Annotated in this window: 45 protein-coding genes and 3 tRNA genes (2 of these 48 running past the window's edge); 24 read left to right on the top strand and 24 right to left on the bottom strand. The window is 67.9% G+C overall.

Annotated elements, in window-relative coordinates:
• On the bottom strand, positions 1-8,290 hold the start of the coding sequence (locus tag M1L58_RS08700) for a non-ribosomal peptide synthetase (RefSeq protein ID WP_248658573.1). 9,158 nt of this gene lie to the left of the window's left edge; 8,290 of the gene's 17,448 nt are visible here — the first part of the coding sequence; it begins with the start codon at positions 8,288-8,290; the stop codon falls past the left edge of the window.
• A 303-nt stretch (positions 8,291-8,593) separates the two neighbouring features.
• Between M1L58_RS08700 and M1L58_RS08695 the strand changes: the two genes are divergently transcribed.
• The 3 genes from M1L58_RS08695 to M1L58_RS08685 are packed head-to-tail and all read left to right on the top strand — an operon-like array spanning position 8,594 to position 11,264.
• Entirely contained in the window at positions 8,594-9,562 is a 969-nt protein-coding gene (locus tag M1L58_RS08695; protein WP_006868431.1) for a daunorubicin resistance protein DrrA family ABC transporter ATP-binding protein, read from the top strand.
• Positions 9,559-10,413 (top strand): ABC transporter permease, encoded by an 855-nt coding sequence (locus M1L58_RS08690; protein WP_248658572.1) that lies wholly within the window; start codon positions 9,559-9,561, stop codon positions 10,411-10,413. The genes M1L58_RS08695 and M1L58_RS08690 overlap by 4 nt, the downstream gene beginning before the upstream one ends.
• Positions 10,410-11,264 carry an ABC transporter permease gene (locus M1L58_RS08685; RefSeq protein ID WP_248658571.1) on the top strand — a complete coding sequence of 285 codons (855 nt, stop codon included), beginning with the start codon at positions 10,410-10,412 and terminating at the stop codon, positions 11,262-11,264. Before M1L58_RS08690 ends, M1L58_RS08685 begins: the two co-directional genes overlap by 4 nt.
• A gap of 135 nt (positions 11,265-11,399) precedes the next feature.
• Here M1L58_RS08685 and M1L58_RS08680 read toward each other — a convergent pair whose 3' ends face one another.
• Positions 11,400-13,292, bottom strand: coding sequence for a glycosyltransferase family 2 protein (locus tag M1L58_RS08680; RefSeq protein ID WP_248658570.1), 1,893 nt, complete (start codon positions 13,290-13,292; stop codon positions 11,400-11,402).
• Complete coding sequence (locus tag M1L58_RS08675) at positions 13,289-15,859, bottom strand: AMP-binding protein (RefSeq protein ID WP_248658569.1); 2,571 nt, start codon at positions 15,857-15,859, stop codon at positions 13,289-13,291. The genes M1L58_RS08680 and M1L58_RS08675 overlap by 4 nt, the downstream gene beginning before the upstream one ends.
• Positions 15,860-16,177: 318 nt before the next feature.
• On the opposite strand from M1L58_RS08675, the gene M1L58_RS08670 reads away from it, so the two are divergent.
• The gene (locus M1L58_RS08670; protein ID WP_248658568.1) at positions 16,178-17,437 is read left to right on the top strand and encodes an FAD/NAD(P)-binding protein; all 1,260 of its coding nucleotides are present in this window, start codon (positions 16,178-16,180) and stop codon (positions 17,435-17,437) included.
• Between the two features lie 15 nt (positions 17,438-17,452).
• Here M1L58_RS08670 and M1L58_RS08665 read toward each other — a convergent pair whose 3' ends face one another.
• The 4 genes from M1L58_RS08665 to M1L58_RS08650 all read right to left on the bottom strand — a co-directional run bounded on the left by M1L58_RS08665 (position 17,453) and on the right by M1L58_RS08650 (position 20,505).
• Positions 17,453-17,887: a hypothetical protein gene (locus tag M1L58_RS08665; protein ID WP_006868437.1), complete on the bottom strand. Its 435-nt coding sequence runs from the start codon at positions 17,885-17,887 to the stop codon at positions 17,453-17,455.
• Positions 17,884-19,065 carry an FAD-binding oxidoreductase gene (locus M1L58_RS08660; RefSeq protein WP_248658567.1) on the bottom strand — a complete coding sequence of 394 codons (1,182 nt, stop codon included), beginning with the start codon at positions 19,063-19,065 and terminating at the stop codon, positions 17,884-17,886. The genes M1L58_RS08665 and M1L58_RS08660 overlap by 4 nt, the downstream gene beginning before the upstream one ends.
• 134 nt (positions 19,066-19,199) lie before the next feature.
• The gene (locus tag M1L58_RS08655) at positions 19,200-19,682 is read right to left on the bottom strand and encodes an RrF2 family transcriptional regulator (RefSeq protein WP_248658566.1); all 483 of its coding nucleotides are present in this window, start codon (positions 19,680-19,682) and stop codon (positions 19,200-19,202) included.
• Positions 19,683-19,740: 58 nt separating this feature from the next.
• The gene (locus M1L58_RS08650) at positions 19,741-20,505 is read right to left on the bottom strand and encodes a DUF72 domain-containing protein (protein ID WP_248658565.1); all 765 of its coding nucleotides are present in this window, start codon (positions 20,503-20,505) and stop codon (positions 19,741-19,743) included.
• A 129-nt stretch (positions 20,506-20,634) separates the two neighbouring features.
• Between M1L58_RS08650 and wrbA the strand changes: the two genes are divergently transcribed.
• Together wrbA and M1L58_RS08640 are read left to right on the top strand one after the other, a co-directional pair.
• Positions 20,635-21,234, top strand: coding sequence for an NAD(P)H:quinone oxidoreductase (wrbA, locus tag M1L58_RS08645; protein WP_006868441.1), 600 nt, complete (start codon positions 20,635-20,637; stop codon positions 21,232-21,234).
• Between the two features lie 240 nt (positions 21,235-21,474).
• Positions 21,475-21,969 (top strand): FBP domain-containing protein, encoded by a 495-nt coding sequence (locus M1L58_RS08640; RefSeq protein WP_248658564.1) that lies wholly within the window; start codon positions 21,475-21,477, stop codon positions 21,967-21,969.
• 131 nt (positions 21,970-22,100) lie between these two features.
• On the opposite strand, the gene M1L58_RS08635 is transcribed toward M1L58_RS08640, so the two are convergent.
• Positions 22,101-22,183, bottom strand: a tRNA-Leu gene (locus M1L58_RS08635).
• A 276-nt stretch (positions 22,184-22,459) separates the two neighbouring features.
• Here M1L58_RS08635 and M1L58_RS08630 point away from each other — a divergent pair.
• The 7 genes from M1L58_RS08630 (at position 22,460) to pknB (ending at position 32,317) form a co-directional block, all read left to right on the top strand.
• Complete coding sequence (locus M1L58_RS08630; protein WP_308221796.1) at positions 22,460-23,803, top strand: FhaA domain-containing protein; 1,344 nt, start codon at positions 22,460-22,462, stop codon at positions 23,801-23,803.
• 252 nt (positions 23,804-24,055) lie between these two features.
• On the top strand, positions 24,056-24,520 hold the full coding sequence (locus M1L58_RS08625; protein WP_005200436.1) for an FHA domain-containing protein FhaB/FipA: 465 nt from the start codon (positions 24,056-24,058) through the stop codon (positions 24,518-24,520).
• Positions 24,517-26,007 (top strand): PP2C family protein-serine/threonine phosphatase, encoded by a 1,491-nt coding sequence (locus tag M1L58_RS08620; RefSeq protein WP_040536986.1) that lies wholly within the window; start codon positions 24,517-24,519, stop codon positions 26,005-26,007. Before M1L58_RS08625 ends, M1L58_RS08620 begins: the two co-directional genes overlap by 4 nt.
• The gene (locus M1L58_RS08615; protein ID WP_006868445.1) at positions 26,004-27,440 is read left to right on the top strand and encodes an FtsW/RodA/SpoVE family cell cycle protein; all 1,437 of its coding nucleotides are present in this window, start codon (positions 26,004-26,006) and stop codon (positions 27,438-27,440) included. The genes M1L58_RS08620 and M1L58_RS08615 overlap by 4 nt, the downstream gene beginning before the upstream one ends.
• Positions 27,437-28,936, top strand: coding sequence for a peptidoglycan D,D-transpeptidase FtsI family protein (locus tag M1L58_RS08610; protein WP_248658562.1), 1,500 nt, complete (start codon positions 27,437-27,439; stop codon positions 28,934-28,936). The genes M1L58_RS08615 and M1L58_RS08610 overlap by 4 nt, the downstream gene beginning before the upstream one ends.
• Positions 28,933-30,297, top strand: coding sequence for a protein kinase domain-containing protein (locus tag M1L58_RS08605; protein WP_248658561.1), 1,365 nt, complete (start codon positions 28,933-28,935; stop codon positions 30,295-30,297). The genes M1L58_RS08610 and M1L58_RS08605 overlap by 4 nt, the downstream gene beginning before the upstream one ends.
• 70 nt (positions 30,298-30,367) lie before the next feature.
• Positions 30,368-32,317 carry a Stk1 family PASTA domain-containing Ser/Thr kinase gene (gene pknB, locus M1L58_RS08600; protein WP_248658560.1) on the top strand — a complete coding sequence of 650 codons (1,950 nt, stop codon included), beginning with the start codon at positions 30,368-30,370 and terminating at the stop codon, positions 32,315-32,317.
• Positions 32,318-32,393: 76 nt separating this feature from the next.
• On the opposite strand, the gene M1L58_RS08595 is transcribed toward pknB, so the two are convergent.
• A complete protein-coding gene (locus M1L58_RS08595; protein ID WP_040536988.1) occupies positions 32,394-33,053 on the bottom strand; it encodes an aminodeoxychorismate/anthranilate synthase component II in 660 nt (219 codons plus the stop codon).
• 163 nt (positions 33,054-33,216) lie between these two features.
• Between M1L58_RS08595 and crgA the strand changes: the two genes are divergently transcribed.
• Positions 33,217-33,507: a cell division protein CrgA gene (gene crgA / locus M1L58_RS08590; protein WP_005200426.1), complete on the top strand. Its 291-nt coding sequence runs from the start codon at positions 33,217-33,219 to the stop codon at positions 33,505-33,507.
• Positions 33,508-33,625: 118 nt separating this feature from the next.
• Entirely contained in the window at positions 33,626-34,129 is a 504-nt protein-coding gene (locus M1L58_RS08585; RefSeq protein WP_248658559.1) for a PH domain-containing protein, read from the top strand.
• 27 nt (positions 34,130-34,156) lie between these two features.
• Here the strand turns inward: M1L58_RS08585 and M1L58_RS08580 are convergent, their stop codons facing one another.
• Together M1L58_RS08580 and M1L58_RS08575 are read right to left on the bottom strand one after the other, a co-directional pair.
• On the bottom strand, positions 34,157-34,873 hold the full coding sequence (locus tag M1L58_RS08580) for a rhomboid family intramembrane serine protease (protein ID WP_248658558.1): 717 nt from the start codon (positions 34,871-34,873) through the stop codon (positions 34,157-34,159).
• Positions 34,874-35,076: 203 nt separating this feature from the next.
• Positions 35,077-35,598 carry a peptidylprolyl isomerase gene (locus M1L58_RS08575; RefSeq protein ID WP_006868452.1) on the bottom strand — a complete coding sequence of 174 codons (522 nt, stop codon included), beginning with the start codon at positions 35,596-35,598 and terminating at the stop codon, positions 35,077-35,079.
• A 124-nt stretch (positions 35,599-35,722) separates the two neighbouring features.
• Here M1L58_RS08575 and M1L58_RS08570 point away from each other — a divergent pair, with 124 nt between their 5' ends.
• The 3 genes from M1L58_RS08570 to M1L58_RS08560 all read left to right on the top strand — a co-directional run bounded on the left by M1L58_RS08570 (position 35,723) and on the right by M1L58_RS08560 (position 42,920).
• The gene (locus tag M1L58_RS08570) at positions 35,723-35,902 is read left to right on the top strand and encodes a hypothetical protein (protein WP_040536992.1); all 180 of its coding nucleotides are present in this window, start codon (positions 35,723-35,725) and stop codon (positions 35,900-35,902) included.
• A gap of 56 nt (positions 35,903-35,958) precedes the next feature.
• On the top strand, positions 35,959-37,125 hold the full coding sequence (locus M1L58_RS08565) for a DUF4190 domain-containing protein (protein WP_248658557.1): 1,167 nt from the start codon (positions 35,959-35,961) through the stop codon (positions 37,123-37,125).
• Between the two features lie 308 nt (positions 37,126-37,433).
• On the top strand, positions 37,434-42,920 hold the full coding sequence (locus M1L58_RS08560) for an ATP-binding protein (RefSeq protein ID WP_248658556.1): 5,487 nt from the start codon (positions 37,434-37,436) through the stop codon (positions 42,918-42,920).
• A gap of 91 nt (positions 42,921-43,011) precedes the next feature.
• Here the strand turns inward: M1L58_RS08560 and rpsR are convergent, their stop codons facing one another.
• From rpsR to rpmB, 4 genes are read right to left on the bottom strand one after another with little or no spacing between them, the layout of a single operon-like run.
• Positions 43,012-43,266 (bottom strand): 30S ribosomal protein S18, encoded by a 255-nt coding sequence (rpsR, locus tag M1L58_RS08555; protein WP_005200417.1) that lies wholly within the window; start codon positions 43,264-43,266, stop codon positions 43,012-43,014.
• 22 nt (positions 43,267-43,288) lie between these two features.
• The gene (gene rpsN / locus M1L58_RS08550) at positions 43,289-43,594 is read right to left on the bottom strand and encodes a 30S ribosomal protein S14 (RefSeq protein ID WP_005200415.1); all 306 of its coding nucleotides are present in this window, start codon (positions 43,592-43,594) and stop codon (positions 43,289-43,291) included.
• Positions 43,594-43,758, bottom strand: coding sequence for a 50S ribosomal protein L33 (rpmG, locus tag M1L58_RS08545; protein WP_005200413.1), 165 nt, complete (start codon positions 43,756-43,758; stop codon positions 43,594-43,596). The genes rpsN and rpmG overlap by 1 nt, the downstream gene beginning before the upstream one ends.
• Positions 43,758-43,994 (bottom strand): 50S ribosomal protein L28, encoded by a 237-nt coding sequence (gene rpmB, locus M1L58_RS08540; RefSeq protein ID WP_005200411.1) that lies wholly within the window; start codon positions 43,992-43,994, stop codon positions 43,758-43,760. The genes rpmG and rpmB overlap by 1 nt, the downstream gene beginning before the upstream one ends.
• Positions 43,995-44,139: 145 nt before the next feature.
• Here rpmB and mrf point away from each other — a divergent pair, with 145 nt between their 5' ends.
• From mrf to M1L58_RS08515, 5 genes are read left to right on the top strand one after another with little or no spacing between them, the layout of a single operon-like run.
• Positions 44,140-45,471 carry a ribosome hibernation factor-recruiting GTPase MRF gene (mrf, locus tag M1L58_RS08535; protein WP_248658590.1) on the top strand — a complete coding sequence of 444 codons (1,332 nt, stop codon included), beginning with the start codon at positions 44,140-44,142 and terminating at the stop codon, positions 45,469-45,471.
• A 31-nt stretch (positions 45,472-45,502) separates the two neighbouring features.
• Positions 45,503-45,754, top strand: coding sequence for a type B 50S ribosomal protein L31 (locus M1L58_RS08530; protein WP_005200408.1), 252 nt, complete (start codon positions 45,503-45,505; stop codon positions 45,752-45,754).
• A gap of 31 nt (positions 45,755-45,785) precedes the next feature.
• Positions 45,786-46,034 carry a hypothetical protein gene (locus M1L58_RS08525; RefSeq protein ID WP_248658555.1) on the top strand — a complete coding sequence of 83 codons (249 nt, stop codon included), beginning with the start codon at positions 45,786-45,788 and terminating at the stop codon, positions 46,032-46,034.
• Positions 46,024-46,857, top strand: a complete 834-nt coding sequence (locus M1L58_RS08520; RefSeq protein WP_248658554.1) for an SDR family NAD(P)-dependent oxidoreductase — start codon at positions 46,024-46,026, stop codon at positions 46,855-46,857. Before M1L58_RS08525 ends, M1L58_RS08520 begins: the two co-directional genes overlap by 11 nt.
• Before the next feature lie 51 nt (positions 46,858-46,908).
• A complete protein-coding gene (locus tag M1L58_RS08515) occupies positions 46,909-47,628 on the top strand; it encodes a type 1 glutamine amidotransferase domain-containing protein (RefSeq protein ID WP_248658553.1) in 720 nt (239 codons plus the stop codon).
• 6 nt (positions 47,629-47,634) lie between these two features.
• On the opposite strand, the gene M1L58_RS08510 is transcribed toward M1L58_RS08515, so the two are convergent.
• On the bottom strand, positions 47,635-48,204 hold the full coding sequence (locus tag M1L58_RS08510; RefSeq protein WP_248658552.1) for a TetR/AcrR family transcriptional regulator: 570 nt from the start codon (positions 48,202-48,204) through the stop codon (positions 47,635-47,637).
• Positions 48,205-48,280: 76 nt separating this feature from the next.
• On the opposite strand from M1L58_RS08510, the gene M1L58_RS08505 reads away from it, so the two are divergent.
• A complete protein-coding gene (locus M1L58_RS08505; RefSeq protein ID WP_248658551.1) occupies positions 48,281-48,847 on the top strand; it encodes a dihydrofolate reductase family protein in 567 nt (188 codons plus the stop codon).
• 111 nt (positions 48,848-48,958) lie between these two features.
• On the opposite strand, the gene M1L58_RS08500 is transcribed toward M1L58_RS08505, so the two are convergent.
• The 8 genes from M1L58_RS08500 to dnaN all read right to left on the bottom strand — a co-directional run.
• Positions 48,959-49,034: transfer RNA gene (locus tag M1L58_RS08500), tRNA-Ala, on the bottom strand.
• A 60-nt stretch (positions 49,035-49,094) separates the two neighbouring features.
• A tRNA-Ile gene (locus M1L58_RS08495) sits at positions 49,095-49,168 on the bottom strand.
• Positions 49,169-49,235: 67 nt separating this feature from the next.
• A complete protein-coding gene (locus M1L58_RS08490) occupies positions 49,236-50,132 on the bottom strand; it encodes a DUF3566 domain-containing protein (protein ID WP_248658550.1) in 897 nt (298 codons plus the stop codon).
• 103 nt (positions 50,133-50,235) lie between these two features.
• Complete coding sequence (gyrA, locus tag M1L58_RS08485) at positions 50,236-52,725, bottom strand: DNA gyrase subunit A (protein ID WP_006868465.1); 2,490 nt, start codon at positions 52,723-52,725, stop codon at positions 50,236-50,238.
• 44 nt (positions 52,726-52,769) lie between these two features.
• Entirely contained in the window at positions 52,770-54,833 is a 2,064-nt protein-coding gene (gene gyrB / locus M1L58_RS08480; protein ID WP_154883712.1) for a DNA topoisomerase (ATP-hydrolyzing) subunit B, read from the bottom strand.
• Between the two features lie 344 nt (positions 54,834-55,177).
• The gene (locus M1L58_RS08475) at positions 55,178-55,765 is read right to left on the bottom strand and encodes a DUF721 family protein (protein ID WP_006868467.1); all 588 of its coding nucleotides are present in this window, start codon (positions 55,763-55,765) and stop codon (positions 55,178-55,180) included.
• Positions 55,758-56,972, bottom strand: coding sequence for a DNA replication/repair protein RecF (gene recF / locus M1L58_RS08470; protein WP_248658549.1), 1,215 nt, complete (start codon positions 56,970-56,972; stop codon positions 55,758-55,760). Before recF ends, M1L58_RS08475 begins: the two co-directional genes overlap by 8 nt.
• 37 nt (positions 56,973-57,009) lie before the next feature.
• Positions 57,010-57,671, bottom strand: partial view of a DNA polymerase III subunit beta gene (gene dnaN / locus M1L58_RS08465; protein WP_005200390.1) — the 3' portion only. Its footprint extends 508 nt past the window's final position; 662 of the gene's 1,170 nt are visible here — the last part of the coding sequence; the start codon falls outside the window, past its right edge; its stop codon occupies positions 57,010-57,012.

The following is a 57,671-nucleotide window of genomic DNA, read 5'->3' as shown; positions in this document are numbered from 1 at the left end:
CGGTCGGATCGAGGAGACGATCGGCGAACGCAGCCGGGATTCGGAGCGCGTCGTCCGGAGCGGAGAAGATCCGGACAGGATCGGCGGTCTCGAGCATCGCGGCGATACGCGGGGCGGGAGCCGCGAGATCGATCGGTACGTAGGCTCCGCCGGCGGCAACAACGGCATGGATCGCGACCAGCATGTCGACCGACCGCGGTACGGCGACCGCGACCGTCCGCTCCGGCCCCACCCCGGCGTCGATCAGCGCGCGAGCGGAGCGAGCCACGCGTCGCGCGAAGTCGGCGGCCGCGATCCTCTGCTCGGCGTCGACGACCTGTCCGGCGGCGTCACCGGCCAGTGCATCGGGAAGCGTGCGTACAGCGGGTACGACGGGCGACGGACCGCCACTTCCCCACTGCCGGACCGTCCGGTCCAGCTGCGGAGCGTCGAGGAGCGTCAGCTCGTGCACGCGCGAGTGTGGTTGCCCGACGAGCTGTTCCAGGATGCGTAGCAGGTCGTCGGCGAACCCGGCGACGGTGTCGCGGTCGAACAGGTCGGTGGCATAGGTCCAGCGGGCTCGCACCGGCTCGTCCAGACCGTCGATGACCTGCGGCATGTCAACGGTCAGGTGGAGGTCGAAGCGGGCCACCGGCACGTCGATCGACAGCGGGGTCGCGGTGAGTTCGCCGCCGACGATCGGTCCGGGGACCGGGTCGCCGAAGGCGAGCATCACCTGGAAGACCGGGTGGTGCGCACCGCCGCGGTCGGGCTCGTACTCGTCCGCGAGCTCGTCGAACGGTATCTCCGAGTTGGTCAGTGCAGCAACGTCACCCGCCCGAACCGCGTCGATCAGGTCCTCGACGGTGCCGTCCTCGTCGATCCGGGTGCGGAGCACCACGGTTTCGACGAACATGCCAACCAGGTCGTCGAGCACTTCGCTACCGCGTCCCGACACGGGCGTACCCACAACGATGTCCGACGTACCTGACAACCGCGCGAGGAGGACCGCGAGCGCAGCGTGGACGAGATGGAACACCGTGGCGCGCCGGGTCTGTGCGATCGCCGCGAGTTCCTCGACCAGAGCAGGGCCGATGCCGAACTCGACGGTGCTGCCGTGATGAGTCGGTTGCGCGGGCCGATTGCGGTCGCCGGGCAGCGGAAGAGGTCCGGGCAGATCCGTGAGCGCCCGCCGCCAGTGGTCACGCTGGCGGGTGATGCTCGGATGGGCGCCCCGCTCCCCGGTGTCGCCGAGAAGCGTCGACTGCCACATCGTGTAGTCCGCGTACTGAGCCTGCAACGGTTCGCGGGTCGGCGTGGTCCCGGCGGCCGCGGCGAGATAGTTGTCGAGCAGGTCGGCGACGAGCGGACCCATCGACCATCCGTCGGCGGCGATGTGGTGGACGACGATCACGATGACGTACGACGCGGGTGCAGTGTGGAACACCGCGACCCGGAACGGGATTCGGCCGGCCAGGTCGAAGCCGCGGTTGGCGACCTCGGCGATGTGATCCTCGACGCGACTGATCACCTCGGCGTTCACCCCGCTGAGATCGATCTCCGCGGTCTGGAGGGCCTCCTCGGTGGGCAGGACGTGCTGACGGGGTATCCCGGCGTCGGCGGGGTAGATCGTGCGGAGGACCTCATGCCGGTCGAGCACTCCGGTCACGGCGGTCCGGAGCGCGTGGGCGTCGAGTGGTCCGTCGACCTGAACGGCGAACGGCAGGTTGTAGAGCGCGGTCCCGGGCGTGATCTGGTCGAGCAGCCACATCCGACGCTGGGCCCGCGACACCGGCAGGATCGTGGGACGCGGCCGAGCGATGAGCCGGGGTCGGTCGGAAGTTGCGGTCGCGTCGACGGCCTGCGCAAGGTCGGCGATCACGGGTGACTCGAAGACGGCACGAACTGGGAGGTCGACGCCGAGGACGTCGGCGATTCGACCCGAGAGTCTCGCCGCCATCAGCGAATTGCCACCGAGGTCGAAGTAATCGTCGGTCACACCGATCACCCGGTTCGCGTCGGCGGGGAGCAGGTCGTCGAGAATGCCGACGAGGATTCGCTCGGTGGCGGTCCGCGGCGCGACGTGCTCGCGCTCGGCGCGCGGCGGTTCGGGCAGCGCATTGCGGTCGACCTTGCCGTGGATTCCGCGCGGCAGTTTGTCGAGGACGATCGCGGAGACCGGGGCCATGTAGGCGGGGAGCCGGTTGCGCAGGTCGGCGAGAACCGCGGCCGGATCGAGCACGTCCGGGTTACCCGGTGCGGGAACGAGGTAGGCGGTGAGGGTGTCGCCGTGATGGGCGGCCACCGCGGCGGCGGCGATCCGTGGATCGGCGGCGAGCGCCGACTCGATCTCCCCCAGTTCGATGCGCAGGCCGCGGATCTTGACCTGGAAGTCGTTGCGGCCGTGGAACTCGAGCACGCCGTCGGGACGGATGCGCGCGAGGTCACCGGTCCGGTACATCCGCTCGCCGGTACCTGCCGGGTCGGCGACGAAGCGGTCCGCGGTCAGGTCGGGACGTCGCTCGTAGGCAGTCGCCAACTGGACACCGCGCAGGTACAGCTCGCCGACGACGCCCAGGGGCACCTGATGCAGGCGGGTGTCGAGGACGACCGCGCCTGAATCATCTACTGGCACACCGATGGCCACCGTCGACGACGGTGTGGTCGAGGAAGACACGGGCGTGGGCGTCCACTCGTGGTGGGTGATGCCGACCGCTGCCTCGGTGGGTCCGTAGAGATTGAAAACACGCGCGCCGAGCACATCGGCGGCACGCTCGGCCGTCGACGGTGCCAATGCCTCGCCGATGCACAGCAGCCGGCCCACGGGATGCGGGGTTCCGGCCATGTCGGCGACCGCGTCGAGGTGCGCGTCGAGCAGGGATGGCACGAAGTGCGCCGCGGTGACCGCGGTGCGGCCGATGAGATCGGCGATGTAGCGGGGATCGCGGTGACCGTGCGCGGTCGCGATGACCAGACGGGCACCGTTGACGAGAGGCCAGAAGAGTTCCCACACCGACAGGTCGAAGGTGAGGGCCGTCTTGAGGACGGTGGTGTCGTCGGGGCCGAGGGGGAATTCCGCGGATTTCCATCGCAATTGGGCCGCGATCGCCCGGTGCGAGACCGCGACGCCCTTGGGCGTGCCCGTCGAGCCGGAGGTGTAGATGACGTAGGCCGTGTTCACCGGTCGCAGCGGCGCGATCCGTTCACCGCCGGTGACCGGCGAGGTGGCGGCCGGCGGAACAGCCGTCACGTCGATGACGTCGGCGTACTCCGGGATCGGGACTGTCGGCGACCCTGCGGTCAGCACCACCGCCGGCCTGCAGGAGTCGACAACCAAGCGGGTCCGACGAGCCGGCGCGTCCGGGTCGACGGGGACGTAGGCGCCGCCCGCGGCCAGGACTGCCAGGACGGATTCGACGAGGGTCGCCGACCGTGAGATCGCGACCGCCACCCGTACCTCGGGACCGACCCCGGCGTCGATCAGGGTGCGGGCCAGTGAGTTCACGCGTGCCGACAGTTCCGCATAGGTCTGCGACGACCCGGTGGCGTCGTCGTGGAGGGCGACGGCCTGCGGGTTTCGCGCGACACCGCCGGCCAGGAGCCCGGTCAGGGTGGCGTCGTCGCGCCCGCTCACCGGCCCGGTCAGCATGTCGGAGACCGAGTCTGCGGCGAGGTCGCCGACCGGGGTGTCCGCGGCATCGAGGGCAGCGGCCAGGAGCTCGACCCACAGCCGGTGCCAACGTTCGACGGTGTTGTGGTCGAACAGGTCCCGGTCGTAGTCCCACTGCACGCGCATCGTCGTCCGGCGTTGCGCTTCGCCGCCGTGACCCGATCCGCCCTGCTCCACGACGGTCAGGTGCAGATCGGACTTCGCCACTCCCAGCGACATTTCGAGGATCTCGGCGTCGACTCCGTCGAGAGTGAGCTGTGCCGGCGCGATGTTCTGGTAGGAGAATCCGACCTGGAAGAGCGGGTGATGGGCCGCGGAACGTCGTGGCCGGACCGCGTCGACGAGGCGGTCGAACGGCACGTCGGCGTGCTCGAAGGCGTCGAGGTCGACCGTCCGCACCTGCGAGAGCAGTTCGGCGAAGGTCGAATTCGCGTCCAAGTGGGTCCGCAGCACGACGGTGCCGACGAACATGCCGACCAGGTCGACCAGATCCCGGTGGTGGCGGCCGGCGACCGGGGTGCCGACGGCGATGTCGTCGGTTCCGCTGAGCCGCGACAGCAGGATCGCGAGGACGCTGTGGGCGACCATGAACGGCGTCGTCCCGGTGTTCCGTGCGACCGTGCGCATCCGGTCGACCAGCTCGGCGTCGATCTCGGCGTGTAGTTCACCGCCGCGCATCCGGGGGTGCGCCGGTCGCGGGCGGTCCGTCGGCAGCGCGAGGAGATCGGGTAGACCGCTCAGATGCCGTTGCCAGTAGTCGAGTTGGACGGCGGCGACCGACGACGGGTCGGCCTCCTCGCCCATCACGTCGAGATGCCACAGCGTGTAGTCCCGATAGGTCACCGGCAGCGGCATCCACTCGGGTGCGGTCCCGCCCCGGCGCGCCTGATAGGCGACGACGAGGTCCCGGGCCAGCGGTGCGGTCGACGAGCCGTCGGCGGCGATGTGGTGCACGACGGCCACGAGGACGTGGTCGTCCGTGCCGACGGCGAGCAGCCGGATCATCACCGGCACTTGCTGTGCGACATCGAAACCGGTGGTCGCCAGCTCGGCCAGCCTGGCTTCGAGATCGTCGGTGACCTCCGGCTCGGTCAGGGTGCGCAGGTCGACTGCGGCGGCGGGCTCGACCTGCTGGACCGGACCGCGTGGACCGTTGGGGTAGACGGTGCGCAGGGTTTCGTGGCGCTCGACGACGTCGAGGATTGCGTCGTGCAGTGCCTGCCGATCGAGGGCCCCGCGCAGGCGGAGAGCCAGCGGGATGTTGAAAACCGGTGAGGCCGTGTCGAGCTGGTTGATGGCCCACATGCGGCGCTGGGCGGGCGACAGTGGCACCGCGCCGCCCGAGACACTGCGTCCGGCGCGGAGTTCGGGAATTCGACGGGTTGCCGGGTCCGCGAGCCGCGCGGCGAGGTCGGCGACCGTCGGTGACTCGAAGACCCAACGAACCGGTATGTCGGCGTCGAGTTGACCCGACAGCGTAGACACCATCCGGGTGGCGGACAGGGAGTCGCCGCCGAGGGCGAAGAAGTCGTCGTCCCGGCCCACCTGCGTGGCGGCGGTGCACTCGGCGAAGGCGTCGGCGACGGCACGTTCGGTGTCGGTACGCGGCTCGGCGTAGGGCGCCGCCTGCATCGTGGGTACCGGCAGGGCCGCACGGTCGAGCTTTCCCGAAGTGGTGGTGGGTATCCGGTCGAGACGCAGGAACGCGGTCGGCACCATGTGTCCGGGGAGGACCGCCCGCAACTGCTCGCGAATGGCCCCGGTGTCGGCGGTTCCCGTGTAGTAACCGACGAGGTATGTGTTTCCGGCAGCGTGGCTTCCGACAGCGTGGCTTCCGTCGGCGTGGCTTCCGTCGGGGGCCTGCATCGTCTGCGGTTCGGTGACCGCGAGGTCGACGCCGGGAACGGCTCCGATCGCGGCATCGATCTCGCCGAGTTCGATGCGGAATCCGCGGATCTTCACCTGTCGGTCGGCGCGACCGAGATAGTCGAGCCGGTATGCGGCATTCTCGCCTTCGCCGGCCAGGCGCCAGCGGACCAGGTCGCCGGTCCGGTACATCCGTGCACCCGCGGGACCCCACGGATCGGCCACGAACCGGGACGCGGTGAGGGCTTGTCGCCGGTGGTAGCCGAGCGCGACGCCCGCACCGCCGATGTAGAGCTCGCCCGACGCGCCGGCCGGTACCGGCTGCAAACGGCGGTCGAGGACGATCGCGGTCGTCCCGGTGATGGGCCCGCCGATCGTGACCGGCTCGGTGGGATCGAGAGGGCCGGCGAGGGTCGACATGACCGTGGCCTCGGTGGGCCCGTACGCGTTGAACATGCGCCGACGACCGGTCCCCCAGCGCGCCACGAGATCGGGCGAGCAGGCCTCGCCACCGACGATGACGGTGCGCAGATCCTCGAGTCCGCCGGGACCGTGCGCGTCGGCGGGCAGGGTGGCCAGCGCGGCGGGAGTGAGGAAGGCATGGGTGACGCGCTGTTCGCGAAGTAGCGCGGCCAGTTCCCCGCCGCCGTAGATGTGCCGCGGGACGATCACCATGGTGGCACCCGACGCGAGGGCCAGCAGGGTTTCCAGCACCGCAGCGTCGAAGCTCGGTGATGCGAACTGAATGGTGCGCGAACCCAATCCGACGCCGTAGTGGCGAATCTGCTCGTCGGCGAGGGAGGCCAATCCGCGATGGCTGACGACGACGCCCTTCGGGACGCCTGTCGAGCCGGAGGTGTAGATGACGTAGGCCGGGTCGTCGACGTGCAACGGGCGGAGACGGTCCGCATCGGTGATCGGCTGCGCAGAGGCGTCCCGGTAGGCGGCGACGACCAGGTCGTCGTCGAAGCCGATCCACTCGCGCCGACTGTTCAGGCCGTCGAGCCGGGCGCGACCACCGGGGCCCACGATGCCGAGATCGACGGCGCTGTCGTCGAGGAGGTAGCTCAACCGGTCGTCGGGGAGCGCCGGGTCGATCGGCACGTAGGCGCCACCTGCGAGAAGAACCGCGAGTTGCGTTGTGACGGAGTATCTTCCACGCGGCAGCAGCAGCGCTACCGTGACGCCCGGTCCCACGCCGCGGTCGATGAGGAACCGCGCGAGCCGGTGCGCCCGGAGGACGAGCTCGTCGTAGCGCAACGTACGTGCCCCGTCGACGACCGCGTCGGCGTGCGGATATGTTGCAGCCGTGCGGGTCACGAGGTCGGCGAAGAGCATGGGCTCCGACGCGACGGGCCCACGCGCCGGCACCAGAAGTGCCCGTTCGTCCTCGTCGAGGATGTCGAGGTCGGCTACCCGGGTGTCTGGTCCGGTCGCGACCATGTCCGCGAGGACGCGAAGATAGCGGCGGCGATGGGCGACGAGTTCGGGTTCGGGATACGCGGCGGCGTTGGCCTCGAGGTCGATGCGGAGGTCGCCGGATCCGGTGCCGGTGTAGACGGTGACGGCGAGATCCTCGGTGGGGCCCGTGCTGAGAATGTGGCTGTAGCCGATGCAATCGCCGAGGATCATCTCGCTGCGGAACATCATCACGTTGACGGCCGGACCGAAGAAGCCGCGACCCACCGAGGAACCGGCGGCCGACCGCGCGGCCAGGTCGCGACGCATGTCCTCGAAGCGATACCGCTGATGGCGCAGGGCCCCGCTCAGTTCGGTGGTGATGCCGGCGATGAGGTCACCGATCCCCATGTCGGGGGTGATGCCGCTGCGGATGGGCACGACGTTGGACACCATGCCGCCCGAACGCCGGAGCATCGCATTGGTCCGGGCCGACACCGGCAGGCTGAGTACGACGTCGTCGGTACCGGCCATCCGTGCGACGTACACAGCGAGCGCCGCGCTCGCCAGTGCTGCCACGGTGACCGAGTTGTCGGCGCAGTAGCGCTCCACGTTCGCGATCAGGCAGGGGTCGAGTTCGCCTCCCACCGTGCGGGAGTCGGCTCCCCCACCGATGACGGGATCGGCGAGGCGGACCGGGTCGGGCAGGTCGTGCAGGCGCTGCGCCCAGTGGTCGCGATCGCGTCCGAAACGGGTCGACGACCGGTAGGCCTCGTCGTCGGCAAGGAAGTCCTCGAGAGAGCCGGACTTCGGGGGTGGGACGGGAAGACCCTGTGCGCGTGCGGTGTACACGGCGGCCGCACGTTCGGCGAAGGCCGAGGCGCCGTAGCCGTCGAGCAGCATGTGGTGCACGCGGTTGTACCAGAAGTACCGGCGGTCATCGATGCGCAGCGTCGCCGATTCCATGAGGCGGTCGGCGAAGAGGTCGAGCGGGCGGCGGAACTCCTCGTCCATCCACACCCGGGCGGCGGCCTCGGGATCGTCGTGGTCCCGGAAGTCGAGGTGCAACATCTCATCGCGCAGTTCCTCGTCGAGGTACTGCAGCGGGGCCTCGGTCGGGTCGTCGGCGGGGACGAGCCGGACCATCGCGGTGCCGAATTCGCGGGCCACCTGCCGGCCGACGTCGGTCAGCAGTTCGGTGTCGAGATCGCCGAGCACCTCGATGTACTGCGCGATCGAGAACGGGGTCTGCGGGACGAGCTGCTGGGCGAACCACATGCTGCGCTGCGCAGCCGACAACGGGACCAGGCGTTCACCGACGGCCGACATGCTCGTCGATGCGGCGTCGTGCCGCTCGTGGACATCGTTGGTGGTCACTTCTCGTCGCTTCCGGGTGGGTCAGGGCATGCCGAAGAAGACCCGGTACCGCGAGGTGACCGGGCTGGATTGGGGTGGTCAGGCGTTTAGAATCGCCTGGGTGGGACGGCTCGACGGCCGTGGTTCGTCGGCGTCACATGAGGACCGCCGGTGGTGAACCTCCCGAGTTCACGGCATGCGGCCCACGAGAGTAGGCGGGTTGCCCGTCGGGATTTAGCACAGGCTAACCTTAACACGGCCTCATGCTGCCGACGAGATTCGCCGGCGCCGCCGAGGGACGACGCCCGACGATCAGGAGTTGTGATGACCGAACCTGCCGTGCGGGTAGACGCCATCACCAAATCCTTCGGTGATGTCCACGCGGTTCGCGGAATCTCCTTCGAGGTGCCGCGCGGAAGCGTCCTGGGCATCCTCGGACCCAACGGTGCAGGTAAGACCACACTCGTCGACATCCTCTGCACCCTGATCACCCCCGACTCGGGCTCGGCCACGGTCGCCGGCCACGACGTCGCCCGGCATCCCGGCGGGGTCCGCGAGGCCATCTCGATGACCGGCCAGTACGCAGCGCTCGACGAGACGCTGGGCGGTCGGGACAACCTCATCTTCTTCGGCCGGATGCAGGGCCTTCGACGGGGTGCCGCGCGCGAGCGTGCCGACCACCTGCTCGAGCAGTTCGATCTCGCCGAGTTCGGCAAGCGACCGGTGTTCTCGTACTCCGGCGGCATGCGACGACGCCTCGATATCGCCTGCGGACTGGTGATCCGACCCGAGGTCGTGTTCCTCGACGAACCCACCACCGGACTCGACCCGCGCAGCCGCCAGGCGGTATGGGCGCTGGTCGAAGCGCTCAAGGCCGACGGCATCACGACGCTGCTCACGACGCAGTATCTCGAGGAAGCCGATCGCCTCAGCGACAACATCATCGTGCTCGACAAGGGCCGAGTGGTCGCCGAGGGCACCGCCGAGCAGCTCAAGCAGAAGGTCGGCGGCGCCTACTGCGAGGTGGTCCTCGACGATCCGTCGCGGTCCGACGAGATGTGCGGGCTGCTGCGTACCCGACTCGCCGTCGACCCGAGGCCGACGGTCGGCGACGACACGACGATCACCCTCTCCACCACCGACGGGGTCGAGACGATGGGTGCGGTCATCGCCATCGCCAAGGACGCCGGGATCCGGCTCACCGACGTCGGCCTGCGCAACCCCTCTCTCGACGACGTGTTCCTCACCCTCACCGGCTCGCCGAGCGGCACCACCGAGGACTCGACGCGGTGACGACCACGCACCCCGCGGACCGGGAGACACACACCTTCTCCCGGATCGACTGGCCCGACGACCACAACCCGACCGTCGTCTCGCGGAGATGGCCGTTTCTCCGGCAGTGGACGACGATGACCGACCGCGGTGTCCGATCGGCGTGGGCCGAGGGCGAGTTCACGGTCGCGGTGGTGATGCCGATGGTCTTCGCGCTCGGTTTCTACCTACCGCTCCGCCTGGTGATGGCCGACCGGGGCATCGACTACGCACAGTTCCTGATGCCGATCATCGTGCTGCAGGCCGTCGCCTTCACCGCGATGGCCGCCGCCCAGCGCGCAACCCTAGACAAACTCCGCGGGATGAACCGTCGACTCGCGTCGATGCCGGTACGAGCCCTGGTACCGCTTTCCGCGAGGATGACCGTCTCACTGATCCGTTCGGTGGTGTCGATCACGGCAGCACTGGTCTTCGGTGCGCTGCTGGGCTTCTCGTTCGACGGCGGGTTGCTCGACACCCTGGCCTTCGTCGGTTTCGCGCTCGCGGTTGCGGTGGTGCTGGCGATCGGCGCGGATTCGCTGGGTCTGATCGCCCGGAATCCGGAGGCCACCTCACAGTTGCTCCTGCTTCCGCAACTGATACTCGGCCTGCTGTCGACCGGTTTCGTACCGGAGTCGGGATTCCCCGAGTGGGCCCAGCCCTTCGCCCGGAACCAACCGATCTCCCACTTCGCCGCGACCATGCGAGAACTCGCCGACGGCAACCCGACGATGTCGACCGCCCTGCCCGCCCTGCTCTGGCTCGGCGCGCTGGCCGTGGTCTTCGTCGCGCTCGCCCATCACACCCAGACACACCGGCGGCTGTACCCATGACCCGAGTACCCGTGAGCCGATCCGCCACCGATTCTCCGGACGTCCTGGGGTTCCCGCCGCGCCGGAAGTGGACCGCCGAGTCCACCTCGCGCGCGTTGATCCGCGGCTCGTTGATCCAGGCCGAACGAATCCTGGTGAAGTGGGCGACCGATCCGGTGACGCTTCTGCAGTCGCTGCTGTTCCCGGCGATCATGGTCCTGATGTTCTGGCTGGTCCTGGACCGATCGGTCAGCGCCCACTCCGGGTCGTCGAGCGTCTTCGGCATGGTCCCGATGGTGGCGCTGGTCGGTGCGATGTCCGGTGCGTCGATCAGCGGTCTCGGGCTCCGCCGGGAACGCACCTCCGGGCTGCTGACCAAGATGTGGGTCCTGCCCGTCCACCGCGCGTCGGCGATGGTCGGACGCTTGCTGGCCGAAGCGGTCCGCGTCGTTGTCACGGTCAGCGCCGTCCTCGCGGTCGGCACCATAATCGGCTTCCGGATCGAGTCAGGAGTTCTCGGTTATCTCGCGATCATCGGGATCACCCTCGTGTTCGGGCTCTCCTTCTCGATCATGGTGACCGCCCTCGCCCTGCTCAGTCGGGAGTCGCACATCGTCGAATGGGTGGCCATCGGCACCAACCTCGCGATGTTCTTCAACACCGGTTTCGTTCCCGCCCAGTCGTATCCGGGCTGGTTGCAGCCGATCGTCGAGTTTCAACCGCTCAGCTGCGCGGTGAACGCCATCCGCGGTTTCGCGGCCGGCGGTCCGATCGCCGAGCCACTGCTCCTCACCATCGCCTGGTCGGCCGCGCTGCTGCTGATCTTCACGCGACCGACGCTCGCGGGGTATCGGCGGGCAGCAGGGCGCTAGACCGAGGTCGCCCGCGACAGCAGTGGGTTCATGCGAACTCGATCGAAGTCGTGCCGCCGCAATGACAGACATCGCCTGCGACCTCATTCGCCCTCGGCTTTCGCCGCTGGTGCGCAGTTCCCTTCCGGGTCCCGATCAGCCGTAGTAGCAGCGGTACTTGATGCTGCCTTTGATCCGGCCGAGGAAGTTGCCTGCCGTGAACAGCCACCTGCCGGTCGGCACACGGGTGATCACGGTCGGCAGCAACGGATTCCGGATCAGTATGTAGAGGAACATGTCCAGCGTCACGTACCAGGGCCAACGCGGCATGCCGTAGTGCCGATAGTCGGAGTACAACTGCGCGGTGCCCACCCCGCACGTCACCGACTGCTGCCACATCCCCGACAGCGTGTCCCGGAGCCGGTAGGCGACGAGGGCCTTGGGAGCCAGACCGATCGTGCCGCCCGACAACTGGATACGGATCAGCAGGTCTGAATCCTCCGCAGCGTTCACGTACTCGACGTCGAAGCCGCCGACGCGCTCGTACGCTTCCCGCCAGACCCCGACATTGCAGGTCGGGTGTACCTGGAGGAATCCCCGCAAGTAGTACGGCTCGTCGGCGGGCAACATCGTTCGCCAGGACTGGACCTCGGGTGAGTTGAGCGAATGGGTCTCCAGTCCTCCGCCCACCGCCGAATGACGCGTCGCGACCGCGGTCAGCTCGGCGAGCCAGTCCGGGTAGACGCGATCGTCGCCGTCGCAGAAGGCGAGGAACTCTCCGTCGGCGGCAGCGACGCCGACATTCCGTGCGTACGAGATCCCGCCCACCGCCGAGGCGTCGACCCAGCGCATCCGGAGGCGTTCCCGCAGTGGGTGCTGTTCGACATGTTCCCGCAATCCGTCGGTGGATCCGTTGTCCGCAATGATGACCTCAAAGGGGCGTTCGTAGGTCTGCGCTGCCAGGGCCTCGAGCTGGATGTCGATGACATCGACACAGTTCAATGCCGAGATCACGATCGACACCAACTCGGGAAGAGGACGTTCGACATCCTCACACCGTTCGGTCACCTGCGGTTTCGCCACTTCATTCTTTCGGTTGTCTCCCGTGAGACCGCGAGCGCGGCCCAACGTCCGGTCGGGAATGCGGCCGGTCTCACCGGCCGCCGCTGCGCGGAGACCCGCACAGGTCAGGTAGACACGAGCGGGTCGGTCGGTGCCGATGAGCATCGCGCGCCCCCTCGCGATGACGTCCTTCGCGACCGACACTGCGCACCAGAGGGGTTCGGTCCGCGCATAGCGGCGGTAGAGGACAGACCGGTTGCGCGCGATGTAGTAATGCCGAAACGGCGCATCCTCGGTGAACTCGATCGACACACCCGTTCCCCTCCCGCGCAGCAACCAGCGCAGCGGACGGGGCGGGACCCACGTCGCGGCGCGTCCCAGCCGGTGACGAATCCGGTTGCCCGGCACGATGAGTGCATGACCGCCGTGCGCACGTGCGCGCAGGTAGAAATCCGTCTCCACGCAGTCGATGAACAGCGACTCGTCGAACAAACCGATCTTCTCGAACAGGGCGCGCGTGATGAGAAGGCCCGACTGCAATGGCTCGAAGGCGAGGGTCAGCCCCTCGACGGCAAACCAGAACGGGGCCACGTCGTCGTTGATGAAGGCCGGCGACGCCATCACGTCCGACAAGCCGAGCGACTTCGCCAGCTCGAGGTGATCGACGGCCCGTCGGACGTAGTCCGGTTCGAGTGAGGTGTCCTGGTCGACGGTGAGCACAGCGTCGGCATTTCGCGACAGCGCCTCGCGGACCCCCTGATTGAGGGCATGTGCGATGCCCTGGTTCGATCCTGACTCGAACACCGTCGCACCGGCCGCGGCGCAGTCGTCGAGCACTGTCCGCACAGCACCCTGCGGGTCGGCCATGAGTGACGGCGATCCGTCGTCGACGATGATCACCGAATCCACCTGTCGGAGAACATTCTCGATCGAATCGACGAGTTCTCGCGTCGGTTCGAAGGTCGGGATGACGGCCACCACGGTCATGACGGGGTTCCTTCGCTGTCGGTGAGATCGAGCGCGGCCGACACCGCGGCGGCCGTCGCGGTCACGTGCGGGGCACGCATCATCGCGTGATGGTCGGCGTCAACCGTGACGGTGTGCACGCGACCGGTCACCAGACGCGCCCAGGTGTCGGGATGGTCGGGGTTCTCGGTAGCCCGGATCAAGGTGATGTCACCCCGGTACGGCGTCGGCCGGTGCCGCCGGATCTGCTGACGACCGAGGTCCCAGAAGACGTTCCACTGCAGGGTCGTCGGAAGGTTCCACCAGCCGGCGGTCGCGACCAGCAGCCGCATCACCAAGCGGGTCCACAGGATCTGCAGTGATGGCGAATTCGAGGCCGGGCCCTCGGAATCGGTACCGGTGCGGTCGGGCAGCGCCGCGGGACCGTCGGTTCCGGTGTCGTCGGTCAGCCGGCCGCCGACGCGTTCGACCAGCTGGGGCTCGAACCGCGAGTCGAGGATGATCACCGACTCGCAGCGTTCGCCGCGGGCGTCCAGGATCGCCGCGGCCTCGAGCATGATGAAACCGCCGAGCGAGTAACCGACAAGTCGGTACGGACCGTCGGCCTGTACCGACCGGATGTCCGTCACCGCGCGCCGTGCGGCGGCCCGGATCGTCCGGTCGGCCCGGCCGCGCTTCTCGAGTCCGTGGGCCTGCAGCCCGTAAACCGGTGCATCCCCGCCGATCTGACGGGCCAACGGCAGCAGGCCGGCCGCGGGCGTCCCCGCGCCGGACATGACGAACACGGGGGTGCCGGTACCCTCGCGGAGCGGGATGATCGTGGCACCGGTGACCGAACGGGCGCGATCACGATGAGCGGCGTCGAGGAGTTCGGACAGACCGAAGATGGTCGGGGTGCCGGCGAAGTCCGCGGTCGAGATGTCGACGAGCCAGCGATCGCGCAGTTCGGCGAGCATCTTCGCAGCGGCGAGCGAGTCACCGCCCAGCGAGACGAAATCCTCGTTGCGCCCGACGGTCTCGAGTCCGAGGATGTCGCACCAGATGTGCATGAGCGTCGCCTCTGTCGGTCCGCGAACGGGTTCGGGTGTCCGTGGCGGTGCAGGCGGAAGTGCGGCGCGGTCGACCTTGCCGCGCTCGTTGCGGGGTAGCGAGGTCATGACCACGACGTCACGCGGAATCATCCACGGTGCCAGCGTGTTCGCGAGCGCGGTCCGTATCTCGGCCGGCGACGGCGTCCACTTGGCCGGGTCGACGGCGACGTGCGCGGTGAGCTGCGCGGCGTCCCGGTCGGCGGTGACCACCGCGTCGACCGTCCACGGCAGGGCGCGCAGGGCGGCCTCGACCTCGATGGGTTCGACGAGATAGCCGCGGATCTTCACCGCGTCGTCGCGGCGTCCGAGCAGATGCAGTTGACCCTCGTCGTCGAAGCGACCGAGATCGCCCATCCGGTAGCGACGGCACCCGTCGGGCAGGTTCTCGAACTTGGCTGCGGTCAGCTCGGGGTTCTTGAAGTACCCCGACGAGATGTACTTCGATTCGACGACGACCTCACCGGTCGATCCGGTCGGGACGTCGTGGCCCGCCTCGTCGACGATCCGGACGGACTTCTTCGAAGCGGGCGTGCCGACCGGGATTACACCCGTGGGAACGGGCCGATCCGCCGGGATGAGGTTGAACGCGAGATTGGCCGACTCCGACGACCCCGACCAGCTGCAGAACACCCCGTCCGGTGCGATGGTTGCGCGGACGCGCTCGACGTCGCCGGAGTGGACAGGTTCGCCACAGGTCGACACCAGACGGACGCTCTCGATCACGTCGCCGGGAGCCAGGTCGGTGAGCCAGGACCTCAGGAGCGACGGCGTGCAGTGGACGGTGGTCGCCCGTTCCTGCCGCAGCCAGTCGCGGAGCCCCTCGGCGGTACGTCGGCGGACGTCCCAGAGCAGCAGCGTCGATCCGTTGAGCAGAGACATCAGCAGGCAGTCGACGCCCGCACCGAAGCTCAGCGGTAACAGCGCCGTCGCCTTGTCGTCGTACTCGAAGCGCATGAAGGTCGCGCCGTCGAGGGCCATCCCGAGGGCCCAACGATGAGGAAGCGTCACGCCCTTGGGCCGGCCGGTGGAACCGGAGGTGAAGATCAGCACGGCCGGGGCGTCGGGCGCCGGCACCGCGAGCGGAGCGTCAGACGACGGCAGCGCAGCGATGTCGGCCGGAGACATCCGATGGGCCCCGGACAGTCCGAGAATGTGGTCTCGCCGGTCGTCGGGCAGGAAGGGGTCGAGCAGGATGACCGGGTGTCCCGAGGTGAGGACCGCGAAGATCGCGAGGACCGAGTCGATGTCGGATTCGACGTCGACGGCGACCGGTCGACCCGTCTCGGTCATCGCGGCGGCGATGGCGCGCCCGCGGTCATCGGTGCGGTTCACCGCGTCGCGGTAGGTGATGGAGGCCTCGGGGGTCCGGACGGCAACCGCGTCGCCACGTTGCGCCGCCATGTTCCGCCACAGTGCGACGACGCTCTCGTCGGAGCTCTCGGTCGTGGCCGGAATCGTCGCCGGATCGATCGTGGTCACGAAGCGACTACCGGACATAGGGTATGCATAGTTAGGTTAGGCTACCTAATACGCCACTCCGGGCGTCGTCAGGGTCTCCGACATCTGACCAGTGATCGCCGACACTGACGACCGCTCCTCCTCAGCGCTGGTAGGCCGACCTGCTGTAAGAAGTACCGGTGCTCCGAATGCGTCCCCGTCCACGAAGCGGTTCCGCCTGTTCCCGCGCCGTCGGCGCCGGTGTCGGCTGATGCGCATTGTCGTGGTCGGCGCGGGTGCCGCCGGGTCTCTGGTCGTGTTCCATCTGGCCGTCTGGTAGCCGCCGATGACCGGGCCGAGCCGCTCGAGGTCGTCGTCGTGGACCCGATCGACCAGGTCGCGGGTCCCGCGTTCGGCACCGCGGATCCTGCCCACTTGCTGAATGTCCCCGCGTCCGGGATGTCGGTGGACCCGGATGAGCGGTTCGACTTCGTGGACTGGTGCCGTGCCGAGGGGCTCGTGGCCGGTGACGAGGCGCACTACTTCTTCGCACCGCGCGCACAGTGGGCGCGCTATCTGCGGACCCGGCTGGCAGAGGCATGCGAGCGGGCCGGCGGCCGGTTGAGTGTCCGGTTCGTGCGTGACGGTGCGGTCGGCGTCGCCGTCGTCGGCGCGGGAGTTCGGGTGACCACGGCGGACGGAAGCGTCCTCGACGGCGACCGGCTGGTGCTCGCAACCGGACTCCCGGGTGTCGGGAACGGCTGGGCGCCCTGCGACCTGAGCGATCAACCCCGCTACATCGCCAACCCGTGGCTGCCCGATGCTCTCAAACCGGTACTGGCCGACGACGGGGACGTCCTCGTGATCGGCACCGGCCTCACGATGGTTGACGTGGCGATCAGCCTGCTCAAGTCGGGCGACACTCGTCGTGTCGAGGCGATCTCACGCGGCTGCCGACTGCCCCGGCGGCATGCCGACACCTACCTCGGCGAAGTCGTCCCCGACACCTCGACCTGGGGCGACAACCTCGACGAGATCCGAGCCGCGGTCGCGACCCATGTTGCGAGAATCGAACGCCTCCTGGGGAATTGGCGGCCCGGCGTCGACGGTGTGCGCTACCGCGTTGCCGAACTGTGGGGCCGGCTCGACGAGGCGGACCGCGGCACCTTCGTCCGCGAACTCGCCGGCGACTGGCTCGTGCGTCGGCACCGGATGCCCCCGTCGAGCGGCAGACTCGTCGACGAGGCCCGGCGGTCGGGACGCCTCGTCGTGCGCGCGGGACGGATCACCGGAGTCGACGCGGTCCCAGGTGGACTCACCGTCACGACCGGCGACGACGAACGCACCTATGCCTGGATCGTGAACTGCACCGGTCCGCAGCCGGACGTGCGAAAACTCGGCAATCCCGTCCTGGACTCGGTTCTCGACGCCGGGCTCGCGACCACCGACCCGCTCGGTCTGGGCCTGATCACCGACGACGGGCGCGTCCTCGACGCCGACGGTCGCCCGGGACCGATCTGGACCCTCGGATCGCTGCGTCGCGGCGAACTCTGGGAGACCACCGCAGTACCCGAGATCCGCTCGCAAGCAGAGGAATTGGCTGCATCGCTCATCGGTGACGTCGACGGTCACCGATGAGCGACGAGTAGCCGGTCAGGTCGCGCTGACCAGAACCGCGGCGCCGAGCCAGATCAGCGCGGCCACCTTGATCACCTCGAACGCGACGTAGACGAGATGCGCTGAGCTACGCGGACCCTCGTGCCCGGCGAGCACGGCGTCGGACCTCTTGGTGAGGGCCGGCCGGACGGCCACGAGCTGGATCGCGAGAGTCGCGATCGCAACTCCCGCGGCGATCGGCGTGGCCACCCCGGGCCACGAACCGAGGACGACGGCGACCAGGATCGCGGTCGCCCACACGACCTCCGCGACGTTGAGCCCACGGAAGACCAACCGCCCGATCCCCAGACCGATCGGCAGGGTCACGCCGGGTGCGCGGAACTTCAACGGCGCCTCGAGGAACGAGATCGCGAAGACCATGCCGAGCCACACGAAGGTGAGCGCGGTGACGACCGCCGCGGAGGTGCTCATCGCGCGCTCGACCGCAGGAGTTCCGGACCGAAGGTCTCATAGTGGATTCGGCTCTCCGCGATGTCGCGGCCGAGGAACTCCTCGCGCATCGAGGACAGGAACCCGGTGGGACCGCAGAGCATCACGTTGGCTTCCGGGTGCACCTCGACATTGTCCAACGACATGTGGCCGACTCGGACCGAATCGGAGACGATGTGCGGCGAAGTGTTCTCGTACCACTGGATCAGATTGCCGTCCGGCAGCGAGTCCACCAGCGCGGCAAGCATTCCGCGGTGCGGCTGGCGGTCGCGGGAACGGTCGGCGTGCAGGACCGTCACCGGGCGGGCATCGCCCTTCTCTGCCAGCGCGGTCAGCAGACCGATCACCGGCGTGCACCCGATCCCGGCGGATGCCAGTAGCAGCGGGGCATCGTCGTCGGGCAGCACGAGGTCGCCGAACGGGGTGCTGACCTTCAGGGTGTCGCCTTCGAAGACGTGCTCGTGCAGGTATGCCGAGACCTCGCCGGCGAGCTTCACACTGAAGCGCCACTCCGCGTCGTCGGGCGAGCCGGTCAGACTGTACTGACGGATCTGCTGTGCACCGTCGCTCAGCGGTACCTGTATCGAGATGTACTGTCCCGGGCGGAACTTCGGGAGTTCGCCGTCCACCGGGGCCAGGGTCAGCGCAATGGTGTCGGGCGAGACCTGCACGCGATCACTCACCGTGATCTCACGCCACACCTGACCGGGCTCGACACCCGCGGCGGCGTAGAGGTCGGATTCCGATGCGATCAGAAGGTCGGCCATGTCCCAGTACAGCTGATCCCAGGCATCGGCGACCTCCGGCGTGACGGCAACGCCGAGAACCTCGACGATCGCCGCGAACAGATGCTGGTGGACCACCTTGTACTGATCGGCGGTGACACCCAGCGACGCATGCTTGTGCGCGATCCGGTCCAGGATGAACCGCTGACGCCGGACGTCGGGTTCGAGTTGGAGACGCGCGAAGGCGGCGACCGAGCCGGCGAGGGCCTGCGGTTGTTCACCGGACTTCTGGTGCGTCCGGTTGAACATGTTGTCCAACAGCGTCGGGTGCGCGTCGAAGAGTCCGCGGTAGAACCGCGGGGTGATCTCCGGGAGTGCCCCCTCGACTGCGGGCAGGGTCGCCGCGAGAGTGGCGCGTTGGGTGTCGGACAGCATGAGAACTCCTTTGTTCACTTGCTCATCTGGTTATGAAGATCCGGCGTGGGGGCCGGAAGTCTCTGTGGCGGTGCTGATTCACCTTTGTGTCTCACCAGGCCTTCGTGGCTCGGGAAGCAGAGGGTCCGGCCCGGTCAGCCTGTTTCCTCAGCAGGTGGGCGCGGCGACAGCGAGAGCAGCACTGCGGTGGTCGGTTCCGCGGCGAGGTCGGCGACGGTCTCGGAGTCGAGGGTGTCGTAGAAGGCGGCGGCCGCACGGGCGAGCGCTCCCCGCAGACGGCATCCGCGTCGGAGCGGGCACGGCTGCGGGCCTTCGCAATCGACAACCTCCCCGTCACCCTCGAGGGATCGCGCGAGCCAGCCCACGCGCGCTTCGCGACCGAGGTCGGTGATCGTCAGACCGCCGGTTCGGCCGCGGCGCGCGTGGACGACGCCCATCTCCGACAGCCTGCCGACGACTTTGGCGACATGCGTGTACGGGACGGCGAGCTCTTCCGCGAGATCCTTCGTGGTGAGAGGTGTTGCAGCCCCACGCTGTTCACCGACCGACTGTTCACCGGCGACGGCGAGCCTCATCACGACCCGGAGGCCGATGTCGGTGAAGCGTGTCAGCTGCATGCCGAAAGTAAAACATAAATTGGCACCGGCAATACCAATTAAAAGTCCGTGTTCTAGCTCACTCGACGGGCGCCTCGTCGTACGTCGCGACCGGCATCCCAAGGGTCCGGGCTCTGCGAATCATGGTGCGCGCGTTGTCGATCGCCGCGCATCCCGGATCGTTGTTGAAGTACACGTAGACGTCGCACCGGTCGTCGAACATGTCCCACAATCGACGCAGCCAGCTGTCGATGGCACGGGTCCCATAACTCATCGGCCGCTCGGCCGTGCCGTCGTGCAGACGTAGGTATCCGAAGTCCGCCGTCCGCCACAGCGGGGTGAGAGAACGACTCTTCCGGTCGGCCCAGCACAGGGCGGCGTTGTGCCGTTCGAGAACGTCGCGCACCTCGTCGGTCCACCACGATTCGTGGCGCGGCTCGACGACGACCTGAACGGTGTTCGGGAAGAGCTTCAAGGTGGCGGCCAGGGCATCGGGCTGCGCCTGCAGATTGGGCGGGAGTTGCAGGAGGACGGGCCCGAGCTTGGTACCGAGGCCGGCGGCACGATCGAGGAAGCGCTCGACGGGCTCGGCCGGCTCCTTCAGCCGCTTCACGTGTGTCAGGTAGCGGCTCATCTTCGCCGCCATCCGGAAGTGGGCCGGTACGGTCTCCGCCCAGTTCTCGAACACCGTCCTCTCCGGCAGCCGGTAGAAGGTGTTGTTGACCTCGGCCGTCGTGAACCGCTTGGAGTAGTAGTCCAGCCACTCCCGCTGCGGGACCTTCTCCGGGTAGAACGCGCCGCGCCAGTCCTTGTACTGCCAGCCCGAGGTACCGATGTGCAGCATCGCTCCACCTATCCGCCGGTCGACGGGTGACGAATCCCGTCGACGACTTCTCGCGGCGCGTGTGGGTGTCGCATCACCGAAAACGGGTACCCGCCCAGAGGAAGTTGCAACCACCGAGACAGGAGTGACATGACGAAACTGGCGATCATCTACTACTCGGCCACCGGACACGGCACGGCCATGGCTGACGAACTCAAGACCGCTGCCGAGGCGGCCGGTGCCGAGGTACGGGTCCGCCACATCGAGGAGACCCGCGACCCGGAGACCTTCGCGGAGAATCCTGCCTGGTCGGCGAACTACGAGGCGACGAAGGACCTGCCGAGCGCCACCGGCGACGACATCGTCTGGGCCGACGGAGTCATCTTCGGTTCCCCGACCCGATTCGGCAGCACGTCGTCGCAATTCCAGACCTTCATCGACTCCCTCGGCGGACTCTGGGCCGAGGGAAAGCTCGCCGACAAGGCGTATGCCGCCTACACCTCGAGCCAGACGGCGCACGGCGGACAGGAGACGACGCTCGTCGGCCTGTACACCTCGCTGATGCACTTCGGCGGCATCCTCGTACCGCCCGGCTACACCGAGGGACTGAAGTTCGCCGACGGTAACCCCTACGGCGTCTCTCACGTCACCGGCCCGGAGAACAAGAACGGCCTCGACGACCCCACCAAGGCCGCCCTCGCCCACCTGGCGCAGCGAGTCGTGAAGGTCGCCGGTCTGCTGGCCGGCTGACAAACGGTGCTGCATGCCGGATCGCTCGCGTAAATGCGTTGACAGAGCGGCGCCCCCGCGCGAGCATCGGGTTCATGCATTCAGTGTCGTCGCCCGCTGGGCGTGAGGAGGTCGTCGGCGTCCTGCACGCCGGCGCTTGAGTGACCTGCCCCGACCGGCGCGAGTACCGCACCCGCGGACCCGCGCCGGTCGACGCGTGCCCTCACTCACCCTCCACGACACCCGAGGTGTTTCTCACTCATGCATGCTCTGACCGAATCCGAGATCCGTCGATCCTTCGTCAATGCGACCGTCCGCGAACGCAAGTCACTCGTCCTGCCACCCGACTTCAAGGAATTGAACTGGGAGCGCAAGGATTTCGTCGGTTGGCGGGATCCCAAGCAGCCGATGGTCGGTTACGTCGTCATCCCGACCGACGACGAGCCCGTCGGCATCATGCTCCGCCTGGGCGGACGCCAGCCGCGCAAACGGCCGCTATGTTCGTTCTGCGAGGACGTCCTGCTGCCCAACGACGTCGCCTTCTTCAGCGCCAAGCTCGCCGGCGCCGCCGGCCGCAAGGGCGACACCGTCGGCACCCTGATCTGCTCGAACTTCGAGTGTTCGAAGAACGTGCGTATGAAGCCGCCGCCGGTCTTCGGCGGCCACGATCCGGAAGCCTTGCGGCAGCAGCGCATCGAGTCGCTGCAGCTGCGGCTGAACGGATTCGCGACGCGCGTCGTCGGGCAGGAGAAGTAGCCCCGCTCAAACCCACCCTTTTTCGCCGGATCCACCACCCCGCCGGGTGCTGGGTTTGCCGAAAAAGGGTGGGTTTGCGCATAAGAAGAGAGGCCGGACCGCGTTTCCGCAATCCGGCCTCTTTCACCGTGTGGGCGAAGGGGGACTTGAACCCCCACGTCCCGAAGGACACTGGCACCTGAAGCCAGCGCGTCTGCCATTCCGCCACTCGCCCGTGGCCGCCGGAGATCCGGCGGGCATGTCGTCGGACTGGGTTCGTCCGGCGACTGGACGACGATAACAGCACCGTGCCCCTACTACAAAACTCGGGTGTTCGCGGGCAATCGAAGGGCGGGTGACCTGCGGCACCAGTGACTGGCCAGACCGATGAGGCAGGTGTTACACACGATGCACCAGTTGTCGCGGTGGCACAGTTGTCCGTTCTTGTCGCTATCATCAAACAAGGCCATATGCACGGCGACACGCTCGAATGCCGCGAAAGGAGGTCTCGGTGGGGATCCTGCAACGAATTGAACGCAAGCTCGAAGGCGCTGTTGACGACGGTTTTGCGCGAGTTTTCGGTGGTCAGGTGGCTCCACAGGAGATCGAGAACGGCCTTCAGCGTGAAGCCGAGGAGTCGCTGGAAGATCTCGGCGACGGTACCGTCCTTGCCGCCAACAGCTACACCTTGCTGTTGAGTCCGAGCGATCACGACCACATTGCTGCGGAATACGAACTGAACCGCAAGACTTTCTCGAAGCATTTGGAACACTTCATCAAGGACAACGGGTGGCAGACCTACGGCAAGGTCGTCGTAGAGTTCGAACAATCGCCATCACTGCACACCGGGATCTTCCGTGCGCGCGGCACGGTGAACCCTGACGCGAGGCCCCGCCCGGTGCCGTCGCGTTCGGGACCACCATACGGCGCACCACCGAAGGCCCCCCGCCCACCGGCCGGCCCCCCGGCCCCGAATCCTCGCCCGGCCGCACAAGCTCTTCCCGCCGACGCACCCGACCAAGGAGCCCCCAAGATGACTCAGAACCCCGGATACGACCAGCGCAGGGGCGCCGATCCCGAGTACGACCAGCAGGCCTACGAGCAGCAGGGCTACGGCCAGCAGGCGTATGGACAGCAGGGCTACGACCAGTACGGCCAGCAGCCCGGCTACGAGCAGCAGGCCTACGGACAGCAGCCCGCCGGCTACGAACAGCAGGGTTACGGTCAGCAGCCCGGCTACGGCCAGGGCTACGGGCAGCCCGGCTACGACCAGCAGGGTTACGGCCAGCAGGGCTACGCACAGCCCGGCTACGAACAGCAGGGCTACAGCCAGCAGCCCGGCGGCTACGACCCGGGCTACGGCCAGCCCGGCTACGACCAGCAGGGCTATGGCCAGCAGGGCTACGCACAGCCCGGCTACGAACAGCAGGGCTACAGCCAGCAGCCCGGCGGCTACGACCCGGGCTACGGCCAGCCCGGCTACGGCCAGCAGCCGCCGGCGGCCTACGACTACCAGGGTGGCTACGACCAGGGTTACGGCGCAGGACGACCCGCCGCCGGTTACGCCCCGTCGTCGATCACCCTTCTCCTCGAGGACGGCAGCAACCGCACCTTCCAGCTGCACGAGGGTTCCAACGTGATCGGCCGCGGCCAGGACGCGCAGTTCCGTCTGCCCGACACCGGTGTCTCGCGTCGCCACGTCGAGATCCGCTGGGACGGCACCACCGCGATGCTCACCGACCTCAACTCGACCAACGGCACCACGGTCAACGACCTGCAGGTCAACACCTGGGAACTCGCCGACGGCGACCGCATCCGCGTGGGTCATTCCGACATCACCGTCCGGTTCCAGTAGTCCCGGCAACCGCCGTCCAGCGCCCGTCGAACGCGGGCGGCGGTGGCCGCTGACCGAAGTGATCCGGGCGACTCCGCGGGGGCGGTTGATACTGAACTGTCATATGTGAATGAACGGGTTCGGCTCAACTGCCCATAAGATGCACACGGGGTCCGCCGGTTGCCATCGGCAGTCGAGATCGACGCCCGCCCGGTACGGCTTACCGAGTACGACTGGTCCGAGATGTGACGGCGCTGGAGGTGAACACACGAGATGCAGGGCTTGGTGCTGCAACTGACCCGTATCGGGTTCCTGCTGTTGTTGTGGTTGTTCGTCTTCGCCGTGATCCGGACCCTTCGGGCCGACATCGCCTCGGCCGGCGGCATGCGCATCCCGCGTTACTCGGGAGGTGCGGAGAAGCGTCGACGCAGTGGCGGGGTCCGCGGCGCGGCGCGCTATCTCGTCGTCACCCACGGCGCTCTGGCCAACACCCGGATCAGCCTCGGGCAGCAGCCGGTGCTGCTCGGTCGCGCCGACGACTCGACCCTCGTCCTCACCGACGACTACGCCTCGGAACGTCACGCGCGACTCTCCAGACGCGGTGACGACTGGTACGTGGAAGACCTCGGCTCCACCAACGGCACCTATCTCGACCGGTCCAAGGTGACGACCGCCGTCAAGGTCCCGCTGAACACGCCGATCCGCATCGGCAAGACCGTGATCGAGTTGCGCCCGTGACACTTGTGTTGCGCTACATCGCGCGCAGCGACCGCGGTCTCGTCCGGTCCAACAACGAGGACTCCTTCTACGCCGGCCCGCGCCTGCTCGCACTCGCCGACGGCATGGGCGGACACGCGGCCGGCGAGGTCGCCAGCCAGCTCGTCATCCGTGCCCTCTCCGAACTCGATGAGGACGAACCCGGCGGCGATCTGCTGAGCCAGCTCGACCGCGCCACCCGCGCGGGCAACGAGGCGATCGCCGCACAGGTCCAGGAGTCCCCCGAACTCGACGGCATGGGCACCACGCTCACCGCCATCCTCTTCGCGGGCAGCCGAATCGGGCTGTGCCACATCGGTGATTCACGCGGCTACATGTTCCGCGACGGCGTCCTCACCCAGATCACCCGCGACGACACATTCGTACAGACCCTCGTCGACGAGGGCAGGATCACCGCTGAACAGGCGCACACGCATCCGCAGCGGTCACTGATCATGCGTGCGCTGACCGGTTCCGAGGTCGAGCCGACACTCACGATGCGCGAGGCGCGTGCCGGTGACCGGTACATGCTCTGCAGCGACGGACTGTCCGACGTCGTGAGCGAGGAGACCCTCGCCGAGACCCTCGGATCCATCGCCGACCCGAAGGAGTGCGCCGACCGCCTCATCGAACTCGCACTGCGCGGCGGCGGCCCGGACAACGTGACCGTCGTCCTCGCCGACGTCGTCGACACCGAGTACGGCGACTCCCGGCCCATCGTCGGCGGTGCCGCCGGCGGCAATGAGGAGTCCTACACCCCCGACCCGGCCACCGCGGCCGGACGCGCCGCCGCGCTGCGTCCGCCGCCCGCCGAGCCGCAGCGCCCGACGGTGCTGACCCAGGCGGAGGAACCGCCGAAGCACAGGAGCACGTGGCGCCGGTGGTTGGCCGTGGGCGTCGTCCTGGCCGTCGTCGTCGCGCTCATCGCCGGGTTCTTCGTGACCCGCTCGATCGTGCGGAGCAACTACTACGTGGCCGCCGACTCCGCCGGCGACGTCGTGATCCACCAGGGCTCTCCGGCCGACGTCCTCTTCGTGTCGATGAGCAAGCCCGTCACGCGCGTCTGCGTCGAGGATCTCGACCAGGAGAAGCCGACCTACACCTTCATCCCCTACGACGACACCTGCGAGGTGCCGCTCAACGTCGACGATCTGGTGTCCGGACCGGCGCAGTCGGTGAAGAACGTGATGATCCGTGACCGCAGCGCCGAGGAGATCGAGGGCGTGGTGACCAAGGAGCTCACCTTCCGCTGCGACAACGCTCCGTCGTCGACTCCCCCGCCGCCGTCCTCGGCGACCCCGCCGCCCGCGTCGAGCGCACCGCCCGCTCCCCGTGCCACTGCACCGTCCGGAATCCCGCAGCGCGGCGCCACCGAGTCGGTGGCACCGCCCGCCCCGGGCACCGCACCGTCCGACACGCCCGCACCTCCAGAGGACGCGGGCACCAGCTGCCGGCAGCAGGTGAGATGACTCAAGCCGCGCCCGCCCCGCACGCCCCGCCTCGCGAACCCGCGACAAGCACCGGCCGGAACGCCGAGCTGCTCCTGCTGGTGTTCGCCATCGGCCTCGTGACGGTCGCCCTGCTCATCGTCCAGGCCGCGCAGGGCCAGAGCCTGACCTGGGACATCTTCAAGTACGTCGCCGCCTACACGGCGCTGTTCGGGGTCGCCCACGTCGTCGTCCGACGCTATGCGCCGCACGCCGACCCGATCCTGCTGCCGGTCGTCGCCGTGCTCAACGGGTTGGGTCTGGTGCTGATCCACCGCCTCGATCTCGGGTCGGGCAACACCGGTGAGTCGATGAACCCCACCCAGGCGACGAACAACGCCGACCAGCAGTTGCTGTGGGCCGGTCTGGGCATCATCGCCTTCTCGGCGGTGCTGATCCTCATCCGCGACCACCGGACGCTGTCGCGGTATGCCTACACGCTCGGCCTCGGTGGTCTGATCTTTCTGATCATCCCGGCGATCCTGCCGAGCGCGTTCTCCGAGATCAACGGCTCCAAGAACTGGATCATCACGCCGTTCTTCTCGATCCAGCCCAGCGAGTTCTCCAAGATCCTGATCATCATCTTCGCCGCGGCGGTCCTGGTGTCGAAGCGCGACCTGTTCATCACCGCGGGCCCGCACGTCCTCGGCGTCGACCTCCCCCGCGCCCGGGACCTCGGTCCACTGCTCGCCGCCTGGGCGATCGCGATCGCGGTGATGGTCGTCCAGAAGGACCTCGGTACGTCACTGCTGATCTTCGCGACGATCCTGACGATGCTCTACGTCGCCACCTCGCGCGTGGAATGGCTGGTCCTCGGCATCGGCCTGTTCGCGATCGGTGCGGTGATCGCGTGGTCGATCTTCTCCCACCTGCAGACCCGCGTCTCGGTGTGGCTCAACCCCTTCGACGACTTCGACGGCTCCGGTTACCAGATCGGTCAAAGCCTCTTCGGCCTGGCCACGGGCGGTCTGTTCGGCACCGGCCTCGGATCGGGTCGGCCCAACATCGTGCCGTTCGCCAACACGGACTTCATCATCTCGACCATCGGTGAGGAGCTCGGGCTCGCCGGCCTCTTCGCGATCCTGCTGCTCTACATGGTCTTCATCCACCGCGGCCTGCGCACCGGAATCGCCGTGCGCGACAGCTTCGGCAAGCTCCTCGCGACGGGCCTGGCGTTCACCATCGCCATGCAGATCTTCGTCGTGGTCGGCGGCGTCACCAAGCTGATCCCGCTGACCGGTCTGACGACCCCGTTCCTGTCGTACGGCGGCTCGTCGCTGCTGGCCAACTACATTCTCGTCGCGCTGCTGATCCGGATCTCGAACGCCGCCCGCGAACCCGATCCGGTCAAGAAGCGTCCGACGACGGCCAAGCCGGTCGACGCGCTGCCCACCCAGGTGGTGAAGCGCAAGTGAACAAACCGATCCGCAACGTGTCGATCGCGGTGATCGTGATGATCGTCGCGCTGCTGGCCAACGCCACCTACGTCCAGGTGTTCAAGGCCGACGCCCTGAAGACCGATCCCCGCAACAACCGGGTCCTGCTCGACGAGTACTCGCGCCAGCGTGGCCTGATCACGACCGCCGACGGCACCGTGATCGCGCTGTCGGTGCCCATCGACAGCCGGCTGAAGTTCCTGCGTCAGTACCCGCGGGAGGGTGCCGAGGCGTTCGCGCCGGTCACCGGTTACTACTCGTTCCAGTACCTCGCGAGCCAGATCGAGCACTACGAGAACTCGATCCTCAACGGCTCCGACGACCGGTTGTTCGGCCAGCGGTTCATGGACATGTTCTCCGGCCGCGACCCGCGGGGCGGCAACGTGGTCACCACGATCAACCCGAAGGTGCAGCAGGCCGCCTATCGCGCCATGCTCAACGGTCCATGCGACGGACCATGCCGCGGCGCGGTGGTGGCGCTGCAGCCCAACACCGGCAAGATCCTGGCGATGGTCTCGACCCCTAGCTACGACCCGAACAAGCTGGCCAGCCACGACCAGGAAGTCCGCGAGAGCAGCTGGGAAGCGTGGAACCGCCCCGGCGACACCGCGCAGCCGATGCTCAACCGCGCGATCAGCCAGTTGTACCCGCCGGGTTCGACGTTCAAGGTCGTGACCTCGGCGGCCGCCCTGCGCGACAACATCACCCCGGGCATCCGTCTCACCGCGGCCCCGAGCTTCCCGCTGCCGGGTACCAACGTGTCGCTGCCGAACTACGGAGGCGAGACCTGCCCCGGTTCGTCGGGCGGGACCGTGTCGCTGGAGACGGCGTTCAAGTACTCGTGCAACACCGCGTTCGCCGAGCTGGTGACCGAGAAGATGTCGGACGCGATCCCGAAGTTCACCGAGACCGCGAGCCTGTTCGGTCTCGATCAGCCCGGCCCGGACATCCCGATGCCGGTCGTCGACTCGACCGTGGGCCCGATCCCGTCGCTCGACGTCCTCGCACAGGCATCCATCGGACAGCGGGACGTGCGGCTGACGCCGCTGCAGAACGCCATGATCGCGGCGACCGTCGCCAACGGAGGGGTCCGTATGCAGCCGTACCTGGTCGATAAGCTCCAATCGGCGGATCTTCGTACCTTGCAGACCACGCCGCCGAGCACCGCGAACAAGCCGATCACGCCCGAACAGGCGGCCGAGCTGACGTCGATGATGATCGAGTCCGAACGCTCCACCGCAGGTGCCGGCGGGCCGGTCTCGATCGCGTCGAAGACCGGCACCGCCGAAAGCGGTTCGAGCACCGACACCCCGTACGCCTGGTACATCGCGTTCGGACCGTCCTCGAACGCGCAGATCGCGGTGGCCGTGGTGGTGGAGAATGGACAATTCGGTGCGGATTCGGTCGGTGGGACCGTGGCCGCTCCGATCGGACGAGAAGTGATCAACTCACTGGTGGGAGGTGGCAGTCGATGACCCTGCAGAACGGCACCACCATCGGTGATCGTTACCGGCTCATCCGCCTGATCGCGACAGGCGGCATGGGCCAGGTGTGGGAAGCCCTCGACACGCGCCTGAACCGTCGTGTGGCGGTGAAGGTCCTCAAGGCCGAGTACACGAGCGACCCGGAGTTCATCGCCCGGTTCCGCGCCGAGGCCCAGACGACGGCGAAGCTCAACAACCCGGGCATCGCCAACGTCTTCGACTACGGCGAGACACCGGACTACAACGGTGGCGACCCGCTCGCGTACCTGGTGATGGAACTGGTCGACGGCGAGCCGCTGAACTCGGTCATCTCCCGGCTCGGTCGGTTGTCGCTGACCAACACCCTCGACATGCTCGAGCAGACCGGTCGGGCGCTGCAGGCCGCACACAGCCAGGGTCTGGTGCACCGCGACGTGAAGCCGGGCAACATCCTGATCACGCCGACCGGTCAGGTGAAGATCACCGACTTCGGCATCGCCAAGGCCGTCGACTCCGCGCCGGTCACCAAGACCGGCATGGTGATGGGCACCGCCCAGTACATCTCTCCCGAACAGGCCACCGGCGACGAGGCGACCGCTGCGTCCGACGTGTACTCGCTCGGCGTCGTCGGCTACGAGGCGCTCACCGGTCGCCGTCCGTTCCTCGGCGACGGTGCGATCACGGTCGCGATGAAGCACATCCGTGAATCGCCGCCGCCGCTGCCACCCAACCTGCCGTCGGGTGTCCGCGAGCTCATCGAGATCACGATGGCCAAGGACCCGCGTCAGCGTTATGCGAACGGCGGCGAGTTCGCCGATGCGGTGGCCGCCGTCCGCGCAGGTCGTCGACCCCCGCGCCCGGGAGCGATCGCCGGCGCCGCAGCGGGTGCGGCCGGTGCCGCGGCGTTGGGCAACACCGTCGCGACCCGCGCCACCACGGCACCGGGTACCGCCTCGCGTCCCGTGACGCCGCGACCGACGTCCCGCACTCCGGTCGCACCGCCGCCGGACAACAGCTGGACCACCGGGCAGAAGGTGCTCGCCGGTGTCGCTGCCGCGTTGCTCGTCGGCGCGATCGGCCTGATCGGCTTCTACCTGCTGAGCAGCGGCGGCGACGACACCGCACCGTCGGCGCCGTCCACCTCGTCGATCGTCACCGAGACCACCACCGTGGTCCCGACGGAGGAACCCGACGAGACCACGACCACGCAACGCCCCACCCGCACGACCACCAGTGAGGAGACGACGACCAGCGAGGAGACGACGACGGAGACCACCGCGCCCGGTCCGCCGACGACCACCGACGACACGACGGACACCGGGGCCGCCACCGGCACCCCGTGCTTCCCCGGCGTGCCGTTCCCGCTGTGTTAGGTCACCGCGCCATGCTGATACCACCCCCGACGACCCGCTGAGCTGAGATCCCAGGCTGACCCCGAGGCAGATGACGACACCACACCACCTCTCCGACCGCTACGAACTCGGCGAAACGCTGGGTTTCGGTGGCATGTCCGAGGTGCACTATGCCCGCGACCTGGTGCTGCACCGGGACGTGGCGATCAAGGTGTTGCGTGCCGACCTCGCGCGCGATCCGTCGTTCTATCTGCGCTTTCGGCGTGAGGCCCAGAACGCCGCGAAGCTGAACCACCCGACGATCGTCCAGGTCTTCGACACCGGCGAGGCCGAGACCGAGGACGGTCCGCTGCCGTTCATCGTCATGGAGTACGTCGACGGTGACACCCTGCGAGACGTGTTGCGGGCCAACGGTCCGATCGCCCCACGTCAGGCGATGACGTGGATGGCCGACGTCGCCGCCGCCATGGACTTCTCGCACCGCAACGGCATCGTGCACCGCGACATGAAGCCGGCGAACGTCATGATCGACAAGTCCGGCGCGGTGAAGGTGATGGACTTCGGCATCGCCCGCGCGATGAGCGACTCCACGTCGACCATGACGCAGACCTCCGCCGTCATGGGTACCGCCCAATACCTGTCGCCCGAGCAGGCCCGCGGTATCAAGGTGGACCCGCGCAGCGACATCTACTCGATGGGTTGCGTCCTCTTCGAGCTGCTCACCGGGGAGCCGCCGTTCACCGGCGACTCGCCGGTCGCGGTCGCCCATCAGCATGTGCACGAGGACCCGCCGTGGCCGTCGCACGTACGCCCGGAGATCCCGCGTGAGCTCGACTCGGTCGTGCTCAAGGCGATGAGCAAGAACAAGGACAACCGGTACCAGTCGGCCGCCGATCTGCGCGCCGACCTGATCCGGGTGCTCGCGGGCGGCAAGCCGTCGGCGCCGATGCTGCTCACCGACGAGGAGCGCACCGAGTTCATCGACACCGGCCCCCGACGCCCGGTCCGGTCGGAGACGACCACACCGCGGCGCGCCATCCCCACGCGTGCCGGTGGCAGCCACCGACGCGACGCCGACTATCGGTCCGGCTCCGACGACGACCCGCCACGTCGGCGCCCCCGCTGGCTGATGGCCGGCGCGATCGCCGCGGTCGTGCTGCTCGTCGCAACGCTGTTCCTGTGGTCTCCCTGGAGTTCGGGCTCCGACCCCGATGTCACCGTGCCCGCGGTCGCCGGACTCAGTTCCGAGGACGCGCAGTCGTCCCTCGAACGAGCGGGGTTCGAGGTGCGTGTCCTCGAGGAACCCAGTCTCGACGTCGGGCCCGGTTTCGCGACCCGTTCGACACCCGGCGAGGGTGTGATGGCGACCGAGGGGTCCGAGGTCGCCCTGTACATCTCCTCCGGTCCACAACGTCACCGGATACCGTCCGACCTGGTCGGCAAGACGCCTGCCGAAGCCCTCGACGCCCTCAAGGTGCTCGGGTTCACCAACGTCAAGACCGAGCGTGTCGACTCGACCGCCGACATGAAGGACAAGGTCGTCTCGACCGCGCCGAAGATCGGCACCGAGGTGCCGGTCAACGGGCCGGTGGTCCTCAATGTCGGTAACGGCCCCAAGGAGATCACCGTCCGCGACGTCGTCGGCATGCCGGCAGATCGTGCCCGCGCGGTTCTCGAGGAGCTCGGCATGTCGGTCGATGAGGTCGCGGTCGACTCGGACCAGCCCGCGGGCGAGGTCATCTCCACCTCTCCCGGCCCCGGTTCGACGGCCGAGCAGGGCAGCACGGTGCAGTTGTCGGTGTCCCGGGGCAACCTGTTCACCGTCCCGAGCCTGCGCGGCAAGACACCCGCCGAGGCCCAGTCATCCCTCGAACAGGCCGGTTGGGAACGGTCGACGCTGACGCGTCAGACCCGGAACGTGCCGCTGAACAGTCCGGACAACGGACGTGTCGTCGGGCAGGAACCGTCGGCGGGTTCGAAGGCGCGCAAGGGTGGCCCGATCACGATCATTATCGGCCAGGCCAGCCTGCTGCCGAACTAGGGCATCCGACGACGGCTCACCAGGCCTTCGTGGCTCGTCGCTTGCGCTCCTCGCACCTCAGGCAGCGAGGGTGGCATCAGCCGACCGCGCTGGCCATCTCCGCTTCGAGCGCCGCGACGCGGGTCTCGTCGATCTCGATACCGCACGTCTTGAGCCAGTTGGCGAGCATCCGGTGCCCGCCCTGGGTCAGGACGCTCTCCGGGTGGAACTGGACGCCGTGGATCGGCAGCTCGCGGTGGGCCATCGCCATGACGATGCCCGACTCGGTGCGTCCGGTGACGACGAGTTCGTCGGGGATGGTCTCGGGGAGCACCGTGAGCGAGTGGTAGCGGGTCGCGGTGAACGGATCCGGCAGGCCCGCGAGGACGCCCTTGTCGTCGTGGAAGACCAGCGACGTCTTGCCGTGCAGGAGTTCCGGCGCCCGGTCGACGGTTCCACCGAACGCCGCGCCGATCGCCTGATGACCCAGGCAGACACCCAACAGCGGGAGCTCCTCGGCGGCGGCCACCTCGACCATCGGCATCGTCGCACCGGCGCGCTGCGGGGTGCCGGGTCCGGGGCTCAGCAGCACCCCGTCGAATCCTGAGACCGCCTCCCGCAGATGTTCGGTGTCCCACGGGGTCAGCCGCGGGTCGTCGTTGCGCCACACGACGGCCTCGACACCGAGCTGGCCCAGGTACTGGACCAGGTTGTAGACGAAGCTGTCGTAGTTGTCGATGACCAGGATGCGACTCACGCAGAAGAGGCTACCGCCGAAAGCGGGTACCTCGGTCAGCGACCTGGTGAGATACCGTAGAAGTCGAGTGTTTCCGACCCCGGGCCGATCGGTCTCCACGACGTTCGTCGAGTCCCGGGCACGCGTACGACCGCTGCTGCGGTACAGCACAACAGAGGATGTCATGCCCAAGTCAAAAGTCCGGAAGAAGACCGACTACACGATCAACACCGCGAGCAGGACGCCGGTCAAGGTCAAGGCCGGAGCTTCCAGCACGATCTACGTGAGCGTGATGCTCGGCCTGATGCTCCTCGGGCTCGCCTGGCTCGTCGTCTACTACCTCGCCGCCACCCCCACCGCGTACGGCGCGGAGGGTCAGGTCCTGCACTGGATGGCCGAGCTCAACTCCTGGAACTTCCTCATCGGGTTCTCCCTCATGGTGGCCGGCCTGTTGATGACCATGCGGTGGCGCTGATCCGAACCACGATCATTCCCCGCGTGTCGGGCTCTGACCTCGGAAAACACATGCGTGTAAGTTATCCACACTGTGGAAATAACATGTGTGTAAGTAGTCCCCACTGTGAGTAACTCCTGTGGATAACTCTGCAGACTTCTCCACACACGCATGGTCGACGCCGGTTGGAGCGGGTGTCGCGGGCTGTGTCGGCGGCGTGATTCTGCTCGGCGGGGCGGTCGTCGTGTCCAACGACCCTGCCGGATCGGTCCTCATGGGGATCGCCGGCGTGCTGCTGTTCGCGTTGGGCGTCTACACCTTGCTGGTCCGGCCACGACTCGAACTCACGGCCGGACACCCGGCGACGCTGACCGTGCGCGGTCTGACCGGACGACGCAGCTATACGCCCGACCGCGTCGAACGGATCCGGTTGCTGTCGATGCGGCGCGTCGGCCGTCGGGTGGGGCAGCTCGAGATCGACGTCCTCGACGACAACGCCGAATCCAGTCGTCCGGACGGATCCGACGGGCCCCGCGACGACACCCGGCTGCTCGTCTTCAGCCGCTGGGATCTCGGTACCGACCTGCTGTCGGTGGTCGACGCACTCCGCGCAGCGGGATTCCACGTCGACGACGACCGCTGACCGACCCGGCTGTCGACGCCCGGCGCGTCAGCGGATGTAGGTGAGTCCGTCGTAGGTGAGCCCACCGGCGATCCCCAGGCCGAGCGCGACGACGAACAGCGCGCCCAGCGCGATCCAGCCGACCCGGCTGGCCGCCTCCTGGGTTCGACGTCCCTCCGGCAGGACCATTCCCGGGAGATAGACGATGGCAGCGGTGGCCGCGGCGCCGAAGGCGAGACCACCGAGATGTCCGAGGACGGAGATCCCGGGCAGCGAGAACGACAGCACCACGTTGAAGCCGATGATCAGCAGGACGGGCACCGGCGAGACACGGGCCTTGAGGATGATCACCAGCATCGCGCCCATCAGACCGTAGATGGCCCCCGAGGCGCCTGCGGTGAGGGCGCGGTCGTTCTCGAACAACATGACGGCGGCACTGCCGCCCAACAGGGCGATCAGATAGACCGCGAGGTATCGGGACATTCCCAGCGCGAGTTCGAGGTCGCGGCCCAGGATGTAGAGCGAGAGCATGTTGACGGCCACGTGCATCACACTGAAATGCAGGAAGCCGGACGTCAGCAGGCGCCAGCACTCGCCGGCGGCGACGTCGCTCTTGAGGAGATCTCCGGAGCTGAAGATGGTGGCGGCCCCGGGGTCGCCGAAGCTGCCCGCCTGGACGGCGCACAGCAGGAAGATCAGGATGTTGATCCCGATCAGGGTGTAGGTGACGTAAGGCTTGCCCGCGGTCAGGCGGGTGGTCGCCATGTGCCGCACACCGCGGTCACCGAAGGCCGGCGTCTGTTGGACACCATCACCTCGAAGACAGTCGAGACAATGCTGGCCGACCGACGCCGGTCGAAGGCAGTCCGGACATGCCGGTCGCCCGCACCGGCTGCAGGACAGGCCGGTGGGGCGGTCGGGATGCCGGTAACACACCGCCCGTTGCGGGGCGGTGTGTTCCGGAGAGGTCAGTTGACCTCGATCTTCTCGATGACGACGGCGTCGAGCGGGCGATCCTGACGATCGGTCGACGTGGTCGCGATGGCGTCGACGACCTGCTGCGACTCGGGGTCGGTGACCTCACCGAAGATGCTGTGGCGACGGTTGAGGTGCGGGGTCGGGCCGACGGTGATGAAGAACTGCGAGCCGTTGGTGCCCGGGCCGGCGTTCGCCATGGCGAGCAGGTACGGACGATCGAACTGCAGCTCGGGGTGGAACTCGTCGCCGAACTGGTAGCCGGGGCCGCCCATGCCGGTGCCGGTCGGGTCGCCGCCCTGGATCATGAAGCCGGCGATCACGCGGTGGAAGACCGAGCCGTCGTAGAACGGGCCGGAGTTGCCGCCGGATGCGTTCGGCTTGCTGTATTCCTTGCTCCCGTCGGCCAGGCCGACGAAGTTCTCGACGGTCTTGGGCGCGTGGTTCGGGAACAGGTCGACCTTGATGGCGCCGCGGTTGGTGTGGATGACTGCGGAGGTTTTCTGAGTGGTCACCCCTCCATCCAACCACTTGTGCGGTTTTGGGTGGTCGAGACGTGGCTCTCGACCCCACCTGCGCGCGCAGGGTCACATCGCCGGAGGTGGCACGGGCGGGGGCCGGGCTGGCACTCTGGTCGACATGCCGAAGAACTACCTCGTCGCCGCGCTGACCGTGCTCGCAGCGGTGCTCACCGCCGGTGTCGGCGTCGCCATCCTGCGCCGTACGCGTCAGGATCCGCCGCCGGTCTCGCCGACCGTTCCCCGCGTCGAAGAGGTCCGTGAGGCCCTCGCGGAGAGCACGGAATCACAGGCCTCGTGACGACATCGCCGACGGTCGATCCGGGCGTCGGCGGCATCCACAGGTAATTTGAACACGTGACCTCAGACGACGAGCGCTCTCCGAACACGCCCACCTCTCCCGGTGGTGCGTCCGAGCGGGCACGCGAGCTGTGGTCGATGTCCGACGACGCGAAGCCCCGCGAGACCGAATCGATCCGGCCCGGCCCTACCGGCCCCGGTTCGTCGGGCCCGGCTCCCACCGGCGGATCCCACGGCACCGCACCCTGGGAGCGCGTGCCGAGCGCGCCGATCAGCGCACCCTCGCCGCCCCGCGGACGCGACCTGCCGGATTCGGGACGTCCCGTCCCTCGCGGGCCACTGCCGCCCGGTGGTCCGGCGGGTCCCGGCGGTCCGGCATCGTCTCAGCGGCCCGGTCCCCCGCCCGGCGGTCCCCGTCCTCCCGGTCCTCCGGGTCCGGGCGGCCCCGGCCAGCCCGGCGGCCCCCGTCCGCAACCTCCGCGTTCGAACGGTCCCGGCCCGGCCGGTGACCCGGGCGCTCCCCCACGTCCGGCCGGCGCCTACACGACCGGCCCGCGGCCGCGGTCGGTTCCCGGCACTCCGCCGGGCAACCCCGGACCGTTGAATCCCGCCGGGCGTCCCCCGGCCGGGCATCGCCCGCCCCCGAACGCCAATCCCGGTGCGCCACAGGGAAGTCCGCTGCAGAACAATCCGACACAGAGGACCGGCACACCGCACCCGGACGCGCTCGGTGCCCGTCCGGGTCCGGCACCCTCCCGTCCGGAACCTCCCCGGTCGCGCCCCGACGCGGTCGACGGCGAGACCCGGCGCTCCGACGCGGCCGACGCCACCGTGTTCGTCAAGCCACCGGCCGGCCCGGCAGCCCCCGCGAAGCAGAACGACGACACGCCCGGCAACGACGACCGTACGGCGGTGGCACCCGTGTCCCAGGCCTACTCTGCAAACACCAACCCAGCATTCGAGGACGATCCGGAGGACAACGTGGCTCCCCAGTCCGGCCCCCGCCTCAATCGCTTGGCCGTGTGGGCCCTGATCCTGTCCGGGCTCGGCATCACGTTCCCGATCGGTCTCGTGCTCGGCTACCGCGCGCGGGCACAGATTCGACGCACCCGCGGGGAGTCCGGACTGCCGTTCGCCAACGTCGCGATCTGGCTGGGCTGGGCCTACCTCGGCATCCTGGTGTTCGGCCTGCTGGTCTACAGCTGGATCCTCTTCGCCGCCTGACCGCGCTTCGTACCCGGTGCGACGTCCTGCGTATGACCCAGGTCTCAGCCCGTTCGGCACGAATTCGCCGCGCGGAGATCGCAGATCGGTGCCGAATCGCGATTTGTTTCGGTAGGAAGATCTGATAGCCGAAAAGGGTCTCCACCCAGCGCGTTCCCGGTCCAGGTGAGCCGCCGGTCACGACGACCCGATGCCGACGCGCGTGAACGTACTCGCGCGTAACGGCTTCGGTCCGCAACTATCGATCTGTTGAACCACCTCGCGTGTGCCGAAAACATCCTCGGCACGACGAACCGAAGGAGTCGGTGATGTTCTCCCGAATCGCCATCGTCAACCGTGGCGAGGCCGCAATGCGCCTCATCCATGCCGTCCGTGGCCTGTCCGCCGAAACGGGGCAGGCGATCGAGGTCATCGCGCTGCACACCGATGTCGATGCCGCCGCCACGTTCGTGCGTGAGGCCGACATCGCCTACGACCTCGGTCCCGCGGCGTCGCGCCCGTACCTGAACATGAAGGTGCTAGAGCGCGCCCTCCTCGAGACCGGCGCCGACGCGGCGTGGGTCGGCTGGGGATTCGTCGCCGAGGACCCGGTCTTCGCCGAACTCTGTGAGCGGATCGGCGTCACCTTCGTCGGCCCCTCGCCGGACGCGATGCGCAAGCTCGGCGACAAGATCGGCGCCAAGCTGATCGCCGAGGAGGTCGGCGTGCCGGTCGCGCCGTGGAGCCGCGGCGCCGTGGACACCATCGACGACGCGCTCGCCGCGGCCGCCGACATCAGCTACCCGCTGATGCTGAAGGCCACCGCCGGCGGCGGCGGACGCGGTATCCGCGTGGTCAACAACGACGACGAACTGCGCGAGGCCTACGAGCGCACCCGCGACGAGGCCGCCCGCGCGTTCGGCAGCGGCGTCGTCTTCCTGGAGCGCCTGGTCACCGGTGCGCGCCACGTCGAGGTACAGGTCATCGCCGACGGTCAGGGCACCGCATGGGCGCTCGGCGTCCGCGACTGCTCCGTGCAGCGTCGTAATCAGAAGGTCGTCGAGGAGTCGGCGTCGCCGGTCCTCGCCGAGGAGCAGGTCGCCGAGCTGAAGGCCTCCGCCGAGCGCCTCGCCGTCGCTGTCGGTTACCGCGGTGCGGCCACGGTCGAGTTCCTGTACCACCCGGGCGAGAAGCTGTTCGCGTTCCTCGAGGTCAACACCCGCCTCCAGGTCGAGCACCCGATCACCGAGATCACCAACGGTTTCGACCTCGTGCGTGCCCAGCTGCACGTCGCGTCGGGCGGCAAGCTCGAGGGTGAGCCGCCGACCGAACGCGGCCACGCCATCGAGGCCCGCCTCAACGCCGAGGATCCCGACCGCGACTTCGCTCCCGCGCCGGGGCGCATCAACCTCCTCGAACTTCCGGCCGGCCCGGGCATCCGGGTCGACACCGGCGTGAGCGAGGGCGACACCATCCCCGCCGACTTCGACTCGATGATCGCCAAGATCATCGCCTACGGTCGCGACCGCGACGAGGCGCTCGGCCGCCTGCGCCGCGCGGTACGCGAGACGCGCGTGATCATCGCCGGCGGCTCGACCAACAAGTCCTTCGTGCTCGAGCTGCTCGACCAGCCCGAGGTCATCGACGGCAGCGCCGACACCGGCTGGATCGACCGGATCCGCGCCGAGGGCGGCCTCGTCGCCAATCAGCATTCGGCGATCGCGCTCACCGCGGCGGCGATCGACGCCTACGAGGAAGAGGAGAAGGTCGAGCAGCAGCGCCTGATGTCGACCGCCTCGGGCGGCCGTCCGCAGGTCCAGCACGAGAGCGGCCGTCCCCTCGACCTCAAGCTGCGCGGTGCCGGCTACCGCGTCCGCGTGGCTCGCATCGGCGCGCATCGATTCCGCGTGAGCATCGAGGCCGGCAACGAGACCCACACCGCCGACGTCGAACTCGAACGCTTCGACGACCACGCTGCCCAGCTCGTGGTCAACCGTGAGCGGTTCCGCCTCGTCACCGACACCCACGGACCCGTTCACCTCGTCGACGTCGATGGCATCACCCACCGCGTCAGCCGAGACGAGGGCGGCGTCGTCCGCTCCCCGGCACCCGCACTCGTCGTCGCCACGCCACTGCAGGTGGGCGACGAGGTGGAGGCGGGCGCACCCGTGCTGGTCCTCGAGTCGATGAAGATGGAGACCGTGCTGCGTGCGCCGGTCCGCTCGCGGCTCAAGGAGAGCCTGGTGTCGGTCGGCACCCAGGTCGAGACCGGTGCGACCCTGCTGCGTCTCGAGCCGCTGGCCGACGACGACGGCGACGAGGCCCCGGAGGAGGTCGCGGGCGTCGACCTCGACCTGCCCGCCGAACCCGAGGTCGAGGCGCACGAACGCACCACCCGTACGCAGGAGGACCTGCGCGCCCAGCTCCTCGGCTTCGACGTCGACGCGAACGAGGCCACCCGTCTGCTCGACGACTACCTCGCGGTGCGGCGCGCGGTGATGGCCAGCGGCCGCCGGCCCCTCGCCGACGAGCTCGAACTCATCACCGTGTTCGCCGACCTCGCCGAGCTGAGCCAGAACCGCCCGTCGAGCGACGAGGTCGGCGTCGAGCACGTGCACAGTGCCCGCGAGAACTTCCACACCTACCTGCAGAGCCTCGACGTGGAGCGCGACGGTCTGCCCGCCGCCTTCCACGACCAGCTCAGCCGGGCGTTGCGGCACTACGGCGTCACCGAACTCGACCGGACGCCGGAACTCGAGGCCGCGGTCTTCCGCATCTTCCTGGCCCTGCAGAACCCGGCCGGCTCGGTCACCGTCATCACCACCCTGCTGCGTGAGTGGCTGCAGGAGCCCACGCCGCGTGACGAACTGCGCGACGACGTGGGCCCCGCCCTCGACCGCCTGATCGCCGCGACCCAGATGCGCTACCCGGCCATCGCCGACCTCGCCCGCGGCGTCGTCTACGCCTGGTACGGCCAGCCGCTGCTGCTCCGCGACCGCGCCCGCGTCTACAGCAACGTGCGCAAGCAGCTGCGATACCTCGACGAGAATCCGAACGCCGCGGACCGCGACGAGCGCGTCGACAACATGGTGCGCAGCACCGAGCCGCTCGTCCGTCTCCTCGGGCAGCGCATCGAGCGCGGCACCACCGACAACCGGGTGATGCTGGAGGTCCTGACCCGTCGGTACTACGGCAACAAGGGTCTCTCCGACATCCGCAACCACGAGGCCGGCGGCACCACCTTCGTCGTCGCCGACCGTGAGAGCGGCAGCCTGATGTCGGCGGCGGTCGGTTTCGCCGGCCTCCCGGCGGCTCTGAACGGTCTCGGCGAACTCGCCCGCGGTGCGGCCGCGGTGGACGCCGACATCTACCTCAGCTGGGAGCAGCAGCCCAGCGGCTTCGACGTGCTCGCCGAGACGCTGCACGAGATCGTCTCCAACGCCGCACTGCCCCCGCAGGTCCATCGCGTCACGATCACCGTGGCCGGCAGCGGCGATGCACGGATGCATCATCACGTCACCTTCCGCCCGTCCGCGACCGGTATGGCGGAGGAACGGCTCATCCGCGGTCTCCACCCGCACATCGCACAGCGGATGCAGATGGAGCGTCTGCGGAAGTTCGATCTCACCCGTCTGCCTTCCGCCGACGACGAAGAGGTGTACCTCTTCCGTTGTGTCGCACGGGAGAACCCGTCCGACGAACGACTCATCGCCTTCGCCCAGGTCCGCGACCTCACCGCGGTCCGCGAGCCGGGTGGTCGTCTGTTGACCCTGCCCACCGCGGAGGCGACGCTCGCCTCGTGCGCCGACTCGATCCGTCGTGCCCAGCGTGGTGCGGCCCGGCCGTCGAGCACCAACCGGATCATCCTGTACGTGTGGCCGCCGATCGACGACGATCCCGAGATCCTCGACATGATCTCCGGCCACATCCGCGGTGTCACACGGGGTATCGGCCTCGAAGAGGTCCAGGTCATCGCGCGTCGTCGCAACCCCGAGACCGGTGAACTCGTCAAGGTCTCGGTTCGCTTCTCGCTCAACGCGACCGGCGATTTCGACGTCAAGGTCGGCGATCCGTCCGACGCGCCGATCGAGCCCGTCGACGAATACCGCCAGAAGGTCAAGCGCGCCGCGGCCCGCAACACCGTCTACCCGTACGAGCTGGCCGAGATCCTCGGCGACTTCACCGAATACGATCTCGACGCCGAGCATCGCCTGGTCCCGGTCGACCGCCCCAAGGGTCGTAACACCGCGGCGATGGTCGCCGGTGTCGTGACCACCCCGACCGAGAAGTTCCCCGAGGGCGTCACCCGCGTGGTCCTGCTCGGCGATCCAACCAAATCGCTTGGCGCACTGTCCGAACCGGAGTGCAGCCGCGTCATCGCCGCGCTCGATCTCGCCGAGCAGATGCAGGTGCCGCTCGAGTGGTACGCCCTGTCCTCGGGTGCCCGGATCTCGATGGACTCCGGTACCGAGAACATGGACTGGGTCGCGCGTGCACTGAAGCGCGTCGTCGAGTACACCCAGGACGGCGGCGAGATCAACATCGTCGTGGCGGGTATCAACGTCGGTGCGCAGCCGTACTGGAACGCCGAGGCGACGATGCTCATGCACACCAAGGGCATCCTGGTCATGACCCCGGATTCGGCGATGGTCCTCACCGGCAAGCAGTCGCTGGACTTCTCCGGCGGCGTCTCGGCCGAGGACAACTTCGGCATCGGCGGCTTCGACCGCGTGATGGGCCCGAACGGCCAGGCACAGTACTGGGCACCGAATCTCGGTGCGGCCCGCGATGTTCTGATGTCCCACTACGAGCACACCTATGTGCTTCCGGGCGAGGGCACCCCGCGCCGGGCGGACACGGCCGATCCGTCGGACCGCGACGTCTCGGACTACCCGCACGTCCTCGCGGGCAGCGACTTCACCACGGTGGGTCAGATCTTCTCGCGCGAGCACAACCCGGATCGCAAGAAGCCCTTCGACATCCGCACCGTCATGCGCGCCGTCGCCGACCAGGACCACGTCGTCCTGGAGCGCTGGGCGGGCATGGCCGACGCCGAGACGGCCGTCGTGTGCGACGTCCATCTGGGCGGAATCCCGGTGTGCATGCTGGGCATCGAGTCGCGTGAGGTCGCGCGTCGTGGCTACAAGCCGACCGACGGTCCGGACACCTACACCGCGGGCACCCTGTTCCCACAGTCGTCGAAGAAGGCCGCCCGGGCGATCAACGTGGCCAGCGGCAACCGTCCGCTCGTCGTGCTCGCCAACCTGTCGGGCTTCGACGGTTCGCCGGAGTCGATGCGCAAGCTGCAGCTCGAGTACGGCGCCGAGATCGGTCGCGCGATCGTGAACTTCCGTGGTCCGATCGTGTTCTGCGTGATCTCGCGCTACCACGGCGGTGCGTTCGTGGTGTTCTCGAAGGCGCTGAACCCGAACATGACCGTGCTGGCCATCGACGGATCGTTCGCCTCTGTGCTCGGTGGCGCGCCGGCCGCCGCGGTGGTGTTCGCCGGTGAGGTCGCGAAGCGTGTCTCCGCCGATCCGCGCGTCCGCGAGCTGGAGACGAGCGTCGCCGAGGCCTCCGGTACCGATCGCTCGAGCCTGAACGCCGAGCTCGCCGACATCCGCCAGTCCGTCCGCGCGGAGAAGATCAGCGAGATCGCCGCCGAGTTCGACAAGGTGCACAGCATCCAGCGCGCCGTCGAGGTCGGTTCGGTCGACGCGGTCATCCGCGCCGAGGAGCTGCGCCCGCGGATCATCGGTGCGATCGAGAACTCCCCGGCCTGGGGTAAGAAGGACTCACATGCCGTGAGTTCCTAAGTCTCACAACCACAATCGCCACCTCCGGTCGGTGTCGCCATCTGCGGATGGCGCTCCTGATCAGAGGTGGCGATTGTGCTCTCCGCGGGACTCAGCGGGAGTTGTAGGGCAGTAACGCCATCTCCCGGGCGTTGCGGATCGCGGTGGCGACCTGGCGCTGTTGCTGCGGTGTCAGGCCGGTGAGCCGTCGACTCCGGATCCGTCCCTTGTCACTGAGGAACTGTCGGAGAAGTTGAACGTCTTTGTAGTCCACCGGGTTCCGGCCGTCGGCCCGGACGCCGAGCGCGGACAGCTGATTCTTCTTGCGGACCGGACGTTCGTCGTCGCGGCGTGGTCTGCGTTTCATAAACGCCTCCTGTTCGGGTGGTTCACCAGCTGGACTTGTGGATGCCGGGCAGCTCACCGCGATGCGCGAGTTCGCGGAACCGGACCCGCGACAACCCGGCCTTGCCGATGTAGCCGCGGGGCCGGCCGTCGATGGCGTCCCGGTTGCGCAGGCGCGTCGGGCTGGCATCGCGTGGCAGGGCGTGCAAGCGTCGCTGGGCCTCCGCCCGTTCGGCGCCGGTGGAGTCGGGTGCGACGATGGTCCGCTTGAGTTCGGCGCGGAGGTCGGCGTATCTGGCCACCACCTCGCGCCGTTGTTCGTTCCGGACGATCTTGGACTTCTTCGCCATCAGCGGTCCTCCTTGAAGTCGACGTGGGCACGGATGACCGGGTCGTACTTGCGGAGCACCATCCGATCCGGGTCATTGCGACGGTTCTTGCGGGTGACGTAGGTGTATCCGGTGCCGGCCGTCGACCGGAGCTTGACGATGGGCCGGATCTCGTTGCGCGCCATCAGATCTTCTCCCCGCGTGCACGCATGGTGCGCAGCACGGATTCGATCCCGTGACGGTCGATGGTCGAGATCCCCTTCGCACTGACCCGAAGGGTGATGTACCGCCCCTCGCTGGGCACGAAGTACCGCTTGCGCTGGATGTTCGGGTCCCAGCGACGAGATGTGCGCCGATGGGAATGCGAGACCTGCTTGCCGAAGCCCGGTTCGCGCCCGGTGACTTGGCATCGACGAGACATGGCGTCCTCCTTATTGACAATGATTGGCATTAGCGTCGCCGACACGTTACCGTCGACCGGACGCAAATGGAAATGATTCTCAATAGTGTGGAGCGTGGACGTGGACGACCTGAACCCCGGTGACCAGAACCCCGCCGACGGGCAGATGCGATTCCTCCCTGCGGACAACCGAACGCCCGTCATCCTGGTGACCGGCCTGGACCGACCCACGTCTCGCCGGGTCGGAGACGCGTTGACGTCCGATCCCGGAACGCTGCAGGTCCACCACGATCTGAGCGGGGTGGGCGACGGGCGCGTGGTGCGAACCCTGACCTGGCGGGAGTCCGATGGCCGGCGCCGCGAAGGGGTGACGGTGATCGAACTCGCCCACGGTTGTGTGTCGTGCACGCTGCGCGAGGACCTGCTGCCCTTGCTCCGACGCCTTCACCGGCGACGGTCGGTTCGACGCATCGTCCTCACCCTGGACCCGATCCTGGAACCCGAACGGATCGCGTGGTCGATCGAGCATGTCGTCGTCGACGACCAGCCCGGCATCCCCGGGGCACCTGCCGGTCTCGACGTCCGGGTGGAATCGACGATCGCTGCTGTCGCAGAGGATGTCTGGCTGCACCACGCGACAGGGGATCTCGGACTGTGCGAGGTTCTGCCCGTTCCGCCCGACGACGAGCGCACCCTCGCCCAGGTCGCCGTCGGGCAAGTGGGGTTCGCCGACGCCCTCATCGTCGTCGGCTGCGATCCCGCCGTCCGGGACGCCTGGGAGTCAGCTCGCCTCATGGCCGTCCTCAAGCGACTGGCACCCAAGGCTCCGATGATGTTCGAGTTGCCGGAGCGGCCGCTCACTCCCCTGCTCGTCCAGCAGCTGGTCGCCGCGATCCCGCCTTCATCGCGGAGGGGGCGCATCGACGGGCCGCACGACCCGCTCCTGGTCGACCAGCCTTCCCTCGACCCCGACTGCGGTGTCACCTGGATGGAGTTCCACACCGACCGGCCCCTGCACCCGGGCCGCCTGCACGATGCGATCGACTCACTGTTGGACGGAGTGGTCTGCGCACGAGGACGCCTGTGGGTCGCGACCCAGCCGGACGAGGCGCTGTGGCTGGAGTCGGCCGGCGGCGGGCTACGCGTCGCGCCGGGTGGTCGGTGGCTGGCCGCGATGGACGACGACGAACTGGCGCTGGTCGAGCCCGAACGGCGGGCGCTCGGTGCACTGCGATGGGACGACACCTTCGGGGATCGCCATTCCTCGCTGGTCGTGCTCGTGCACCGCGGTGATCCGGACGACATCGACGAGGCGCTGCGTCACGCCTGCGTCAACGATGTGGAATTCGCTGCTGGACAACAGTTCTGGAACACCTTCGACGACCCGTTCGGCCGGTTCCACGCGGACCCGTGCGAGGACGTCGACGACATCGAGATCCCGATGGCCGACAGTCCCGCGACCGGCGACTCGTCCGACCACCGACTCGACGACCACTGACACCGACACCGCCACCGGCAAGGAGATCACCTTGAAGAAGAACATCCACCCCGACTACCACCCGGTCATCATCCGGGATGCATCCACCGGAACCGAGTTCCTCACCAGATCCACCGCGACCTCGTCGGCGACGAGCGTGTGGTCGGACGGAAACACCTACCCGCTCATCGTCGTCGACGTCACCAGTGCCTCACACCCGTTCTACACCGGAGTGGCGACGATCCCGGATGTCGCGGGACGCGTCGAGAAGTTCCATCGACGCTATCCGCACCTGAATCAGTGACACACGTCCGATCCTCGGGCAGGGTGGAGGGATGTCGGACAACGAACAGCACCACTGGACGACCACCGCGGACGAACTGACGACCGACCCCGACATGCCCGAGCAGCCGGACGAGCCGGACGGCCCGCATTCGGTGCTCCCCGGCGCGGACGACTCCCCGATCGGCGAGACCAAGCGCATCGAGGAGGAGAAGGCCGCCTACAACGCGTCGCCGGCCGATACAGATGCCCCGAAGGATCACGCAGTCGGTGGATCGGAGGGCACCGCAGATGGCCAGTGAGAAGCGGACCATCGTCCTCACCGGCGCCAGCGACGGCATCGGTGCCATCGCGGCCCGCGCGCTCGCCGGGCCGTCGACGAACCTGATCCTCGTCGGCCGCAACCCGAGGAAACTCGCGCCCATCGCGGCCGAGACCGGCGCGACGTCGTTCACCGCCGACTTCGCCGACCTCGCCCAGGTGCGTGATCTCGCCGCGCAGATCTCCGGCAGCGTCGAGTCCATCGACGTCCTGATGAACAACGCCGGCGGCACCTTCGATCACAGGGACCGCACGGCGGACGGCCACGAGCCGAACTTCCAGATCAATCACCTCGCCCCGTTCCTGCTGACCCACCTGCTGCGCGACCGGTTGGCCGCGGCCGGTTCGTCGCTGGTCCTGAACACGGCGAGCGTCGGCAATCTGGCCGGCAGCGTCGATCTCGACGACCTCGACTTCGAGAACCGGCGAGCACTGGCCCTCCGTCCCTACGGCACGGCGAAGCTGATGAACATCCTGTTCACCCGCGGCATCTCGCAGCGCTGGACCGACGACAAGATCTATTCGGCCGCAGTACATCCGGGTCCGGCTGCGACGAGCTTCGGACGGGACTCGCGCTTCGTCGGACTCGCCTATCGCTCCCCGATCACCCGCCTGGTGACCATCACCCCCGAGCAGGGCGCCGCACCGCTGATCGCCCTCGCCGAACGCGGGGCGGATCCGTCGATCAACGGCGTGTACTTCAGCCGCCACAAGCCGAACGGCCTCGAGAACCGGCAGGCCCACGACCAGAAGCTCATCGACGGGTTGTGGGAGAAGTCGGCAGAACTCACGGGGCTCACCTGACCCGTGCAGTTCATCCCGGCTGCAGGGTCGAACCAACAGAAGGAGGGCACGATGACACAGAACATTCTCTTCGTCATGACCGGCGCCGACGCATGGACGCTGAACGACGGATCGAGTCACAAGACCGGATTCTGGGCCGAGGAGGCGGTCGCGCCACTCGAGGTGTTCCGGGAGGCCGGATTCGCGGTGACCGTCGCGACGCCGGGCGGCGTGCGTCCCCCGGTCGACGAGGGCAGCCTCAGCCCGGACGCCGCCGGATCCGTCGAGCGCGCCGACGAGCTCCGGAAAGTGATCGACTCCGCCCCCGAACTCCAGAATCCGATCCCCCTGTCCGACGTGGACGTCACCGACTACGACGCGGTGTTCGTACCCGGCGGCCACGGACCGATGGAGGACCTCGCGGTGGACACCGACGCCGGAGCGCTTCTCATCGCCGCCGACCGGGCCAAGAAGACCATCGGCATCGTGTGTCACGGACCCGCGATCCTGTTGGCCGCCAAGGGCGAGGACGGGGTCAATGCCTTCTCCGGTCGTACGGTGACCTGCTTCGGCAATGCCGAGGAGCAGCAGGCCGGACTCGCCGACAAGGCGCCCTGGCTCCTCGAGAACCGGCTCACGCAAGAGGGTTTCAAGGTCACGCTCGGCCTGCCGTGGACGGTCCACACCCAGGCCGACGGCAACCTGCTGACCGGACAGAACCCGGCGTCGTCGGAGAAGCTGGCCCGCGAGGTCCTGCATCGCGTGAAGAAGGCCGCGGAAGAATCCGCGTAGCGGCCGCTAGGCCGGAAGCAACCCGTCGATCAGCGCGTCGACGATGTCGGCGAGCGACTCGTCGGGCATCAGTGGCCCGGTGAGCCGGTCGAGGACCAGCCCGTCGACGGCGTAGTGGAAGAGCGCGATCTCGTGCGCGGACCCGGGCAGGCCCGCCTGCTCGTTGAACGCCACGTCGCCGGCGAAGCCTGTCCGACGCCACTCCCCGATGATCTCGGCCACCTCGGGGCGGCGGATGCCCTCGAGTCGTAACTCGATGAGGGCGATCGTCACCTCCCGGTTGGCGAGGAGCCGTTCGACGATGTTGCGCAGATACTGTGCGAACAGCGCCCGACTGGGTGGCTGGCCGGCCCGTGCGGCGATGAACTCGTCGCTGGGCGCCAGTCGCTCCCCGATGCGCTCGACGAGCCCCTGGAGCAACGCTGCGCGGTTGCGGAAGTAGTTCGTCGTCGTCCCCTGGGGAACGCCCGCCTCCCGATCCACTGCGCGGTGGGTGAGTCCGCGTGCACCCGCTGTCGCGAGCACCGTCAGTCCCGCATCGGCGAGGGCTCGGCGTCGTTCGTCGTTTCGGGCCATGGACAAGACCATAGCGGGAACCACTACATCTGTTGTACATTCCTATCCACTACACCTGAAGTGGATAGGAGTGAGCATGCGAGAACTCGTGTACTACGTGGCCGTGAGCCTCGACGGGTACATCGCGGGACCGGACGGTGAGTTCGACGCTTTCCTCGTCGAGGGCGATCACATGGCCGGCATCACCGAGCGGTTCGCCGACACGATCCCGACGGACTACGCGGTGGCCCTCGGGATCGATCAGAGCGGCGGCGGCTTCGACACCGTCCTCATGGGCGCCAACACCTACGGCGTCGGGCTGCCGGAGGCACCGAGTCCCTACCGGCATCTCGACCAGTACGTGTTCACCCACCGACCGCCGGAACCGGTCGACGGCGTGACGTTCACCGACCGCGATCCCGTCGAACTCGTGCAGGAGCTGAAGTCCGTGGACGGCAAGGACATCTGGCTCTGCGGCGGCGGGTCCCTGGCGACACAGTTGATCGGCGAGATCGATCGCCTGGTCCTCAAGAGGCAGCCGCTGCTCTTCGGCGACGGCATCCCGCTGTTCTCGCCCGGGACGTACAAACCGGAACGGTTCCAACTCGTCGACAGCCGGAACTACGAGACCGGGGTGTCGTTCATGGAGTACGCCCGCGTCTGACCGCTCACCTTGTCCGTTCGCGCTCACGCGATTCGGGTGATCGCGAACGGAAGGCGTGCGCGAAAGCAAAACGCACCACCGGGGTCCGGTGGTGCGTTGCGGTTCTTGCAGTGGTGGAGCCTAGGAGATTCGAACTCCTGACATCTGCCTTGCAAAGGCAGCGCTCTACCAACTGAGCTAAGGCCCCGTGCCGACCGGAATCGGTCGACGGGATGCGATTTCGGGAGTTCGAAAACTTCCGTCGCAGTGGGCCTAGGAGGACTTGAACCTCCGACCTCTTCGTTATCAGCGAAGCGCTCTAACCGCCTGAGCTATAGGCCCTTGAACCGAGAAGTGAGGTTACCCGACGGATCCCCCACCAACCAAAACGGCTGGTCAGCGGCTCGATTCAGTCGAGATCCGCAAGCGTCACCTCGGCACCGCCGACAAGGTCGGCACAGATGTTGTAGATGTAGCTGCCGACCGTCGCGAGCGCAGTCAGCAGGATGGCGTTGACGGCCCCCAGAAGCGCCGCCACACCGAAAACGGTGCCGGCCCCGATGACGTCCCCGGCCGAGCTCGATTCGTCGGCCACGAGCGTTCCGAAGCTGTTGTTCACCTGATCCCAGATGCCCATGCCGTCGAAGATCAGGTACAGCACGGCGACCGCGATCATCCAGATGAAGAACCCGACGAACGACAGCACCGCGGCGATCTTGAACGTCGCCCACGGATCGATCCGACGCAGTTGCACCGCGGCACGCAGAGCCGAACCTGCCCCGACCTGACGCGGCGCCGACCGCGGCGGAACCTTTGACGGTGCCGCGGCAGGCGGCGCCTCGGAAGGACGCTTCTTGAGGTCGGCCGTGTGGTGGATCCGATCCAGATCGGGCAGATCCTGACCGGGCAGGTTGTCGCGGTCGATGGTGCTCGTCGGCGACTCGACGAAGCCGGGCTCCTCGGTCGCGACGGCCGACCCCGCCCGACGCGGACTGTCGAGCTTGGTGACGGGAGCCTGCTGACCGCTCATGCTGGCCGCAGCCGTGCCGCTGTTGGTCACGACGCCGCGCGGCGGCGGGCCGCCCCTCGACTCGGGCGGCGGACCGCCGGGGTTGCCCTGTGCGTTCGGGCGCGTGTCGTCCTCACCCCCGAACGCCTCGGTCGGCGTGGAACCGGACGATTCCTCGACCGGTCCGCGCTGCCACGGCGGCACCAGCCCACCGGTCGGTGTGCCCGTACCGGGACCGGACGGGTTCCCGGACGGGCGCCCGTTCTGCTCCTGGTTCGGCTCGTTCGGTGTGCTCACAGGCAATCCCTCACTCTGGCGTCACTGCCGATGGACATCGACGCGTCGGGTCACTTTCTACCGCCACCGACTCGTCGGCTGCACGTGATCTCAACCCTAACGCCTACTCCGAGGCGTCGGTCTCCTCCGGCTCGTCGGCGTTGCGGGCGATCGCGATGACGGTGGTGCCCTCGTCGAGGTTCATCAGACGCACACCCTTGGTCTGGCGCCCTGCCTTGCGGACCTGCTTGGCCGCGGTGCGGATGACACCGCCGCCCGAGGTGATCGCGTACAGCTCCGAGTCGTCGTCGACGATGAGCGCGCCGATGAGTTCACCGCGCCGACGATCGTGGGCGATGGTGAGCACGCCCTTGCCGCCGCGACCCTGGACCGGGTAGTCGTCCATGCCGGTGCGCTTGGCGTAGCCACCGGATGTCGCGACGAGCAGGTAGGTGTCATCGCGGACCACGTTGAGCGACAACAGGGTGTCGTCGGCGTTGAATCGCATGCCCTGCACACCCGAGGTCTGCCGGCCCATCGGCCGCAGGGTCTCGTCGTCGGCGTGGAACCGGATGGACTGGCCCTTCTGCGAGACGAGCAGCAGATCATCGTCGGAGGAGCACAGCTGCGCGCCGACCAGTTCGTCCTCGCCGCGCAGGTTGATCGCGGCGATACCGCCGGAGCGGTTGGAGTCGAAGTCCACGAGCTTGGACTTCTTGACCAGGCCGTTGCGGGTGGCGAGCACCAGGTACGGCGCGTCCTCGTAGGTCTTGAGCTGGATGACCTGCGCGATGCGCTCCTCCGGCTGGAAGGCCAGGAGGTTGGCGACGTGCTGGCCGCGCGCGGTGCGGTTGGCCTCGGGCAGTTCGTAGGCCTTCGCCCGGTAGACCCGACCCTTGGTGGTGAAGAACAGGATCCAGTCGTGGGTCGAGCAGACGAAGAAGTGCTTGACGATGTCGTCCTGCTTGAGACCCGCACCCTGAACACCCTTGCCGCCGCGACGCTGGCTGCGGTAGAGGTCGGTCTTGGTCCGCTTGGCGTAGCCGGTCTCGGTGATCGTGACGACGACGTCCTCGCGGGCGATCAGATCCTCGTCGCTGACGTCGCCGTCGGCCGCGATGATCTTGGTACGACGCTCGTCGCCGTACTTCTCGACGACCTCCTTGAGCTCGTCACGCACGATGGCGCGCTGACGCTCCGGCTTGTCCAGGATGTCCTTGTAATCGGCGATCTCAAGCTCGATCTCGGCGAGTTCGTCGACGATCTTCTGGCGTTCCAACGCCGACAGGCGGCGCAGCTGCATCGCCAGGATGGCGTCGGCCTGGATCTCGTCGATGTCGAGCAGCTCGATGAGGCCCGTGCGCGCGGTGTCGGTGTTGGCCGACCGGCGGATCAATGCGATCACTTCGTCAAGTGCGTCAAGGGCTTTCACCAGACCGCGCAGGATGTGCGCGCGTTCCTCGGCCTTGCGCAACCGGTACCGGGTGCGGCGCACGATGACGTCGATCTGATGCGCCACGTAGTAGCGGATCATCTGGTCGAGACGCAGGGTGCGGGGTACGCCATCGACGATGGACAGCATGTTGGCGCCGAAGCTGGTCTGCAGCTGGCTGTGCTTGTACAGGTTGTTCAGCACGACCTTCGCGACGGCGTCGCGACGCAGCGTGACGACGATGCGCATGCCGACGCGGTCCGAGGACTGGTCCTCGATCCGGCTGATGCCCTTGAGCTTTCCTTCGTTGACCTGCTCGGCGATCGACTGGATCAGGTTGTCCGGGTTGACCTGGTAGGGCAACTCGGTGACCACCAGCGTGGTGGTTCCCTTGTTCTCCTCGATGTCGACGACGCTGCGCATACGGATGCTGCCGCGGCCGGTGGTGTAGGCGTCCTTGATCCCCTGGCTGCCGACGATCAGTCCGGCCGTGGGGAAGTCGGGCCCCTTGATGCATTCCATACAGGCGGCGAGAGTGGTCTCGTCGTCTGCATCGTGGTGTTCGAGAGCCCAGAACACCGCGTCGGCAACCTCGTTGAGGTTGTGCGGTGGCATGTTGGTGGCCATACCGACGGCGATACCGCCGGATCCGTTGATCAGCAGGTTCGGGATGCGCGACGGCAGAACCGTCGGCTCCTGGGTCTTGCCGTCGTAGTTCGGCGTGAAATCGACTGTCTCCTCACCGATGTCACGCAGCATCTCCATGGCGAGCGGTGTCAGTCGGGCCTCGGTGTAACGCATGGCGGCCGCGCCGTCGTTGCCGCGGGAACCGAAGTTGCCCTGGCCGTCGATGAGCGGGTACCGCATCGACCACGGCTGCGCGAGACGCACCAGGGCGTCGTAGATCGCGGTGTCACCGTGCGGATGGTAGTTACCCATCGTCTCCGCAACGGGTTTCGCCGACTTGACGTAGCTGCGGTCGGGGCGGAAACCGGCGTCGAAGGATGCATACAGAAGGCGGCGATGCACCGGCTTCAGGCCGTCGCGCACCTCGGGGAGCGCACGGCCCACGATCACGCTCATCGCGTAATCGATGTAGCTCTTCTGCATCTCCTGGCCAAGATCGACAGGTTCGATGCGGTCGCCTTCACCGCCGGCGGGCGGCAGGGTGGTGTCAGTCATTGTGGATTCTTTCTCCGATCACTGCGAATTCCGTCGATCCGTGATCAGACATCAAGGAAGCGAACGTCTTTCGCGTTACGGGCGATGAAGCTTCGACGAGCGGCGACGTCCTCACCCATGAGGATGGAGAACAGTTCGTCGGCCGCCGCGGCGTCGTCGAGCGTCACCTGGCGCAGGACACGCACCGCCGGATCCATGGTGGTCTCCCACAGCTCCTTGGCGTTCATCTCACCGAGACCCTTGTAGCGCTGGATGCCGTCGTCGGTGTTGATCTTCTTGCCGGCCGCGCGACCCGCCTCGAGCAGACCGTCGCGCTCGCGGTCGGAGTAGGCGAACTCCGGAGCGGACTTCTGCCACTTCAGCTTGTACAGCGGCGGCTGCGCCAGGAACACGTGACCGTGCTCGATGAGCGGGCGCATGAAGCGGAACAACAGCGTGAGCAGCAGCGTCGAGATGTGCTGACCGTCCACGTCGGCGTCGGCCATCAGCACGATCTTGTGATACCGCAGCTTGGCGATGTCGAACTCGTCGTGGATGCCGGTGCCGAAGGCGGTGATGATCGACTGGACCTCAGCGTTCTTGAGGACACGGTCGATGCGGGCCTTCTCGACGTTGATGATCTTGCCGCGCAACGGGAGGATCGCCTGGTACATCGAGTCGCGACCGGACTTGGCGCTGCCGCCGGCCGAGTCGCCCTCCACGATGTAGACCTCACACTTGGTGGGGTCGTTGCTGCGGCAGTCGGCGAGCTTGCCGGGGAGACCACCGATATCGGTTGCGGTCTTGCGGCGCACCATCTCTCGCGCACGACGCGCGGCCATGCGCGCCTGTGCGGAGTCGGCGGCCTTCTTGACGATGATCTTGGCCTCGGCGGGATTCGCCTCGAACCAGTGACCGAGATGCTCGTTGCAGGTGCGCTGGACGAAGCCCTTGATCTCGGTGTTGCCGAGCTTGGTCTTCGTCTGGCCCTCGAACTGCGGATCGGAGACCTTGGCCGAGATCACCGCGGCGAGACCCTCGCGGATGTCGTCGCCGGTGAGCTTGCCGTCCTTCTCCTTGATGAGCTTCTTCTCGAGGGCGTACTTGTTGACCGTGCTGGTCAGCGCCGCACGGAAACCTTCTTCGTGCGTGCCGCCCTCGTGGGTGTTGATCGTGTTGGCGAAGGTGTGCACCGACTCCGAGTAGCCCGCGTTCCACTGCATCGCGATCTCGACCTCGTGGCCCTCGCCCTTGGCGCTGAACCCGATGACGGTGTTGTGGATCGACTGCTTGGTGCGATTGAGGTGCTTGATGTAGTCGACGAGCCCGTCCGGGTAGTGATAGGTCCGGGTCTTCGGCTTCGTCGCGGCCGCAGCCTTCTCGGTCTCCGTCTGGACGGCCTCGGCGACTTCGGTCACTGATGCCTCGTCGTCACCGTTGGCATCGCCCGGCGCCTCGACTGCCTGGGGACGCTGATCGGTCAGCGTGATGGTCAGGCCCTTGTTGAGGAAGGCCATCTCCTGCAGACGACGCGCCACGGTCTCGGCATTGAACCGGGTGGTCTCGGTGAAGATCTCCGGGTCCGGCCAGAACCGCACCGTCGTACCGGTCTTGCGCGTCGCGTCACCCTTCTCCAGGGGACCGGGCTTGGCGTAGGTGTAGGTCTGCTCCCAGTGGTAGCCGTCGTTCTCGATCTCGAGCTCGACCTTGGTCGACAGCGCGTTGACGACCGAGATGCCGACGCCGTGCAGACCGCCCGACACCGCGTAGGCGTCGGAGTCGAACTTGCCGCCGGCGTGCAGCTGGGTCATGACGACCTCGACGGTGGGGACGCCGGTCCGGTGCATACCGGTCGGGATGCCACGACCGTCGTCGACGACCTGGACGCCGCCGTCCTCGAGGAGGGTCACGTCGACGCGGCTCGCGAAGCCCGCCATCGCCTCGTCGACCGAGTTGTCGACGACCTCCCAGATCAGGTGGTGCAGGCCGCGTTCACCGGTGGAACCGATGTACATGCCGGGCCGTTTGCGGACGGCTTCCAGACCTTCGAGGATGTTGATCGAGTCGGCGCCGTACTCCGACGGCTTCTTCTTGCTCTTCTTGGGTCCGGTGTCGTTGGTGTCGGCCACGAGGTGCGTCCGCTCCTGTTCTGCTCATCGGCGGATCCCAGGAACCCGGGATCCGTCGTCGATCTACTCGACCAGGGGGCGGGCAGTCGATGCGCACACAGGTATGCCCGGGACTTCCCGGGTTGCCTGAAGGCGGCGTTCGTTCTGCCGTTCGGTGGTCCCCTGTCGGGACAACACCTCACAGTGTACTGCCTGACTTGCCCAGGAACGTGCATCCGGGGCCGCTAACAGGCCCTCAGATCGATTTTTTTGGGATCAGCCCGGTTCGATCGTGGCTTGGGGAGGAAAATCCGCTCACGGGGCGCATCGACTAGTAATGTGCGAACGAGTCTGCTAAGCCCGGCCTAGCCGTACGTGTCCCGCGGGCCCCTCCCCCGCACATGACGTTCGCCCTTACGCCACGACGGCCCCTTGGGTCCGCTGATGCGCAGGGACTTCACCACGCCGTCGCCGACGGCCGCCGCGATCTTCGCCAGGATCTGCGACTGTACGTACCGCAGCTGCGTCGCCCACGCCGTGGACTCGGCCTGGACGTGAAGTACGTTGTCCCGCAACTCGATCGGCTTGGCATGCGCGGCGATGTCGGCACCGACGATGTTGTCCCACATCCCGAACAGGGTGCCTTCGCCGATCTTCTCCTGCCAGCCGCGGTCCTTCGCCAGACCGCCGACGAGGCGCCCGAAGGGCTGCGGATCCCGGGCATCGGGACCCGACCCTGACCATCGCTTCCGTGTCTGCGCACCCCGCGGTGTGCGTCGTACCGGCGACGCGCGACCGCGTCCCACCGACTTCCCGGCCGCGCGCGCCGCGGCGCGCGCCTCCTCGAGAGCCTTGCGGGCACGTTCGTATCCGCCGAGTTCGCCCGGTTCGAGCGGTCGGTTCGACGGTTCTCCCACCGCGTCGCGCTGCGACGGGTGTGCTTCGTCACTCATCGGAGACCCCGCTCACCGGTTCCTCGACATTTCCGGGTCGCGGATCCGATTCGTCTCCGACCACCATGGACCGACGACCGTCCGAGTCCTCGACGACGTCGACGAAGATCCGCCGGCCACCGATCTCGCCCGGGATGTCGTCGGCGACGGCCGCGGTGATCAGCAACTGCTCGGCGCCGGCGGTGAACTCCACCAGTTTCTCCCGACGTTTGGCGTCGAGTTCGGCGAAGACATCGTCGAGCATGATGACCGGTTCGATTCCCTCGGCGCGCGTCAGCTCGACGGATCCGAGTCGCAACGCCAGTGCCAGCGACCACGATTCGCCATGTGACGCAAAGCCTTTCGCGACGTCCGTGCCGAGGACGATGTCGATGTCGTCGCGGTGCGGACCGACCAGGCACATACCGCGCTCGATCTCCTTGTCGCGCAGCTCGCGCAGGCGGGCGCCCAGGATCTCGCTGATCGCCTCAGCCGTCGCCGTCTCGAAGTCGACGCCGCCGGCGGGCCGGTACCGCAGGGTCGCGGGGCGGGAGTGGGGTGCGATCGAGGCGTAGGAGCGGGTGAAATGTGGTTCCAGTTCGCCGAGGACCTGCAGTCGCGCGGCGGTGACCTGACCGCCCAGATCGGCGAGCTGACCATCCCACACATCGAGGGTGCTGATGACCGACTCGGCCTGGTCGCCACCACGTCGCAACGCGGCAGCCGCCGTCTTGAGCAACGCCGACCGCTGGCGCAGCACCCGGTCGTAGTCGGCGCGGGCCGCCACCCATCGGGGACCACGCTGGGCGACGAGTTCATCGATGAAACGTCGGCGATCGCTGGGATCCCCGCGGACGAGCGAGAGATCCTCCGGAGCAAAGAGTACGGTCCGCAGGATCCCGAGAAGGTCACGGGATCGCCGGGCTGGACTGCGGTTGATCGACGCCTTGTTGGCACCTTCGGCATTGATCCGCAGTTCCGCGGTCAGCTCCCGGCCCTCGTTCTCGACCGTGGCGGTGACCAGCGCCGACGCGGATCCGGAATGAACCAGCGGCGCATCGGAACTCACCCGGTGCGACCGCAGCGTCGCCAAATAGAACAGCGCCTCGAGCAGGTTGGTCTTGCCGAAGCCGTTCCGGCCGGTGAAGACGGTCGGGCCGGGCCGCAGATCGAGGTCGACGGCCTGCCACGAGCGGAAATCCCTCAGGTGCAGCTCACGAACGAACACAGTCGGTTGCGGTGATCGGCTGGGTGCGCGGCGCGGGTCAGCCCGGCAGGCGGACCGGCATCAGCAGGTAGCTGAACGCACTCTCGGGGGCGACGAAGGCGCCGGACTCGTCGGCGACCGGATCCTCGCCGCTGGCCGGACGCAGGACCGCCGGACGGCTCGGGGTGGTGAAACCGAAGTCGACGCTGTCGGCGTTGATCGCCGAGAGGCCGTCTTGCAGGTAACCGGGGTTGAACGCGATGGTCAGCGGCTCGCCGTGGAACGACACGGGCAGCTCTTCCTCGGCCTTGCCCGCCTCGTCACCACCGGCGGTGAGGAGCACGGATCCCTCGGTGAACTCCATCCGGACCTGCGCACCGCGCTCGGCGACCAGCGCGACACGACGGATCGCCTCGATCAGCGGGGCGCTGTCGATGGTGGCGACCGCGGTGTGGCTGGCCGGCAGCAACTGGCGGAACTTCGGGAACTCCGCGTCGAGCAGCCGGGTGGTGGTCTTCTTGGTCTCGCCGAGGATGCCCAGGATGCCGTCGGATCCGATGGCCGCACCGCTGCCGAAGGCCAGCGAGACGACGCCGGTGCCTTCCGAGCCCGCGGTCTTGGCGCTCTCCGAGAGTGTCTTGGCCGGGACCAGGACCGCACCCTTGGTGTCGGGGTCAGAAGGCTCCCACTGCAACTCACGCACGGCGAGGCGGAAACGGT

This window comes from Gordonia sp. C13 (genome assembly GCF_023218005.1).
GTDB lineage: Bacteria > Actinomycetota > Actinomycetes > Mycobacteriales > Mycobacteriaceae > Gordonia > Gordonia namibiensis.
Note: the sequence above shows the minus strand (reverse complement) of the source record. Positions and strands in the feature narration are given on the sequence as shown.

Excerpts from the sequence above, each read along its gene's own strand:
- M1L58_RS08515 (WP_248658553.1), top strand. The coding sequence starts at position 46,909 with ATGACACAGAACATTCTCTTCGTCATGACCGGCGCCGACGCATGGACG.
- M1L58_RS08560 (WP_248658556.1), top strand. The coding sequence starts at position 37,434 with ATGTTCTCCCGAATCGCCATCGTCAACCGTGGCGAGGCCGCAATGCGC.
- M1L58_RS08675 (WP_248658569.1), bottom strand. The coding sequence starts at position 15,859 with ATGTCCGGTAGTCGCTTCGTGACCACGATCGATCCGGCGACGATTCCG.
- M1L58_RS08525 (WP_248658555.1), top strand. The coding sequence starts at position 45,786 with ATGTCGGACAACGAACAGCACCACTGGACGACCACCGCGGACGAACTG.
- M1L58_RS08505 (WP_248658551.1), top strand. The coding sequence starts at position 48,281 with ATGCGAGAACTCGTGTACTACGTGGCCGTGAGCCTCGACGGGTACATC.
- M1L58_RS08660 (WP_248658567.1), bottom strand. The coding sequence starts at position 19,065 with ATGCTGTCCGACACCCAACGCGCCACTCTCGCGGCGACCCTGCCCGCA.
- rpsR (WP_005200417.1), bottom strand. The coding sequence starts at position 43,266 with ATGAAACGCAGACCACGCCGCGACGACGAACGTCCGGTCCGCAAGAAG.
- wrbA (WP_006868441.1), top strand. The coding sequence starts at position 20,635 with ATGACGAAACTGGCGATCATCTACTACTCGGCCACCGGACACGGCACG.
- rpsN (WP_005200415.1), bottom strand. The coding sequence starts at position 43,594 with ATGGCGAAGAAGTCCAAGATCGTCCGGAACGAACAACGGCGCGAGGTG.
- M1L58_RS08665 (WP_006868437.1), bottom strand. The coding sequence starts at position 17,887 with ATGAGCACCTCCGCGGCGGTCGTCACCGCGCTCACCTTCGTGTGGCTC.
- pknB (WP_248658560.1), top strand. The coding sequence starts at position 30,368 with ATGACGACACCACACCACCTCTCCGACCGCTACGAACTCGGCGAAACG.
- M1L58_RS08475 (WP_006868467.1), bottom strand. The coding sequence starts at position 55,765 with ATGAGTGACGAAGCACACCCGTCGCAGCGCGACGCGGTGGGAGAACCG.
- M1L58_RS08680 (WP_248658570.1), bottom strand. The coding sequence starts at position 13,292 with ATGACCGTGGTGGCCGTCATCCCGACCTTCGAACCGACGCGAGAACTC.
- M1L58_RS08615 (WP_006868445.1), top strand. The coding sequence starts at position 26,004 with ATGACTCAAGCCGCGCCCGCCCCGCACGCCCCGCCTCGCGAACCCGCG.
- M1L58_RS08695 (WP_006868431.1), top strand. The coding sequence starts at position 8,594 with ATGACCGAACCTGCCGTGCGGGTAGACGCCATCACCAAATCCTTCGGT.
- M1L58_RS08520 (WP_248658554.1), top strand. The coding sequence starts at position 46,024 with ATGGCCAGTGAGAAGCGGACCATCGTCCTCACCGGCGCCAGCGACGGC.
- M1L58_RS08580 (WP_248658558.1), bottom strand. The coding sequence starts at position 34,873 with ATGGCGACCACCCGCCTGACCGCGGGCAAGCCTTACGTCACCTACACC.
- M1L58_RS08655 (WP_248658566.1), bottom strand. The coding sequence starts at position 19,682 with ATGCAGCTGACACGCTTCACCGACATCGGCCTCCGGGTCGTGATGAGG.
- mrf (WP_248658590.1), top strand. The coding sequence starts at position 44,140 with ATGCGATTCCTCCCTGCGGACAACCGAACGCCCGTCATCCTGGTGACC.
- M1L58_RS08570 (WP_040536992.1), top strand. The coding sequence starts at position 35,723 with ATGCCGAAGAACTACCTCGTCGCCGCGCTGACCGTGCTCGCAGCGGTG.
- M1L58_RS08640 (WP_248658564.1), top strand. The coding sequence starts at position 21,475 with ATGCATGCTCTGACCGAATCCGAGATCCGTCGATCCTTCGTCAATGCG.
- rpmG (WP_005200413.1), bottom strand. The coding sequence starts at position 43,758 with ATGGCGCGCAACGAGATCCGGCCCATCGTCAAGCTCCGGTCGACGGCC.
- crgA (WP_005200426.1), top strand. The coding sequence starts at position 33,217 with ATGCCCAAGTCAAAAGTCCGGAAGAAGACCGACTACACGATCAACACC.
- M1L58_RS08605 (WP_248658561.1), top strand. The coding sequence starts at position 28,933 with ATGACCCTGCAGAACGGCACCACCATCGGTGATCGTTACCGGCTCATC.
- M1L58_RS08625 (WP_005200436.1), top strand. The coding sequence starts at position 24,056 with ATGCAGGGCTTGGTGCTGCAACTGACCCGTATCGGGTTCCTGCTGTTG.
- M1L58_RS08510 (WP_248658552.1), bottom strand. The coding sequence starts at position 48,204 with ATGGCCCGAAACGACGAACGACGCCGAGCCCTCGCCGATGCGGGACTG.
- rpmB (WP_005200411.1), bottom strand. The coding sequence starts at position 43,994 with ATGTCTCGTCGATGCCAAGTCACCGGGCGCGAACCGGGCTTCGGCAAG.
- gyrA (WP_006868465.1), bottom strand. The coding sequence starts at position 52,725 with ATGACTGACACCACCCTGCCGCCCGCCGGCGGTGAAGGCGACCGCATC.
- M1L58_RS08685 (WP_248658571.1), top strand. The coding sequence starts at position 10,410 with ATGACCCGAGTACCCGTGAGCCGATCCGCCACCGATTCTCCGGACGTC.
- M1L58_RS08650 (WP_248658565.1), bottom strand. The coding sequence starts at position 20,505 with ATGCTGCACATCGGTACCTCGGGCTGGCAGTACAAGGACTGGCGCGGC.